The organism is Xenorhabdus sp. PB30.3 (assembly GCF_963895965.1).
GTDB classification, from domain to species: Bacteria; Pseudomonadota; Gammaproteobacteria; order Enterobacterales; family Enterobacteriaceae; genus Xenorhabdus; species Xenorhabdus stockiae.
Window position 1 is genome coordinate 1 of record NZ_CAWQMW010000129.1, and the last position, 40,599, is coordinate 40,599.

At 43.9% G+C, this 40,599-nt stretch carries 36 protein-coding genes, 1 tRNA gene and 2 pseudogenes; 25 read left to right on the plus strand and 14 right to left on the minus strand.

What is annotated here, in order from left to right; translation table 11 throughout:
• The first annotated feature begins 92 nt into the window (after nucleotides 1-92).
• The 5 genes from AACX38_RS20780 to AACX38_RS11015 all read left to right on the plus strand — a co-directional run bounded on the left by AACX38_RS20780 (nucleotide 93) and on the right by AACX38_RS11015 (nucleotide 2,014).
• Nucleotides 93-428, plus strand: coding sequence for a hypothetical protein (locus AACX38_RS20780; protein WP_445327112.1), 336 nt, complete (start codon nucleotides 93-95; stop codon nucleotides 426-428).
• Between the two features lie 14 nt (nucleotides 429-442).
• Nucleotides 443-670 (plus strand): hypothetical protein, encoded by a 228-nt coding sequence (locus AACX38_RS11000; protein ID WP_228864292.1) that lies wholly within the window; start codon nucleotides 443-445, stop codon nucleotides 668-670.
• 15 nt (nucleotides 671-685) lie between these two features.
• Complete coding sequence (locus AACX38_RS11005; protein WP_228864293.1) at nucleotides 686-1,270, plus strand: polymorphic toxin type 25 domain-containing protein; 585 nt, start codon at nucleotides 686-688, stop codon at nucleotides 1,268-1,270.
• A gap of 2 nt (nucleotides 1,271-1,272) precedes the next feature.
• Nucleotides 1,273-1,719 carry a hypothetical protein gene (locus tag AACX38_RS11010; RefSeq protein ID WP_339385676.1) on the plus strand — a complete coding sequence of 149 codons (447 nt, stop codon included), beginning with the start codon at nucleotides 1,273-1,275 and terminating at the stop codon, nucleotides 1,717-1,719.
• Between the two features lie 115 nt (nucleotides 1,720-1,834).
• Complete coding sequence (locus tag AACX38_RS11015) at nucleotides 1,835-2,014, plus strand: hypothetical protein (protein ID WP_339385677.1); 180 nt, start codon at nucleotides 1,835-1,837, stop codon at nucleotides 2,012-2,014.
• A gap of 382 nt (nucleotides 2,015-2,396) precedes the next feature.
• Here the strand turns inward: AACX38_RS11015 and AACX38_RS11020 are convergent, their stop codons facing one another.
• On the minus strand, nucleotides 2,397-2,570 hold the full coding sequence (locus AACX38_RS11020; RefSeq protein WP_228864295.1) for a hypothetical protein: 174 nt from the start codon (nucleotides 2,568-2,570) through the stop codon (nucleotides 2,397-2,399).
• Nucleotides 2,571-2,962: 392 nt separating this feature from the next.
• On the opposite strand from AACX38_RS11020, the gene AACX38_RS11025 reads away from it, so the two are divergent.
• From AACX38_RS11025 to AACX38_RS11035, 3 genes are all read left to right on the plus strand, one after another.
• Nucleotides 2,963-3,880 carry an integrase domain-containing protein gene (locus AACX38_RS11025; RefSeq protein WP_228864296.1) on the plus strand — a complete coding sequence of 306 codons (918 nt, stop codon included), beginning with the start codon at nucleotides 2,963-2,965 and terminating at the stop codon, nucleotides 3,878-3,880.
• A 572-nt stretch (nucleotides 3,881-4,452) separates the two neighbouring features.
• Nucleotides 4,453-7,044 carry an AAA family ATPase gene (locus AACX38_RS11030; RefSeq protein ID WP_228864297.1) on the plus strand — a complete coding sequence of 864 codons (2,592 nt, stop codon included), beginning with the start codon at nucleotides 4,453-4,455 and terminating at the stop codon, nucleotides 7,042-7,044.
• 12 nt (nucleotides 7,045-7,056) lie between these two features.
• Nucleotides 7,057-8,979 (plus strand): hypothetical protein, encoded by a 1,923-nt coding sequence (locus AACX38_RS11035; RefSeq protein ID WP_228864298.1) that lies wholly within the window; start codon nucleotides 7,057-7,059, stop codon nucleotides 8,977-8,979.
• A gap of 240 nt (nucleotides 8,980-9,219) precedes the next feature.
• Here the strand turns inward: AACX38_RS11035 and AACX38_RS11040 are convergent.
• The 3 genes and pseudogenes from AACX38_RS11040 to AACX38_RS11050 all read right to left on the minus strand — a co-directional run.
• A pseudogene (locus AACX38_RS11040) lies at nucleotides 9,220-9,324 on the minus strand (single-stranded DNA-binding protein); the annotation flags it as partial.
• A gap of 536 nt (nucleotides 9,325-9,860) precedes the next feature.
• The gene (locus tag AACX38_RS11045; protein WP_228864299.1) at nucleotides 9,861-10,430 is read right to left on the minus strand and encodes a hypothetical protein; all 570 of its coding nucleotides are present in this window, start codon (nucleotides 10,428-10,430) and stop codon (nucleotides 9,861-9,863) included.
• A gap of 318 nt (nucleotides 10,431-10,748) precedes the next feature.
• Nucleotides 10,749-10,943 (minus strand): hypothetical protein, encoded by a 195-nt coding sequence (locus tag AACX38_RS11050; RefSeq protein WP_339385678.1) that lies wholly within the window; start codon nucleotides 10,941-10,943, stop codon nucleotides 10,749-10,751.
• A gap of 235 nt (nucleotides 10,944-11,178) precedes the next feature.
• Between AACX38_RS11050 and AACX38_RS11055 the strand changes: the two genes are divergently transcribed.
• The 6 genes and pseudogenes from AACX38_RS11055 to AACX38_RS11080 all read left to right on the plus strand — a co-directional run.
• Nucleotides 11,179-11,616, plus strand: a complete 438-nt coding sequence (locus AACX38_RS11055) for an antirestriction protein (protein WP_445327113.1) — start codon at nucleotides 11,179-11,181, stop codon at nucleotides 11,614-11,616.
• The gene (locus tag AACX38_RS11060) at nucleotides 11,606-12,067 is read left to right on the plus strand and encodes an antirestriction protein (RefSeq protein ID WP_228864301.1); all 462 of its coding nucleotides are present in this window, start codon (nucleotides 11,606-11,608) and stop codon (nucleotides 12,065-12,067) included. The genes AACX38_RS11055 and AACX38_RS11060 overlap by 11 nt, the downstream gene beginning before the upstream one ends.
• Nucleotides 12,068-12,161: 94 nt before the next feature.
• Nucleotides 12,162-12,329, plus strand: a complete 168-nt coding sequence (locus AACX38_RS11065; protein WP_228864302.1) for a hypothetical protein — start codon at nucleotides 12,162-12,164, stop codon at nucleotides 12,327-12,329.
• Entirely contained in the window at nucleotides 12,322-12,732 is a 411-nt protein-coding gene (locus tag AACX38_RS11070) for a hypothetical protein (protein ID WP_228864303.1), read from the plus strand. The genes AACX38_RS11065 and AACX38_RS11070 overlap by 8 nt, the downstream gene beginning before the upstream one ends.
• 153 nt (nucleotides 12,733-12,885) lie before the next feature.
• Nucleotides 12,886-13,020, plus strand: a complete 135-nt coding sequence (locus AACX38_RS11075) for a hypothetical protein (RefSeq protein ID WP_255712046.1) — start codon at nucleotides 12,886-12,888, stop codon at nucleotides 13,018-13,020.
• Nucleotides 13,021-13,208: 188 nt separating this feature from the next.
• A pseudogene (locus AACX38_RS11080) lies at nucleotides 13,209-13,844 on the plus strand (site-specific integrase); the annotation flags it as partial.
• A 351-nt stretch (nucleotides 13,845-14,195) separates the two neighbouring features.
• Here AACX38_RS11080 and AACX38_RS11085 read toward each other — a convergent pair.
• From AACX38_RS11085 to aspA, 5 genes are all read right to left on the minus strand, one after another.
• Nucleotides 14,196-14,271 (minus strand) — tRNA-Phe (locus tag AACX38_RS11085).
• A gap of 129 nt (nucleotides 14,272-14,400) precedes the next feature.
• On the minus strand, nucleotides 14,401-14,973 hold the full coding sequence (gene dicD, locus AACX38_RS11090; protein ID WP_228864304.1) for a division control transcriptional repressor DicD: 573 nt from the start codon (nucleotides 14,971-14,973) through the stop codon (nucleotides 14,401-14,403).
• Between the two features lie 24 nt (nucleotides 14,974-14,997).
• Complete coding sequence (locus tag AACX38_RS11095; protein WP_228864305.1) at nucleotides 14,998-16,806, minus strand: protein-disulfide reductase DsbD; 1,809 nt, start codon at nucleotides 16,804-16,806, stop codon at nucleotides 14,998-15,000.
• A 218-nt stretch (nucleotides 16,807-17,024) separates the two neighbouring features.
• Nucleotides 17,025-18,326, minus strand: coding sequence for an anaerobic C4-dicarboxylate transporter (locus AACX38_RS11100; protein ID WP_228864306.1), 1,302 nt, complete (start codon nucleotides 18,324-18,326; stop codon nucleotides 17,025-17,027).
• Nucleotides 18,327-18,466: 140 nt separating this feature from the next.
• A complete protein-coding gene (gene aspA, locus AACX38_RS11105) occupies nucleotides 18,467-19,891 on the minus strand; it encodes an aspartate ammonia-lyase (RefSeq protein WP_099120628.1) in 1,425 nt (474 codons plus the stop codon).
• A 511-nt stretch (nucleotides 19,892-20,402) separates the two neighbouring features.
• On the opposite strand from aspA, the gene AACX38_RS11110 reads away from it, so the two are divergent.
• From AACX38_RS11110 to AACX38_RS11125, 4 genes are all read left to right on the plus strand, one after another.
• On the plus strand, nucleotides 20,403-20,915 hold the full coding sequence (locus AACX38_RS11110) for an FxsA family protein (RefSeq protein WP_099120630.1): 513 nt from the start codon (nucleotides 20,403-20,405) through the stop codon (nucleotides 20,913-20,915).
• A gap of 177 nt (nucleotides 20,916-21,092) precedes the next feature.
• Complete coding sequence (locus AACX38_RS11115; protein ID WP_099108863.1) at nucleotides 21,093-21,386, plus strand: co-chaperone GroES; 294 nt, start codon at nucleotides 21,093-21,095, stop codon at nucleotides 21,384-21,386.
• A gap of 55 nt (nucleotides 21,387-21,441) precedes the next feature.
• Nucleotides 21,442-23,088: a chaperonin GroEL gene (gene groL, locus AACX38_RS11120; protein ID WP_228864307.1), complete on the plus strand. Its 1,647-nt coding sequence runs from the start codon at nucleotides 21,442-21,444 to the stop codon at nucleotides 23,086-23,088.
• A gap of 220 nt (nucleotides 23,089-23,308) precedes the next feature.
• Nucleotides 23,309-23,650, plus strand: a complete 342-nt coding sequence (locus tag AACX38_RS11125) for a DUF4156 domain-containing protein (protein WP_228864308.1) — start codon at nucleotides 23,309-23,311, stop codon at nucleotides 23,648-23,650.
• A 128-nt stretch (nucleotides 23,651-23,778) separates the two neighbouring features.
• Here AACX38_RS11125 and epmB read toward each other — a convergent pair whose 3' ends face one another.
• Nucleotides 23,779-24,807, minus strand: a complete 1,029-nt coding sequence (epmB, locus tag AACX38_RS11130; RefSeq protein WP_099120633.1) for an EF-P beta-lysylation protein EpmB — start codon at nucleotides 24,805-24,807, stop codon at nucleotides 23,779-23,781.
• Between the two features lie 40 nt (nucleotides 24,808-24,847).
• Here epmB and efp point away from each other — a divergent pair, with 40 nt between their 5' ends.
• Nucleotides 24,848-25,414 (plus strand): elongation factor P, encoded by a 567-nt coding sequence (gene efp, locus AACX38_RS11135; RefSeq protein ID WP_099108859.1) that lies wholly within the window; start codon nucleotides 24,848-24,850, stop codon nucleotides 25,412-25,414.
• A 199-nt stretch (nucleotides 25,415-25,613) separates the two neighbouring features.
• Nucleotides 25,614-25,928, plus strand: coding sequence for a quaternary ammonium compound efflux SMR transporter SugE (gene sugE / locus AACX38_RS11140; protein WP_099120634.1), 315 nt, complete (start codon nucleotides 25,614-25,616; stop codon nucleotides 25,926-25,928).
• A 253-nt stretch (nucleotides 25,929-26,181) separates the two neighbouring features.
• On the opposite strand, the gene AACX38_RS11145 is transcribed toward sugE, so the two are convergent.
• On the minus strand, nucleotides 26,182-27,414 hold the full coding sequence (locus tag AACX38_RS11145; protein ID WP_228864309.1) for an MFS transporter: 1,233 nt from the start codon (nucleotides 27,412-27,414) through the stop codon (nucleotides 26,182-26,184).
• 297 nt (nucleotides 27,415-27,711) lie between these two features.
• Nucleotides 27,712-27,924, minus strand: a complete 213-nt coding sequence (locus tag AACX38_RS11150; protein ID WP_099108857.1) for a helix-turn-helix domain-containing protein — start codon at nucleotides 27,922-27,924, stop codon at nucleotides 27,712-27,714.
• 147 nt (nucleotides 27,925-28,071) lie between these two features.
• On the opposite strand from AACX38_RS11150, the gene AACX38_RS11155 reads away from it, so the two are divergent.
• Complete coding sequence (locus tag AACX38_RS11155; RefSeq protein WP_099108856.1) at nucleotides 28,072-28,311, plus strand: helix-turn-helix domain-containing protein; 240 nt, start codon at nucleotides 28,072-28,074, stop codon at nucleotides 28,309-28,311.
• A gap of 108 nt (nucleotides 28,312-28,419) precedes the next feature.
• On the opposite strand, the gene uriH is transcribed toward AACX38_RS11155, so the two are convergent.
• Nucleotides 28,420-29,373 carry a uridine-preferring nucleoside hydrolase UriH gene (gene uriH / locus AACX38_RS11160; RefSeq protein WP_228864310.1) on the minus strand — a complete coding sequence of 318 codons (954 nt, stop codon included), beginning with the start codon at nucleotides 29,371-29,373 and terminating at the stop codon, nucleotides 28,420-28,422.
• Nucleotides 29,374-29,747: 374 nt separating this feature from the next.
• On the opposite strand from uriH, the gene AACX38_RS11165 reads away from it, so the two are divergent.
• From AACX38_RS11165 to phoA, 4 genes are all read left to right on the plus strand, one after another.
• Complete coding sequence (locus AACX38_RS11165) at nucleotides 29,748-31,049, plus strand: NAD(P)/FAD-dependent oxidoreductase (protein ID WP_228864311.1); 1,302 nt, start codon at nucleotides 29,748-29,750, stop codon at nucleotides 31,047-31,049.
• Nucleotides 31,050-31,109: 60 nt separating this feature from the next.
• Complete coding sequence (locus tag AACX38_RS11170; protein WP_228864312.1) at nucleotides 31,110-31,490, plus strand: cupin domain-containing protein; 381 nt, start codon at nucleotides 31,110-31,112, stop codon at nucleotides 31,488-31,490.
• Nucleotides 31,491-31,504: 14 nt separating this feature from the next.
• Nucleotides 31,505-32,998: an aldehyde dehydrogenase family protein gene (locus tag AACX38_RS11175; RefSeq protein ID WP_228864313.1), complete on the plus strand. Its 1,494-nt coding sequence runs from the start codon at nucleotides 31,505-31,507 to the stop codon at nucleotides 32,996-32,998.
• A gap of 259 nt (nucleotides 32,999-33,257) precedes the next feature.
• On the plus strand, nucleotides 33,258-34,727 hold the full coding sequence (gene phoA / locus AACX38_RS11180) for an alkaline phosphatase (protein ID WP_255712048.1): 1,470 nt from the start codon (nucleotides 33,258-33,260) through the stop codon (nucleotides 34,725-34,727).
• A 324-nt stretch (nucleotides 34,728-35,051) separates the two neighbouring features.
• Here phoA and AACX38_RS11185 read toward each other — a convergent pair whose 3' ends face one another.
• Nucleotides 35,052-40,151 carry an RHS repeat domain-containing protein gene (locus AACX38_RS11185; protein ID WP_228864314.1) on the minus strand — a complete coding sequence of 1,700 codons (5,100 nt, stop codon included), beginning with the start codon at nucleotides 40,149-40,151 and terminating at the stop codon, nucleotides 35,052-35,054.
• Nucleotides 40,152-40,599: the final 448 nt, after the last annotated feature.

Here is a 40,599-nt window from a genome sequence, read left to right on the forward strand (position 1 = left end):
AATCACTAGAATGCAAATGTCAGATTGCGATGCGCCTGTTAGGGCGCGGCAGGTAAGAGAGCCTTATAGGCGCATATGAAAAACCCCCGGCTATGCCGGGGGATACTTATTATCTGTCAGCTCTTTTCAACCAGCCGGATAATCAATTGCCCCCGTTCAACGGTGATATTCACCGCCTGCCCGGTGGCAAATCCGGCTTCTTCCAGCCTTCATACTCTAGTCAGAAGGCGTCAATCTTAAATCAGGAAGCTCAGACTTTGATTAAAGAAATATTGAGTAATCCAAATACCAAAATAGAATCAAGGGTGGTTTTTGAAAACAAACAGAGGATTATTGTAGTTGAAGCAACAGCACCTGATGGGAGGGCATTAAGGTTTAATGCTGATGGTACAAGATTAATCGGTTTCCGTGAGCCACCTAATAAATGACAGAGAGAATGAGCATGTTGGAATATAGTGTTGGTAGTTTTGCTGATAGAGATGATCTTTATGCTGAACTATCTTTTAATAAGGTACAGTGGGGAGAAATCTCGTTATCTGAGGACAAAAAATCAGTGAATATTATTATTTATCCTGATAGTAATATTTTAGAATTCAGTTATGATGAATTTTTGAATATAGTGGAAAAAGCAAAGGCTCATTTACTTAGTTTGGAGCCATTGTGTAGATAACAAAAAATCCCAGCTATGACGCTGGGATTTTTTGTTATTGAGAATAATGCCTTGGGAGATGGATTTGGCCCGAATTCATTCTGGGTTCAAATGGCTAATTCCGTAAACTCAGATGCAACATTGGCATTCGACTTACTGAGTAAAGGAGCCTCTGTAGATGAAATTGATAAAGCAATAAAATATAGTCATCAACGACCATCATGGGGAGTTGAATATAAAGTTAAGCCTTATTTGAAAGGTGAAGCTGAATTTGGAGCAGGTTGGGCTGGATTTGCTGAAGTATCGTTGGATCCATACAAATTTGCAATTAATGGTGGGGAAACAACCGCTATCGGTGTTCATACTGGCGCAACTGTTGGAGTAGAATTTGGTCCTTACTTCCCAGGTTCGTTAGGCTCCTTGAATAAAGACTATTCTTTTGACCTAGGCTTTGGTTTTGGTTCAGTAGGGCTGTCAGTAGGAAAAGATGGAATAGGTACATCATTAGGTGCCGGGCCATCATATGGTTTGAAAGGAACACAAAAAATCTCATTGGGTGAAGTAGACATAAATGGCAAAGAGGGTGCTGAAATATATAAATATGAGTTTAAGGAAAAATAAATATGATTGTATATATTCCGTTTGTTTTTATGGTGTCAAGTTTGTTATCTCTTTCAGGCTGTCTGATTTATTTTGGTCTTAGCCGAAGAGTTTCACTAAAAAACCCAATGATTGCATTCAGGTTTTTTGATTTTTGTTTTTTTAATAAAAGCAAGCTGGCTAATTTTTCCATATTTATGTTTTTTACAATGTATGTGTTTGGTATTTGGGATTATTTTCTAAGGCATGAATACACCATTCATGTTTTAGAGTATTTCATTGGTACGATTGCAATATTTTTATTTATTGTTCATTGCAGGTTTTTATCTAGAAGAAAATTTTCATGTGGAAATAAAATTGAATGTATAAGAGAGTTTTTTTTTGAAATGGATATAAGTTTTAAAAGTATATTACTGTGGTTATCTAGATTTTTTTATGCTGTTTATTTTTATATGGTTTTTTCTAATTGATTTTTGCCACAAAAATATAATTGAGAATAACTTCCTGGGCGTCAATGAGCTGGACAGTTTTGAGCACAGAGCACGCAATTGTGAAGGAGACAGCTGTCAGCAGGTTATCCGGGATATGATTAATACCAATATCCGTAACCAGCAGGAAATGATGGACTTCTGTAACAACAACCCGGAGCAGTGTACGCAGAAGTACGGCTACCTGGTTGAACAATGCGGCGTATTTGAGCGCACTAGACTTTTCAATTTCACCCGTTCAGGATCTGGCCGTTTTTCCCGCTTATGCCAGGATTGATAACTACTGCGATTGATCTGGCTGGGTGCACTGGTCCGAGGTTTGAATGAGCCAAAGTATAGGGTATCTCACAAAGCTGCTTCAAGGGGGGGATGAACAAACGAGTCATTATGTTTATCAAGAAAAAGAATGGTACGGTCTTTCCCACCTTAATATCGGACAAAAATTTGACCTCACTCAGCCTAACCTATAAGGTATTTAACGGTTACTCATGATCTATCGCCTGCAAGGATCAGCGTGAAGCGGCGAAGTCAAAACTCCCGTAGCCTGCAAGGGAGAGCATTACAATGCGGTACATCTGCGCACTTTTGGAAGCAGATATCCCCGGACACCTAACCCTCGGTCTGAGGATGAAAGTTTTCCGGTGTTATTCACCGGCTATTCACACAGCAGGGTAAAACGAACCCTGTCTTACGCTGAATGAGACTATTCTCATCAGTACAACCTTTATCTGCATTTTCAGTTCATCACGATAAACGTCCCGAATATTGTGCGGCGTCACTTGTGTTGAAGCGCAGCGATTACCAAGTGACGCCGCAAAGCGGCAAACGTCCATAGCCCATCCGGTCTGGTTTTACGACCGATTTGAACCCCGCATTACTCAGTGAAACCACGCAAAACAGACTATTAACCACCCTGTTAAACGATTGTCCTATCGGATTTTCAACCCACTGCCTGATTGCAGGCTGATGCAGTAAAAATTAAGGAGAAATGAATCACGTCAAGATAATGAGGCGTTCATCCTGAGCTGATCAGGCACTGAACGGGGAGCATGTCATCGCTGTGCTGAGCACGTCGCGAGCTCCTGCAATAACTCAACACAATCCCGCCCTGCTACACATTATCTGACGCACCACGGAACGGTGAACCTGAACCGACACGCAGGGAATTGTTTTAAAAACGACTAAAAATGAATAAAACAAACGCAAAGTAGCAGAAGAGGCGAGAATGGCGCAGGGATCGACACGTTCAAAGGTTGAGCAGTTCAGAAAAGTCTTTATCACGCATGCCCGACAGGCGGGCGGAAGTTTTGTTACGGTGGCGGATCGGGAGCGTATGGCCCGGCAGTTCCTTGATTATTTGAAAACCAATGGCATCAAACTCCGGCAAATGGACAGTCTGAAGGTGAAATATATTGAGCGTTACATTGCTGAACGCAAAGCCAACAATATCAGTCATCGGACACTGCAAAATGAAATGTCGGTGCTGCGAGCCATTTTAGCGCAGGCGGGAAAGCATAAGCTGGCTGATCCCGATAATGCCCGCCTGAGTAACCGGGCATTGGGTATCGCGGATACCAGCCGCAAGGGAACGAAAATGGCGCTGGCACCGGCTGCATTCCGGGACATTTTTCAGCAGGTGGAACAAAAAGACCGGCGTGTCGCGGCTGTTATGCAACTGGCGTATGTGCTGGGACTGCGTACCAAAGAAGCGGTGGAAGCCTACAAATCGTTAGCGACCTGGAAGAAAGCACTGGAAAACGGGCATACGTCTGTGCGGGTGGTGTTCGGTACTAAAGGGGGACGCCCCAGACAGACGGTCATACTGGATCGGGAAGCCCTGCAACACGCGATTGCTTATGCTGAACGCGAGCAGACCGGGCGTGGCGGTAAACTGATTGATAAGCCGACGATCACGCAGGCCATCGACCGTTACCGCTATATTGTCAGAAGCTCAGGATTGACGGGTAAGAACGCCCCGCACAGTATGCGTTACCATTTTGCTCAGCAATCCGGGGAGCATTATATAGCGCAAGGATTTAACGAGCGGGAAGCGCTGGCACTGGTCTCAATGGATTTAGGGCATGGCGATGGGCGAGGGCGTTATATTAAGCAGGTGTATTACCAGAATATTGAGGGCGAATAAGTTGTATTGGAGCACACACGCTCTGTTGCTCTGGTCATTGGAATATGAGCAAAGCAATCTTGAATCTTAGGCGATTATTCCTATGTTACGCTAACTCACTTTTGGACAGATACGTGTTACGAATTTAATAACTTCACATTCATACAGACTGGGAGTTTTAGTGATAGGCTTACATTATAATCCATCAATCTTGTCGTAATTGACCTTAAGTTGTCTAAAAGACATCCTAGAAGCAAATTCAATTACTTTATGAACAAAAAAACAAAAAGTTATGGTTATTATTCTGGATTGCTTATTAACAGATTTATCCGCACCAAGTGACGTTTTTAATGTGGCTAACGATAACCCCCATTGAAGCCGATACAGGAAGCATATTGCACTTATTGTGTTAATCCAGCCATTCTGCTAAAAATCACAAACTGAATAGAGTTCATGTTCATATTGATTTCTTTAAGGTATTGTGTATGTGCACATAACTTTGAACATTTCATCCTTGAAACTATGTGCATGCAGTAACTTAGAATTACCTTAATTAGACTAGAGTTAGAAATAAAGATAGAGACAAGAATAAAATGAGCAAAGAATATACAGAACAATATCGATATGTTATTGGTACATTAGGTGAAAGCTGGATCGATCCTACAGAAAAAAAATCTCGTGGAAAATTAGACATAATAATAGAAGAATTCAGAGATGAGAATGGTAATAAACGATATGCACCGATAAACACAGAGGAACACTTCTGCGACACAGAGAAAGTCTTCATTACAGGCCCATTCGATGAGTTAGAAAGAAAATACGAGCCACATCAACTATTACTCGCAGAGGTTACACGCGCGAATAAATCTGAAGCTAATCAACAAAGTCATATAGCTTATTATAAAGCAGTGCAACTAATTAAGAATACAGATCTACTTGAAGTATTATCTGCCCATAATGATTTCAATCCAGATGAACCAATTTTGCATTTAGCTCACACTCCTTCTACAAATCTCATTATGCTTTCAACCAATATAGATGGTGAAAATTTTATTCAAGGACCATTTGCTTACGATATAACCGAGCAAGGCGAAGATGGATATAAAGTTAACTTACGTTATCCAACTACCCCGTTACCTGGCAAGATCTTGAGTGATCATATGATCGGAAAGTTAAAGCGAGAGCTATGCGAAGAGCAACTCATTGACGTTACTTTAAGGCAAAGATTGACGGTATTTCTAACTAATGTAACTCAATTTATCAATAAGCTTACACCTAAAGATCAGGTTGATATCATGGATGCTGAAACTTTGATTCGCAACTATGTGGAGCCATTATTAAAAGATTCTATATTTCGAGCAGATGGTGGAAGACTAACAAAAAAAGGTATTGAAGTACTGCGCAAGAATGTAAAAAGTGGACGTCAATTTAAAACAGAACAACCTAGATATTTACGTACTGTAGGGTTACTTGCCGAAGCTGCTGAATTTGATTCAAATATGACAAAATTCAAAGATGAGTTATTGAGAATGCCAGAAGGGCAGCGTTTCTTAGATGAATTTTTGACAAAAAATGAGGCTGCTTTCTATGAAAAGTACAGAGCAAATCATCTCCAAAATATTGTACAAGAAGCCAATATAAGGCGTGTTGAAGTTGAAAGATTAGAAAATAAAAAACAATCTCTTTTAGACGAACTAAAATCCATAGCACAGCAAAAAAGTGAAAAAGAAAATGAGCTTCGTCAAATGGAGGAAAAGAGAAAAACAGAATTAGAAGAACAAGTTATGCGAGAACTCAAACTCCGTCATGCCGAACTCCAGGAAGAAATTGCTAATAGAGAACGACTTTTGTCAGATTTGGAAGCACAACATTCAGATTATGAAACTTATCAAGAGTTACTAGATGCAATAGAAGAAAAAAGGAACGAATACCGTACTATTGATAGGATGGTACAAGAAAGCGAAAATTCGCTTGAAAATGTAAAAACCCAAATCAAAGAATCTTCTGCGAAATTGACAGAGCAGTTTGTCAATATCAAAGCTGGGTTCGAAGCTATGACACAACCAAATAAAACATCCAAAACTAAATGGGATTTTCACTCTCCTCAAGCTAATCGTTTGGACACAACGAATAAAGTAAAAGCTCAACAAGAATACCTTGATGAATTGGACAAGGCATTATGTAGTTATAGTAGGAATCTTGATACTGAGCAACTAGTTAATCTTGTAACTACGCTAGCACAAAACCAGTTTACTATTTGTTCCGGTTTACCTGGAACGGGGAAAACTAGCTTGATTAAGCGGCTAGGCCAAGCTATGAATCTTGGATATAGACAGCACACAATCTCAGTGTCAAGAGGGTGGATGTCTTCAAACGATATATTGGGATACTACAATAGCCTCGCAGGCTCCTATCAACCAGCAGCAACGGGTCTTTGGGAATTATTATTAACAATGCAGGAAGAAAACCCCGAAGAAGTAACGCCTTCTATACTACTCTTGGATGAAATGAATCTAAGCTCCCCAGAACATTATTTTAGCAATTTCTTGGATTTAGCTGATGGTGAAAGTAGGAGAGAAATTTTTACAGGTTATCCTGAGAAAGAGCGAATTATTGTACCAGACTATATCCGCTTTGTAGGCACAGTAAATAGTGATGAAACAGTACAGCCACTATCACCAAGAATGCTTGATCGTGCGGCAGTAATACCTTTTGATGACCTAATAAGTGAAATGTATTTAGAAAATACCAGCTCTAAAATGGGCATGCCTATTGAACCAGTTTCTGCGATAGATTGGTTATCTTTATTTGAAGGAAAAGGAACTCAACTTTCAGGTGAAGCTCATTCAATTATGAGTGAAATTACCAATATTCTTGAGGATGACCATGAAGAGCTAGGAAAACGAATTCTCATATCTTACCGCAAACGTCGTTTAATTTCTAATTTTGTAGAAGTGGCTGGATCTCTATTAGTTGAATACGAAGGCCAAATCACTGCACTAGATCGTGCTATTCTTCAACATGTTTTACCTAGTTTAAACGGCTATGGAGATAGTTTTGCTGAACGGCTGAAGCGCCTGCATTCCGCATTAAAGAAACATGGTCTTAATATGTCAGCTAAGCACCTTCGAAAAATTATTTTAGAAGGTGAAGAAGCCCTCAATAGCTATCGCTATGTAGTTTAAAAAGGAAAAACAATGTTGGATTTAACCCTTGAGGTCAATCCTGGGCGTACTTTTAAAGGTTTCGTTTGCGAATTAATTAGTGAAGGAAATGCAATTCATGGTGATTGGTCAATTCCTGAAGATGCCCAAATAGGAATTCAACTGATAGTACGTGATAAAGCCCTAGAGTTTGGAACTCCAATATTGTATATCGGTGATGTCGTTCATGAGATGTCATTAACTACATCAATAGATGATAAACAACATTGGTGTGTATTGTTTGATGAAGATCAAACCGTTGGGAAGCCATTTTATAATTTTGTAGGTAGAAGCGAAATAATTTTGGCATTTCAAAAAATAGATATTCGGGTTAGGAGCTTAGTTAATATCCAAGCTAACTTAGTAAACGCTGAGCTAGCTGAAAGTATGCTTAAGTATTTATACACCCATTATGCAAGTATAGTATCCCTATGTTTCTCTCGCTCAAGGGTTGATGGTAGCACTGGTAAAGGCAATGAAGATTCAATAACTCGTCTAATGGCAGAGGCTCAAAGTGGAATAGAGCTTTGTGAATCAGTATGGCCTGAGTTGTTATCCAGAGTCCGGGAACGATGGGAGACTGAATTGCAAATAAAGCAAAAAACTTTACCAAATTCACCGCAGGGTGTTACTTGGCTTACTCAACATCCAGAATTCATTCATTTTTGTCATCAGGAAGAACAAACATTGAGATTGAGAGGCTATCCAGCCAAGATCACACAAGGAGCCTGGGAAGAAACTATTCATAATAGAGATTTACTAGAAAATAGGATTATCCATGCTTATTTAGCACATCTTGAACAAAAACTAAGTAAAGCAAAAAAGGTATTGCTAACTGATTTCCTTGGAAGCAATACGAAAGATAATATTTCAGATTTTTGTGAATATATAAATTTAGATCATATTTTAAATAAATACCGACTTCCTATTTTAGAAGGGTTATCAAAAAGATTAGATAATCTACTATCTCGCGTGAGATTTTTGCGTAAGAATCTGAACGCATTCGTAAAAATACCTAAAGATTTAAAGCCTATTCCTCCAACTGTAACCCCTTTTGTTGCTCGAACACCTAGCTATCTAAAGGTATATGAAAAAATTGCTAGGTGGTATGAATTCGGCAATATAGAAATAGGTATAGGGGATTTGCTATTTGGATTACGTCATTTGAGTACACTATATGAGTTTACTGTGTTAACACAGCTAATTTCAGCACTACGAAATACCGGTGCAAATTTACTCAAACAAGGTTGGCGTGATTACAATGGGGCTAAATTCGGGGGGGAGGAAAAAATACGTCCTATAAATGCAATTAATAATTACTTCTATTTTTCACATGAATCACGAAGAATGGAAATAGAACTATTTTATGAGCCCAAGATCTGGACAAAACATAAAGCTCAGCCTGGTGACCCAGTGGATGTCTGTATCGAACATCAAGGCAAAGATTGGCAGTACCGAAGTCCTGACTATGTACTACGCATATGGATTGGGGGTAGTACCGAGCCAATACTATTAATTCTTGACGCTAAATTCTCATCGGACTACTGGATTAAGCGTGAAAAACTACCTGATTTAGTTAACAAATACCTACTTGGATTACATCAAAAAAGAAGCGATGGTAGTTATGGGCGTTTACCAATACAAGCTGTTTGGGCTCTCTACCCTAAAGGGCAAGCGGAAAAGGTAGATTTTTATGCGTCGTATCACTCAATTGGAGAGCGTGAAAGTATATTACCTTCGCTTGAAGGGATCCGAGTAAAACCCAATGAAGAGGCTCGCTTATCTATAATGCTTGATAAATTATTTCAACAGATTGAACAAGAATCACTCATAAAAAAAACAGAGCACCTGTATAAGAAACAATTACCATTCTTTATGCAGGAACCTTTTGAAATTTCAGGTAATCAATTGCACTAATCAAATATGCAGGGAGAATTTGCTCTACTTTAATTACAAATAAGCCCTGTAACAACAGGGCAATTTGTTAAACCATTTAAAATTGAATCTCATCCCAATCCATTTCCTCGGTTTCTTCCGGCAAAGCAGAAAGCGTTGTCATCTGAGTAGGTTCTCTCTCCTTATTAACAGTTTTAGAAGGTTGTGTTTTTTGTACTGACTTAGAAGCAACCTGCTGAGCAGACGCGGGCTTGAATCACTACGACTGCCTAACATCTGCATTGTGTCGTTCGCTTTCACCACAACTTCGGTCGAATAGCGATCCTGCCCCTTCTGGTCTTGCCACTTGCGTGTTTGCAAGTGACCTTAAATAGCCAATTAGAATATTATACCTGTCACTTATACGGTCGATTATGTGACATATGAATTACAAGATACTGAATGTTAGAAATTGTCACTTAATACATCATTTATTCTAAGGCATGCAAAGGATTCATCAGGATCAAAATGTGATATAAATTCCAGAAGAATACCTACCTCAACAAATAGGGTTATTGGGTGGGGTAGCTTTTCAGGGACTCAGGATCACGCCGACCATAGAAAGCTATGGTGAACATATCTATACTCCGTGCAGTCGGTTATACAAATTACACACTTCAGTGCACACGAGTATCGAGCAGTGTGGCTGACTTCTGAAATTATTTTATCAGAAGTCATATGAATACCAGATTCTAAGCCCTATCAATTGGTGCAGTCGTTTTCTAGGATTACCAACCGACGCCGAAATAACTATGTAATTAACCCGATATATGGACACCGACTTAATTCAAGTGGGTGTCCATATATCGGGTTAATTACAGAAAAATTATGATTGTGGTTCTTACGCTAAGTAATATCTTACGTTAAGAAATAGTATTTTTTTTCAAATAAATACAATCACTTGGTAGGATAAGACGCTTGAATCCCCACACCGCTAGCATAGCTGGCGCTATATTTGCGTAATATGCAGCACTAAAAGCATATTTACCTAGTAATAGAAATATTACAGCAAGTATTAATGAGACTATAAATATAATGATAGAGCCACTTATGCGAGGAGCTTTTCCTTGTTCTTTATAAAATCCGTATTTTTCTAATATTGAAGAATAGATTGTGATGAATTTATTTTTTTCTTCAAATGACTTGAATTCAAGAATTGATACACCTGGGTAGCAAGGGAGCTCAATTGATACACTTTTAATTGGTGCTTCAGAAGAAACTTCCCCCACCTCTGAAGGGTATATAATTGAAAAGCTATCCATGGACTCAAGGTAGCCTTCAGTTATCGTTCCGTTATTAATCTTATCAACATATTCATCGATATCGCACTCTGTTATCTTATTGATAATAATATCTTTATATATTACTAAACATAAAGCGCGTTCATCTTCTGTAGTTTCATTCAAATAGAATGTGGCGATATTATTTTGCATAAATACTTAGTAATCAGTTAATTGATTTAACTAGTTAATCATAGTTTTTATAGTTGTAGCAAGGAGGTAATCAGAAAGAATGTTTGTATAATTAACTGAAAATGAGCATGCATTTTTTTATTGCAAGTGGTTACGTTATACCTAAGTCCGCTTCACACCCTGAGACATTCGACAAGCTTTTTATGTTTTAAGTAAAGGCGAATTTCGATCTTTGAGTGCCAGTAAGTATTTTGCTTCGTCGTAACAGGTTCTGGTCTTCCAACAGCAGTAAATTATCCTTATCCAGAATTCAGGTTAAAAATAGATTATCGATATAATTCAGCCATCGGTATAAACACACAATGGGCATAAACGTGTTAGACCAAACGGCCTGAACGGGTCACCGCGTATTGACAGTTTCTCCCTGACGCCCCAAAAATTCCGTAGCACTCCTGACATTATTTTTTTCCCCGGAAAATGAATTACCCATTGACCTGATGATTTCTGTTGATTAGCGTAGTCAGACTTATCCATGATCCGGTCGCTTGTGAGGATCACCTTCGGGCAGCGACCACAACACTCCCGTAGCCTGCAAGGGAGTACACCACGGTGTGGTACATCTGCGCCCCTTTGGAAGCAGATATCGTCAGTCTGATGGCGATGAAGGTTTCTTAATCTTATTCATGATGGCCAACCGGCCAGTCACCTAACGGGGAACCCCTTTCCCGTTGGGTCAGGTGTTCTCCGTTGTTTTTATCAGGAGAATACCATGCAACAACCTACCCCCCCGGCCACAGTGCCCGCGGCGGAATCATCCCCTTTTGCTGACATTTTTCCGCACACCGGTTCATTGGAACTGATGCTGCTGGAGCACACGTTCATTAAAGCCGCTGCCGGGCTGTGTGACGATGAGCGGTGTGACCGATGGCAGTACCGGAAGGTGTCAGACCGTATCGCCTATATCGTGCCGGTACTGTCGGATACGTCGGTGGTCAATGTGAGTACGACGGATTTTAAAGGTGAAGTCTCCGCCGATGCCTTTGGACTGATGGTGACCCTGAGCGTATTGGGTTACCTGACTGACCTGATGAAGCTGGACGGATATGCTGAGCGGCTTTGCGCCCTGCGTGAATATGCGCGGCAGCATCCTCAGGCTCAGTGTATCCGGGCGGCTCTGGGCATAAAGGGAGAACGTGATGCCGGATAATGAACTGATACTGCTGGACAGCCTGGCCCTGTCGGTCGTGTTTCCCGACAAAACGCCACTGGAACGGTTGTTTCTGGGTTTCCTGCTGGCGAATACCGCCTCACAGTTGTGTGGTGAATATCGTCCTGAGCAGTGGCGCAGCCGGAACGTGTCTGATTCCCTGACGTATATGATCCCCACCGCGGCAAAAACCTATTCGGTTTATCTGCCGGAGACGACATTGACGGCCACGTTATCTGCGGATGCGTTTGGTCTGGCCGTCACCGCGATTGTGTTTGCCCGTATCGCTGAGTTGGATGAACCGAATGCGGATGCGTTCCGGTTCTGCAAACTACGCGAATACGCGCTGCACCACCCGGAAACCGGGCTGCTGCGTGCGGTACTGGCGATGCAGCCCAAAGAGGACATCATCAGCTCGTCACTTATCCATAATAACCATCATCACCACTGACGTTATCAGTCGATGAGGCTCTTAACCCTTTTCTTTAGCGCCTGACCGGGGAGCCGACAACACCTTCCTGTTACCGGGCGGGTGTTGTCTTTTATTGACGTCCAATCAAGGAGAGCCACACCATGAACCCGATTTTTTTACCTGCGCCGGAGAGCACGACACCGGTCTCGCAGGAAGCTATTTTTACCGTCCAGGTCACCGGCCTGATGCAGCATCCCCAACGACCCCAATCGCTGCGGGAGGAAACGCTGACCGTGTGTGAGACCGACTCGGTCACCGAAGCGGTACAACGGCTGAAAGTGATCCATCTTTTGGGTGACTGGCCGGTACCGGAAATGCCCTCAGCTCAGTGCCGGCGGGCTTTTTTTCCACTGACGGTGATGATTTATGACTCCCAAGATAACAAGGTGCTCGGTGGCCGCTTTTATGACGAGATTGTCTGGGCACAGCCGGTCACCGTGACATCAGAGCGTTTATCACTGGCGCAGAAACAACAGCGCTTGTGTCAGTCGGCCACCGTTGAGCTGAGCTGGAATAATGCACAGGCGGCGCGTGTCTTGTGGCATGAGGCGAATTTACTCTCCCTGCATGTGGTATCGCCGCGTTATCAGCATCATCATGAAGTGCAGGATATTCTCCGGCACAGCACAACCCTCAGCGTGTAAAGGTGGGGTATCACCCCGGAACCTTTACGTTTAACGGTCTGGCAGATGATTGCCGCCGCGCGGCTGAAACGCCATTCTGGCCTGAGCCTGAACGATACGGTGACCGAACTTATCGCTCACGGTGTCAGACCATCCGAAGCCATTAATGACTGAGTGGATAAATACGATTTAACCCGATTGGACGCGTCGGCAATGACGCCCGGTACACCGTATCCGGGGGGGCATGATGAACTGATGGTCATTGTCGACAGTCAGGTTGCCGGTATCTTCAGACGGGATTTCAACTGACACTTTTCTTCAATCATCCATCGGGGGAACTGACTCCCGTGGGGGGAACAGTTTCTCCGGTTTTTAAACTTTACAATCAAAGGAACTTAACCATGGCAGAATGGGTCACTAATCAACTGGACGTCACCGGTAAATCCGTGTGTCTCGATGTGATGCAGCAATGGGTTTGTGGGGAAGAAGTCCCCCGTTATCTGCTGATGGGACAGTATGAGGAAGAGGAGCGCAGGCAGGTAATTCCCCGGGGCGGCCGCTGTGCGTTGTACCCGACCGGATATTGGCTGACGGTACTGGATACGTTCCGGTTAACGGGGATGCGCCAGAATCAGCTATTGCACCTGCGGTTGCGGGATATCAATCTGGACAGCAATTATATTGTTCTGCGGGTCGAGGGCAGTAAAAACCACAGTGAATGGCGGATACCGATGATCCGGCAGCTTAAACCCGGCTTGGCGAAACTGGTTGAACAGGCAAAAGCCTGCGGGGCGAAAGACGATGATCCGCTGTTTGATTTAAGTCGTCTGGATTTGCACGCTCATGGACGGATGAGCCGTTACCGGTATGATCACGATAAAGAAAGGCAGCATATCCGTTCGTTCTTCAACCGGTTGTCGAAAGAGTGTGGTTTTGCCGTTTCCCCTCACCGTTTTCGTCATACACTGGCCACTGAGCTGATGAAAGCACCGGATCGTAATTTGCAGCTGGTCAGGTGTTTGCTGGGTCATCGTAGTCTGGCAACCACCCTGGAATATATTGATATCGATATGGAGATCGCAGGGAAAACGCTGGAGAATGAACTGGCAATCTATCTGGATATTGCGGTGTAAGGAGAACTGGCAGTAAAAAAGACAGGGCAGGTCTCAGACAGGATTGAGGAGGTGGAGGCGTGAGTCACTGCCCTGCATCAATAGGGATGATATGAAAAAAGGGCTATTTGCGATCCCCTGTCCCGTAAAGTCTTTCCCTTACTTGACATCAGAATCAATTACTGAAATCATTACCTTGAACGAAAAAAGAGTGCTTGCAAATGCAGGCACTCTGTATGCTTTAATTTATGGCTTTTTTAAACATGAACGTACAAACTAAGCGATCAATTGTTTAACATCTTCTTAACAGCCCTAAATTTTAACTTATTTGTTAATTACCTGATAGTATTCAACAAATTAGCTTTAAAATCGTGGTGCCCGGAGGCGGAATCGAACCACCGACACGGGGATTTTCAATCCCCTGCTCTACCGACTGAGCTATCCGGGCTAACGGGGACGCATTAAACAGTATTCACTCCAATCCGTCAACGACTTTTTGCGAAAAAAACATGAAAAATGGTCGTTGGCGGATTTTTTATACTAATCAAGCGCAATTATTCAGCGCTGCCAGCTTTTTTTAACTTAAGGCACCCTCTTTTCGGCAATTAGCTATGGTCAGAATATCCTGAGCCAGCAGTTTTGCAGTGACCACATCTTCAATATCTTTTTTCACTAATAGTTTGCTGAGGCATCCTTCAAGGATAAGTTCCATCTGTTTGGCAACTTGCTCACTATTCTCAATGCCAATTTGCTGTAATAGCCCATTTGTATATTGAAATGAGCTTTGTTTTTGTAATGCAGCTAATTGATGGATAGGGTGATCGGTATCAGGAAAAGCACTACAGGCTGCAATAAACAGGCAACCGGGGCAGCGATTTTCCTCTACTTTTTCTTTGAGAGTGTCGTAACGAGCTAATAGCTTTTGTTCCGGGGATAATGTTTCATCCAGCAGGATATGACGCTGCCAGGCTTCTATTTGCTGGCTGTGGAAACGCAGGCAGTCATAAAGTAAGGCTTCGCGGTCTGGCCAGAAATGTTTTATTTGGTCGATATCAATGTTCAGGGGAGTCAATAGTGCCTCCAGTGTTACTGACAGACCCTGTTGCTCAAGTAAATTGAGTACATGATTAAGTACGTATTCACGCTGCACTGTTGCTCTCCTTTTAAATGATTTTTATTGATCTTTTATCTGTTCTGAAGCTATTGGGTATAAATGCTGTAAATGGCGATTAAAACGTTCTGCATCCATAAATCCGTTGACTCGCGAGTCGGGTATTTCCTTGCCTTGGGTGTCAAAAAACAAGATAGTGGGAAGCCCCAACACTTCCAGTTTTTTCAGCAACTCTTTCTGGTCAGGGCCATTCTTTGTAACATTGGCCTGCAATATGAGAAAGTGACTTAGTTGTTTTTGGACTTGTGGATCGCGGAAAGTATATTTTTCAAATTCCTTACAAGCGACACACCATTCTGCATAGAGATCCAGCATGATCGGTTTATGGCGATTTTCAGCCAGAATCTGACTCAATTCCTGCCAGTCACTGATTTGCTGGAATTCTAAAGATGTTTTTTGTTGTTCTATAACAGGATTGCCCCATACCCAGTCCTGTAAAGGGCGTGAGGCGATTAAAGCCAGTGCCAGTAAGATGAGCTGTAGGGTGCGTAGCCAGCCGTTTTTGTGGTTTAGCGTCAATGAAAAAGCCCAGCCACAGAAGGCAACTGCTAATATGCTCCATAACCTTATTCCCCATACATCTCCCAGAACTCTTTCCAGCAAAAATATTGGCAGCGCAAGGATAATAAAGCCGAATGCTTCTTTCACATATTGCATCCACGGGCCACTGCGGGGTAAGAATTTGTGGCCGAATAAAGTCACGGCTATAAGTGGTAAACCCATTCCCAGTGCATACAGATAAAGTGTCAGGCCACCGAGCACAGCGTTACCACTTTGGGCAATGTACAGTAAAATGGCGCTGAGCGGGGCGGTTGTGCAGGGGGATGCAATCAGGCCCGCCAGCATCCCCATGACGAATACACCAAAATAGGAACCACTTTTTTGCTGATTACTCCAGTTCACTAAACGGGTCTGAACGGAAGAAGGGAGCTGGAGTGAATACATACCGAACATGGATAGTGCTAATAGAATAAACAGGACGGAAAGCCCTATCAGAATATAAGGGCTTTGTAATGCGGCCTGAAACTGTAAACCTGCTGCGGCGACAATTAACCCTAAGGCCGTATAAGTGATGGCCATTCCCTGCACATAGCTCATTGCCAGCCAGAAGATACGTTTCAGGCTTTCAGGGCGTTTCTGTCCCAGAATAATAGCGGAGATTAACGGATACATTGGCAGGATACATGGAGTAAATGCGATACCTATACCAATCAATAATGCCCATAAGGGCGAAAATGGCATTTGATCCGTTTTCAGTAACGTTTTCTCCTGCGGCTGTGGTTCACTTTGAGGTGTTTTTATTTCAGCAGGTTTAGATTCTGGCTGTTTTGGTGTTTCATTAGCTGATGGTTTTATGGGTGTGGTTACAGCGTATAGTGGCACGCTGATTGTTTCTGGAGGATAACAGTAGCCTGCTTCCGCGCAGCCCTGATATGTCACCTGAAGTGTTGAATCATTTGTTGCAGCAATAATCGGGATATTGATGTGTGCTGACTGAAAATAAACCTCCGTTTTGCCAAAAAATTCATCTTCATGTGCTGTTGCTTTGGAAAAATCAATATGGCCTAAAGAAGTTTGCTGATCGGGGGTGATAACGAACTGTTTTCTATAGAGGTAATAACCGGGCTTAATATCCCAACTTAGCGTCAATTGTTCCCCTTTTTGCTGAAAATCAAACATAAATGCCTGTTCAGCGGGAAGATACCGATTCTGCCCCAATTGTCCGGGTTGCTCAAATAGCGCACTGGATTTAAGGGGGAACGCACTGATTGCACCGAACAGTAGAAACAATATGAGAATACGTTTCATCATAGGATATTTTTTTACCTGCCAGTTATAGGGAGTCAATGGGTTAAATTTACCAGAATCGGCACTACGACTAAAATGAGCACTATAACCGATGGAATCTGTGACAAAAAGCTGATTGATTAATATTAATGCAAAGAGGTGTTTTTTTCAGGGAAGAAGATAAAAGAAAGAAAATATTTCAGGGGTTTTACCCCCTGAAAATCAAACATAAAGCCTGAAGGCTACAGAATCATACCACCGAACAGAAAGCCGAATGTGACTGCCAGCCCAACAGCAATCGTACCCGGAATAAAGAACGGATGGTTAAAAACAAAACGTCCGATACGGGTTGTGCCGGTATCATCCATCTGTACTGCAGCAACTAAAGTTGGGTAAGTTGGCAGAATGAACAGCCCGGAAACAGCAGAGAAAGAGGCAATTGCAGTCAATGGCGTGACATGCAGCGCTAATGCCATTGGCATTAATGCCTTCGCTGTTGCTGCCTGTGAATACAATAAGGCTGAACAGAAGAAGAAAATAACCGCGAGTAACCAAGGTCGAGAATGAATCAGGTTACCGGCAGTTTCCTTAATCCAGTCGAGATTGGCCTGAACAAAAGTATCACCTAACCAGGCCACTCCCAGAATACAAATACAGGCACTCATGCCAGCCTTAAAAGTACTCGAATTCAGAATAGCATCTGTATTGACTGAACAAATAACCGTGGTGAGCGTTGCAACACTCAGCATAATAATCAGAATCGCGTTGGTGGTATTCATCAGAGGTTTTTCTACTAACCCGACACTCGGGCTATTGATAACCGCATAGATAACAACGCCGATAACACCCAGCAAAAATAGCAGAACAGAGAGTTTTGCCTTCGGTTTGATTTCAATCTGAGATGCACCGCGCATTTCTATCAGGCCGTCAGCCAGACGTTTCTGATAGATAGGATCATTTGCCAACTTGGAATCGAAAAGCCATGAAATGATGAATGACATTAACACGATGGCACAAAATGTGGATGGCAGCAGTATCATCAGCAAATGAATATAGCTGATACCTTGCCCTTCCATAACTGAAGCCATATAAACAACTGCCGCAGAGATAGGGGAGGCGGTGATCCCGATTTGAGCGGAGACGACAGCAGTCGAAAGTGGACGACATGGTTTGATGCCTTGCTCTTTAGCAACTTCGGCAATAACAGGCAGTGTTGCCAGTGAGATGTTCCCTGTACCTGCGAATAGAGTCAGAAAGTAAGTGACTATAGGTGCGAGGATTGTGATGTATTTTGGGTTCTTACGCAGTAATTTTTCAGTTTGCTGGACAAGGTAGTCTAACCCGCCCGCTATTTGCATTGCTGATATTGCAGCAATCACAGCCATAATAATTGAGATAACATCAAATGGAATACTGCCTGGTTTTACACCTAGAATGGCGAGGATTAAAACGCCAATTCCACCCGCAAAGCCAATTCCGATTCCCCCTAATCTTGCCCCCAGAAAAATGGCCAGCAGAACAATAACCAATTCTACGGCTAACATGTTACATACTCCTTCATTTATTTAGTTTTATGAAAATCTATGGTTAATAATTTGTGTTTGCTGCCAATTAAAAAGGCACGCTTCCGGTTGGAATAGCGTGCCTTAAAAATTAAGACGAACTCGTTATTATAATCATTTAATTAGTCATCAAAACGTTTTGCTTTGTAAGTCGGATTTTTTAGGTTCTCAACAGAGAAAATATCATCTAATTCCGCTTCTGTCAGCAGACCACGCTCCAAAACAACTTCTCGGACGCTTTTACCTGTTTCTGCACAGATTTTACCTACGATATCGCCATTATGGTGACCGATGAATGGGTTCAGGTAGGTCACGATACCAATAGAGTTAAAGACAAAGCTTTCACAGACTTCTTTGTTGGCAGTAATACCGTTAACGCACTTCTCAACCAGATTACGGCAAGCGTTGCTCAGGATAGTCATAGATTCAAACATAGCCTGACCAATAGCTGGTTCCATGACGTTCAGCTGCAATTGGCCAGCTTCTGCTGCCATAGTGATACAGGTATCGTTACCGATAACTTTAAAGCAGACCTGATTAACAACTTCTGGAACAACTGGGTTTACTTTGGCTGGCATGATGGAAGAGCCTGCCTGCAATTCTGGCAGGTTGATTTCGTTCAGACCAGCACGTGGGCCGGAAGACAGCAGACGCAGGTCGTTACAGATTTTAGACATCTTAACAGCCAGACGTTTCAGGGCACTATGAACCATAACATAAGCACCACAGTCAGAAGTCGCTTCAATCAAATCTTCTGCAGGTACACAAGGCAAGCCGGTCACTTCTGCCAGCTTTTCTACAGCCAGTTTCTGATAGCCAGGTGCTGTGTTCAGACCAGTACCGATAGCGGTTGCCCCAAGGTTCACTTCCAGCAGCAGCTCGGCGGTACGAGTAATATTTTTAATTTCTTCTTTTAATAACATGGAAAAAGCGCGGAATTCCTGACCCAGAGTCATTGGTACCGCATCCTGCAATTGAGTACGACCCATTTTCAGGATATCGTCGAACTCAATCCCTTTTTTGTCGAAGCCCGCTTTTAATAATTCGATTGAATCAACCAACTGCATGATTGCGTTGTAAACAGCAATACGGAAACCGGTAGGATAGGCATCGTTAGTTGACTGGCTTCTGTTCAGATGATCATTGGGGTTCAGGTACTCATATTCACCTTTCTGATGCCCCATCAATTCAAGACCGATATTTGCCAGCACCTCATTCGTATTCATGTTCAGCGAGGTACCTGCGCCACCCTGAAAAACATCAACAGGGAACTGATCCATACATTTGCCTGTGTTGAGCAGTTCATCACACGCTTTGACAATGATATCTGCAACTTTGCCGGGAATGGTATGGAGTTCTTTGTTTGCCAGTGCTGCCGCTTTTTTCACCATGACCATGCCGCGAATGAATTCAGGGACATCGTTGATGGAGCGGTCACTAATATAGAAGTTTTCAATCGCACGTAGAGTGTGAATACCGTAATAGGCTTCAGCAGGGACTTCACGTTTACCTAACAGGTCTTCTTCGATACGAATGTTGTTTGACATGAGAACCTTCTTAAATTGGATACGTTTTACTGTTTGTTATATGTTTGTTGAGATAATGTTGCCGACAGCAATCGCTGTGATATTAGGTGATTACCACAAAATTGCAGGCGCGATCATATGTGGATTTGTCAGAAATGCCTTGAACCTGGATCACTTTATAGTACGATTTTACTAATGAAATGACATATGTGTGATTGAGGTCACGGTTACTCAGGTAAAAAGTCAAATGTCCTAAGTATTGAAAACCGTTATTGTTATCCCCACATATGTTATCCATACAAACTAGTCATCTATAGATGTTGCTATCAATGAGCTGGGTTATAAACGAGATTCGTGGTAATAAAAACGCTTTGGTAGTATACACAGCGCCTAAAGCGGATGAGAATACCGGCTTATATCCTTCATCTTTCAGGTGCCTCATTTTAGGCTGCCTCATTTTAAGTTGCTTCAACTTAATTTGCTTTAACTTAAATTGCTCCAATTTCATTTTCTTCAACTACAGGAGAACAACGTGCGCTGGTTTCCTCTTATCCTGATATGTCTGCTGATTTATATCGAATCAGTACTGTTTGTCCGCATCGCTTCTGAGGTCGGCGTCCTGTTAACGCTGTTACTGGTTGTTCTGACTTCCTGTGTTGGGGTTTCTCTGGTTCGTAATCAGGGCATAAAGAACTTTATGTCGATGCAGCAGAAAATGGCTGCTGGAGAAAGCCCTGCGGAAGAAGCAATCAAAAGTGTTTCTTTGGTCATTGCGGGTTTCCTGTTAATTATTCCCGGCTTTTTTACCGATTTTCTCGGGCTATTATTATTGTTGTCGCCTGTGCAAAAATTGCTGACAGCTAAGTTACTGCCACATCTGACTTTTTACCGTCCGAATGTTCGTGGTGGATATGGTCAGGATAGTAATCATGGTCAGACATTTGAAGGAGAGTATGAGCGCAGGCAGGATGACGCATCGAATAAGATTACTCGCGATGACCAAAAAAATCATAATGAGTATGATAATGACCACAATAAGAAATAACTTCAGCTCATACTGTCTGAGATTGTCACGGGTAATAAAAAAGTGAAATATTTTTTGCTATCCCCCCTTGAAGTACTGCCTATAAGCCCCAACTTGTAGCTTCATGGTACTGGTTCTGTTGGGTTCTAGTATCAATCCTCTTACCTGATATGGACTTTATTTATAGGAGATCTATCAATGAAAATTCGTCCATTACACGACCGTGTTATCGTCAAACGTCAAGAAGTTGAATCTAAATCTGCTGGTGGAATCGTTCTGACCGGTTCAGCTGCGGGCAAATCTACCCGTGGTGAAGTTCTTGCTGTTGGCCATGGTCGCATCCTGGAAAGCGGTGATGTTAAAGCTCTGGATGTTAAAGTGGGTGATATCGTCATTTTTAATGAAGGTTACGGTGTTAAAGCAGAGAAGATCGATAACGAAGAAGTGTTGATCATGTCTGAAAGCGATATTCTGGCAATTGTTGAAGCGTAATTGAAAATCTTACGCTCAGATCTTCTTAATTGAACGAATTTAAAGGAAAGATACAATGGCAGCTAAAGACGTAAAATTTGGTAATGATGCTCGCAGCAAAATGTTGCGTGGTGTGAATGTACTGGCTGATGCAGTTAAAGTGACTCTGGGTCCTAAAGGCCGTAACGTTGTTTTGGATAAATCTTTTGGTGCACCTGTAATTACTAAAGATGGTGTTTCTGTAGCACGTGAAATCGAATTAGAAGACAAATTCGAAAACATGGGTGCACAGATGGTTAAAGAAGTTGCTTCTAAAGCTAACGATGCGGCTGGCGATGGTACAACTACTGCAACCGTTCTGGCTCAAGCAATCGTCACCGAAGGTCTGAAAGCCGTTGCTGCTGGCATGAACCCAATGGATCTGAAACGTGGTATTGATAAAGCAGTTATTTCCGCTGTTGAAGAACTGAAAAAACTGTCCGTACCTTGCTCTGATTCCACTGCAATTGCACAGGTTGGTACAATCTCTGCAAACTCCGACGAAACTGTAGGTAAACTGATCGCAGAAGCGATGGATAAAGTCGGTAAAGAAGGTGTAATCACCGTTGAAGAAGGTACTGGTCTGGAAGACGAACTGGATGTTGTTGAAGGTATGCAGTTCGACCGTGGTTACCTGTCTCCTTATTTCATCAACAAACCAGAATCAGGTTCTGTTGAACTGGAAAACCCATACATTCTGTTGGTAGACAAAAAAGTTTCCAACATCCGTGAACTGTTGCCAGTTCTGGAAGGTGTAGCTAAAGCAAGCAAACCTCTGCTCATCATCGCTGAAGATGTTGAAGGCGAAGCACTGGCTACTCTGGTTGTGAACAACATGCGTGGTATCGTGAAAGTTGCTGCGGTTAAAGCACCAGGTTTCGGTGATCGCCGTAAAGCAATGCTGCAGGATATTGCTATCCTGACTAACGGTACTGTTATTTCTGAAGAGATTGGTCTGGAGCTGGAAAAAGCAACTCTGGAAGATCTGGGTCAGGCAAAACGTGTTGTTATCAACAAAGACACCACTACTATCATTGATGGCGTAGGCGAAGCAAGCGCGATTGAAGCGCGTGTTGGTCAAATCCGTCAGCAAATCGAAGAATCAACTTCTGACTATGACCGTGAAAAACTGCAGGAGCGCGTAGCGAAACTGGCAGGCGGTGTTGCTGTAATCAAAGTTGGTGCAGCGACTGAAGTTGAAATGAAAGAAAAACGTGCACGTGTTGACGATGCACTGCATGCAACCCGTGCAGCAGTAGAAGAAGGTGTTGTTGCTGGTGGTGGTGTGGCGCTGGTTCGCGTTGCAAAAGCTATTGCTGACCTGACTGGTGACAATGAAGATCAGAACGTGGGTATCCGCGTTGCAATGCGCGCAATGGAAGCACCAATGCGTCAGATCGTTGAGAACGCAGGCGAAGAGCCATCTGTTGTTGTGAACAACATTAAAGCAGGTCAGGGCAACCACGGTTATAACGCTGCAACTGAACAGTACGGCGACATGATCGAAATGGGTATCCTGGATCCAACCAAAGTAACTCGTTCTGCACTGCAATTCGCAGCATCTATCGCTGGTCTGATGATCACAACTGAAGCGATGATCACTGAACTGCCAAAAGATGACAAAGCTGACTTAGGCGCAGCTGGCGGCATGGGCGGTATGGGTGGAATGGGCGGCATGATGTAATGCGCTCATCCTGATGATGGGATCTCCCATCCATTAGGGTAAAACTTTGAAGGCGAGCAGATTTTTCTGCTCGCCTTTTTACTTTCTTCTATTAATAGCATACAAAAGATTAAATTTATCATCGTAATATACACAATGGATTTCAAGATGCGTCGCGGCCAACAAAGAGGCAATTTGAAAGACGAAGTGTATGAAGTTAGCGTAATCAACGAGGGAAGACATGCGAATAAAATTTTTGCTCGGCGCATCGGTGTTGCTGTTAGCGGGATGCGCGACAAATAATCAATTAACTTCAGCAGGTTCCGGTGTGCGTTTTGTGGATACTCAGCCGGGTAGTGAATGCCAGCGGTTAGGTGAAGTGGCGGGAACTCAAAGTAACTGGCTTAATGGCGTCGGCAGTGAAAGCAGTTCTATGCGTGGTGCGGCTAATGATTTGCGTAATAAAGCAGCTGAAATGGGTGGGAATGTAATATATGGCGTAAATAGTCCGTCAGAGGGGCTGTTAAATAGCTTTATTCCCCTCGACAGCAAGATGGTTGGTCAAGTCTATAAATGTCCTTGAGTGTAAGTGATAAGCAGCATATTGAATTCGGGCAATGCCCAGAAAAACAGCCTGCAACATCGTGAGCCAGCTGTCTGAATTTCTGTGCACTGCCTGTTATCGCGAAAATATTAAAAAAACCTCACTGGTTAATTATTTTTTAACCCTAAATCCAATGGAGTTTTGCTCGGTTCACCGCCGATTTCTCTTGTCAGACACGGCACCAGATAGCCAGAGACTTTGGTTAATAGCTCCCGCATAATGGCTTTTGCTTCTTCATCACTGACAAGAAAGTGTGCTGCACCCTGTACTTTATCCAACACATGGATGTAGTAAGGCAAAATACCGGCATCAAATAACGAATTACTTAAATCAGCCAGTATATCAGCGTCATCATTTACACCTCGTAACAGGACACTCTGGTTCAGCAGGGTGACTCCAGCCTGCTTCAGCCGCGCCATACTCTCCCGGAATGCCTCATCAATTTCGTTTGCATGGTTAATATGAGTGACCATAATGACCTGCAAATTGGATTGTGCCAGACGATTACATAATGAAAGCGTCACCCTGTCGGGAATAACGACGGGTAAACGGGTGTGAATACGTAGTCGTTTAATATGAGGAATAGACTCAAGTTGAGTAATCAGCCAATCCAGTTCGTGATCCTTTGCCATCAGAGGATCACCGCCAGAGAAAATGATCTCATTAAGTTCAGTATGCTGCTCAATATACTCTAGTGCTGATTGCCAGTTACTTTTATTGCCCTTGTTATCTTCATAAGGAAAATGGCGTCGGAAGCAGTAACGGCAGTTTACCGCACAACCCCCTTTCACCATTAATAACGCCCGGTTGCGATATTTATGTAACAAGCCGGGAACGACCGGATGCTGTTCATCTAATGGATCAGTAGAAAATCCGGCTGGAGTATCAAACTCTTCTCGTGCTGTTAAAACCTGTAGTAATAAGGGATCCTGCGGATCGCCTTTTTTCATTCGTGATACAAATGCTCTTGGCACACGCAAGGGAAACAGGCGTCGCGCCTCATTACCTTCTTTCAATAAGGCGTGCGTGTTCAGGGATAACAATTGCAACAACTCACTGGGATCAGTGATAACATCAGTAAGTTGTTGTAGCCAGACTTCTCTGGCAGGGTGAATATGGGTTATAATGTGTGCCATTTTTTGGCTAAGCCATTTCGTTAAAAATTAGAGGATCTCCATGGCTACTTATAGTACCAATGAATTCCGTTCAGGTCTTAAAATCATGTTAGATGGCGAGCCGTGCGCTATTCTTGACAGTGAATTTGTTAAACCGGGTAAAGGGCAGGCATTTGCCCGTGTTCGTATTCGTAAGCTGATTTCTGGCAAACTGCTAGAAAAAACTTTTAAATCAACCGATTCTGTTGAAAGTGCAGATGTTATGGATGTCAATTTGACTTACCTGTACAACGACGGTGAATTCTGGCATTTCATGAACAACGAAACTTTCGAGCAGTTAGCTGCAGATGTAAAAGCCGTTGGTGACAATGCTAAATGGCTGATCGATCAGGCAGAATGTGTTCTGACTCTGTGGGATGGCCGTCCTATCGCTGTGACTCCACCAAACTTCGTTGAGCTGGAAATTGTTGATACTGATCCAGGCCTGAAAGGTGATACCGCAGGTACTGGTGGTAAACCAGCTACTCTCAGCACTGGCGCGGTAGTAAAAGTACCTTTGTTTGTCCAGATCGGAGAAGTCATCAAAGTTGATACCCGTTCTAACGAATACGTTTCTCGCGTGAAATAATCTCGCTTTGTTATTTTAGAAAAACCGCAGCCTCTTCGTCCAGAGGTTGCGGTTTTTTTATGGTCATTTTTACGACCATTGCAGCGGCTTGGGTTGATCGTTATAATCCCTTTTCATTTCCTATCGTTATCTGGGACGACCCGGATAAACGTCATCTCATTGGGGACGGCCCCGCTTCCATTAGATATAAGGTTAAAACATGTCTTGGTTGATACTTCTTATTGCGGGTTTATTTGAAGTTGTATGGGCTGTGGGTCTGAAGTATACACAGGGTTTTTCCCGTTTAGTGCCGAGTTTGATCACTGCCAGTGCGATGACTATCAGCGTAGGGTTACTGGCTTATGCTATGAAAAGTCTTCCGGCAGGAACAGCCTATGCGATTTGGACAGGTGTTGGGGCGGTAGGTACAGCGATTTTTGGGATTATGGTATTGGGTGAGTCTGCAAATATTGCCAGAATATTAAGTCTTGGCCTGATTGTGGTTGGCATTATTGGCTTGAAACTTGCCAGCTGATTTCCTGTAATTACTTGATTAACATTAAAATAAAACCCAGCATTATGCTGGGTTTAGATTGCTGATAAACAGTGAAAATGCACGTAACGATGCTCATGATACTATTTCGCATAAAAAAGATGGTGCAATCTAGAAATTTAAAATGCCATCAGGGATATCACTTGCTACTTGGTTCGGTATTACAACGAGATTCATCCCTACAATTCTAATAGGGGAATATCCTCTGCTGAATTTGGTCGTTTACAGATATTATTCATGATTGCCCTGTATCCCGAGTCAATATAAGACCTGAGCATCCCAGAACGATATAGCATAGAGCGGATAACAGCATAACCCAGTAAAGACTGATAATATGAATTAAAGCAGGTGCAGCCAACAGTGCCAGCAGTAAGAAAAACCATTCATAAAACATCCGACAACGAAACACCCTGACAACATCTTCTTTAGCAAACTGTGTCTGCATCAAAGTAGCCAGAGGAATCTGCGTTACTGGAGCCCCCAGTGCAGCGATACCGGAAAAAATCATAATTGACAAAATACTGTCACTCATTGCCATCATCAGTAATGCAAGGCCAGAAAGCAGACGGCCCGCAGACATAGCCAGAACCGGACGTGTAATGGTGAATTCAGAAAAGATGAGATTCGACAGCACATTGAAAACACCATATACCCCAAGTAAATAGCCAAAATATTCTGATTTCTCAGGAAACTGTTGATGCAGTTTTAATGCGAGGCCCACAACGAGGCTAACGTACCATCCTGCATTACAAAGCGCATAAGCAATGAGATGAAAATTTACTGAAAATTGACGATTAAGGGCAAGGAAACCGCCAAATATTGCTTCAGTGTTTCTTCTGATAATCCCGCCAGTGCGTGAGTGAGCAGTTGACGTTCCTTCCATTCTCTTCAAATCCGATGAAATACTAAAAATAAACACGGCTGAGATTAAATAGGTTACTGCATTGAAGGAAAAGAAATTGTAAACCGACATAACGGAAAACATCATAGCCGCAAGCGCGGGACCAGCAATTCGTGCAATCCGCCTGACAATATCAAACAACCCGTTGACTGTCTGTAACTGCGAACGCTCCGTCGAAATCGCAGGTAAGATAGCCTGTAGTGCAGGATCAAAAACCGGACGAAACCAAGATACCACTGCAATAACAAAGACCAGTAACCATGTTGGTACTCCTCCTGTCATCTGCCAACTGATGAATGGAAGTAATGTGGCAATAAATCGAGCCAAGTCAGATAGGATCATTATATCACGGTGATAAAAACCCTCAGTGAGAGCTCCTGACGTTAAAGTAGCAAAGAGTATGATCCCTGCCTGTAGGGCTATCAGATAGCCGGAATCATTGCCAAACCTATCTGTCGCGATCCAGACTACCGCAAAAGAGTATACTTCCGCACCTATACAGGAAAGGGTTAATGCAGCCCATAAACGAAAGATAATGCGATTCTTCAGAGCATAGTAGAGTTTCATACATTGAGCTTTTTCGTTTCTTTGAGTGCATTAAACAGATGCTGGATAGCTTACCCAGCTACGGATAAATTCGAAATCAATGGTTACATCTATTTTTCGGATTAAGAGATTTGGGACGATAAATCATTGAGTGAGAGTACTTCAGGAAGGAAAGATAGGGAGGCATTCTTAACATGATGGTAAGCCCCGTCCGATGAACGGAATTTGATTCAATTAAAGTACCGGATAAGGATAAAAAAAACAGCACCTTGTCAGTAATCTGAATAAAACCCAGCATTACGCTGGGTTTTATTTTGTTTACTTTTTTTCATAACGAGAAGGCCATATCTCTTCTGGCGTAAGTCCCAGCGCGGTTGCGATTAAACGCTCCCCTTTCGGCCAGTGGCGTTGTAGAGCATTCGCAAGTGTTGATGATGCCAGCCCCGCTGTACGTGAGACTTCTGACAATGTTGTGCCACGTTTTTTCAATTCAGCAATGATATCGGCGGAGTGCCAATCTTTATTTTCCATTTTTAATTTCTCCGGTTACCTGTCATTTTTCAATTAAAAAGAAATAATTTATCAGTAGACTATGAGTCACACATAATAACATAACTTAGATTTAAATGTGACTTATAGTCCGTGGTCGGATAAGTAACACGAATCGATACTTATCGGATGAAAACACCTAACAACATCAAATCCCTTTTCGGGCAAAGGATCAGATATCTCAGGAAAGAAGCCGGGATGTCGCAGGAGGCTTTTGCCGATAAGTGTGGTTTGGATCGAACCTACGTCAGCGGTATTGAGCGCGGTGTCAGAAATCCTACCTTAGAAATTATTTATGTGATTGCGAATGGGTTGCAGATTGAGCTGAATGAATTGTTCGATTTTAAAGCTTCTATCTCTTCCGGTTAAATAATTCGTTGTTCTGTTTCTTATATCATTCTGAAAGTGAAATTTATCACCTTTGAGCTTATACAACTAACTCAAAGGTGATTTTGGTCTGTTTGTCAGGTAGCTTTCTCAGTGATCGGTTTCACCAATGTTTTTTAGGGCATCAATGACCAGTCGCCAAAATTTGGCCTGATCCAGTTTTACCGCAACCTGGGTATGGCAGTCCTCTGAAGGCGGAAAGCGAAAATCAGCAACAGTCATACCTGTGGTTAAGGTTCCAGATATTTCGATATTAACAGGAACTTTTTGTGTGCTCATGACACTGGGGTCAATAACATAAGCGACAGCACAAGGGTCATGAACAGGAGGGTAGTCGAAACCCCGTTGTGTCATCCGATAACTTTTTCCATAAAATTGGAGTAAATCCAACACAAACTGAGCAGGGCGTGTATTTATTTTGGCTATCTCTTCAGTAACGTCCGGTGTTGCCAGTGCCTGATGGGTGAGATCTAATCCGACCATTGTCAGCGGCCATTTTTCATTGAAAACAATATGTGCCGCTTCCGGGTCGATTAATATATTGAATTCGGCAACAGCACTTCTGTTACCTTCATGGTAACCCCCTCCCATTAATACAATTTCTTTTACTCTCTCCACAATTTGTGGTGCCTTACGCACAGCCAGAGCAATATTCGTCAAGCCTGCGGTTGGGACTAATGTGACGCTTTTGGGCGGATGTTCCATGATGATATCAATGATTAAATCCACGGCATGGCGAGCGTCTAGTTTTATTTCCGGCTCAGGCAAAATAGGGCCATCCAGTCCCGTTTCTCCATGAATGTCAGGAGCCGTTTTGATCTCCCTGACCAGCGGCCGATAGCAGCCGGCAGCAAAAGGAATATCACGGATATTAGCGATACGGGCAATGGAAAGCGCATTATGGGTAACTTTATCTAAAGTTTGGTTGCCCACAACAGTTGTCACAGCTAAGAGTTCGATATCAGGGTTGCCATGAGCAAGTAACATAGCAATGGCATCATCATGACCAGGGTCGCAATCGAGAATAATTTTCTTGGGGGACATATTCATTCCTTTTATGGTGCCTAAAGTAAATATACTCACCAAGAATAATTCACCATCAATAAAAATTCCTCCGCTGACCATCACAAAACGACATGATAAAAAATGTAATCTTGTTAATAATTATTCTGATTAATGTGATTTAATTAACATATAAACAACAAAGGGTTTGAGCATTTTAATTGCGTATGATTCATATATAAATGATAAGAAATCGCAGATGGCAAATTCGTGTGTTTATTAATTTATTAATGTTTTTTGATCTCGATTTATCATATCGCTTGAATAAAAAACGTTAATTGAATAAATAACATTCAGTCAATGCACAGGTATCCCTGAACATATCAGGGTATAGACTGATGCTCACGGGGTGTAATATGAATAATCAGATCGATTCATTAACATACTATGCAGCAACTAAAAAATATGATCTTCGCTTTCCAACATTGACAGAAGATCTGGATGTTGATGTCGTTATCATTGGTGGTGGGTTTTCTGGTGTAAATACAGCATTGGAGTTGGCAGAAAAAGGCATTACCAATATAGCGATTCTGGAAGGAAGAACGCTTGGATATGGAGGAACAGGGCGTAATGGCGGGCAGGTTATGGCTGGCATTGGTCATGATTTGGATCGGATTAAACGCCATGTCGGTGAGAAAGGTCTGGAGACCATATTTAAAATCAGCAATATGGGCGCAGGAATAATCCGGGAGCGGATTGCCAAATATAATATCAATGCGGATTTTTGCCCGGGTTATGGCTATTTAGGTTATAACTCCAGGCAGGATAAGACGTTGCAAGGTTGGCTGAAAGAGTTTCAGGCAGCCTGTCCTGATGATGAAATTGAGCTTTATACCGGTTCAGATGTTAAAAAAGTCATCGGTTCAGATCTGTACACCTCTGCATTGAAACATATGGGAGGTGGGCATGTTCACTCACTGAATCTGTTGTTAGGGGAAGCTAAGGCCGTTACAGATTACGGCGTCAAAATTTTCGAAAACAGTCAGGTTTTGAATGTTGAATATGGTCCGAGAGTTACCGTCCGTACTGCAATGGGTTCGGTACGGGCAAATAAAATGTTGTGGGCATGTAATGCCTTTCTGAATGGTCTTGAACCAACAATTTATAAAAAAACAATCAATACTTACGCATTTCAGTTAATGACAGAAGAGCTGTCAGACGAAATGATTGAAAGAGTCAGCCCTATCCACGGAGCCTATAGCGATATCAGTCCCATCATCAATTACTGGCGGGTGACTAAAGAGAACCGGCTATTGTTTGGTAGCGCAACGCAGTATCTCGAATATATCCCTTCTGATTTAAAAGAATGGAACCGGAATCGCATGCTGGATGTTTATCCCTACCTGAAAGATGTGAAGATTGAACTGGCATGGGGAGGCCCGATGTGCTGTAGCGTTAGCCTGTTCCCGCAAATAGGTTCTTTGCCACAGCATAACAATGTCTTTTACGTTCAGGGGTATTCAGGGTTTGGAGTAACACCAAGTCATATTATCTGTAAAGTGCTGGCAGAAGGCATGAGTGAGGGTTCCGATCGTTATTCTTTGCTGAGCTCTATCCCGCATATGAATGTTATTGGTAAAGAGCAACTGAGGCATGTCTATCTTTCTCTCGGAAAGAGCTGGCATCAGCTTTCAGGCTACTGGAAAGGGCGTCGTTAGTTTTACTGATTTTTGGGTTTTCACGGTTTTTTGCACAATAAATTCTGAAAGGTAAAAGTCATGATAAAGCCGTTATTGTTAGAGAAATCACTTCCTGAATTAATGCCGATTGGCAGTGTAACTAATCTTGGTTCTGTTGTCGTAGACGGTGATCCACAGGCAAGTGTTGCCATGGTTCACGGGGAACCAAATGATAATCTGACCTGCGGTATTTTTGCCTGTACCAGAGGGAAATTTAAGATGGTTTATCCCTTTGATGAGATGGCAACGGTGCATGAAGGTTCTGTGAAACTGACGGATGTTAAAACCGGTGTTGTGGTCGAATATCACAAAGGTGATTCATGGTTTGCAGCCAAAGGTACGGAAGTTTTGTGGGAAATTACCAGTGAACGCTTCGTGAAACATTATATGGCGTGTATCAATTCTCAGATTTCAGGCTGACGGAGGATAACATCATGAGTGACATCACTTTGCTGGCGTCCGTTACGGCTTTTTTGCAGCGTTTTCATGGCCATTACATCAATGGACAATCCGTTCGTGGTCAGGGAGATAAAACCTTTTCAGTCGTCAACCCCGCGTCTGATGAGATGATCGCTACCGTTAATCAGGGAAGTGAGGTCGAAGCCAATGCTGCTATGCAGGCTGCATCTGATGCTTTTCATGGTTCATGGGCCCGGACTTCACCGATGGAACGTGGAAATTGCCTGATACGGCTGGCGGATTTGCTGCAAAAACATAGCGAAGAACTTGCCCAGTTGGAAACTCTATGTTCAGGAAAAACCATTCAGTTATCACGTATGCTGGAGGTTGAAGCCTCCGCCCAATACTTGCGCTATTTTGCTGGCTGGTCGAGTAAAATAAGTGGTGAAACACTGAATGTTTCTTTGCCATCTTTTAAGGGTGAAGAATATACCGCCTTTACCCGCCGTGAACCTGTCGGCGTGGTTGTCGGGATTATTCCCTGGAATTTCTCGATTATGATTGCCATCTGGAAACTGGGGGCTGCTTTGGCCTGCGGTTGTACGATTGTGCTGAAACCAAGCGAATATACCCCGTTAACAATGCTGCGCGTGGCGGAACTGGCAAAAGAAGCCGGAATTCCTGATGGCGTGATTAATATCGTTAATGGCTCCGGAGCCGGTGTAGGAACTACGCTGTTGACTCATCCGTTGTGTTCCAAAGTGTCTTTTACCGGATCAGTACCTACAGGTAAACTTATAGGTAAATCTGTTATGGAACAGGGGCAGTTCCGTGCAACGCTGGAGCTGGGTGGCAAAAACGCAGCGGCTTTCCTGTCAGATGTACCCGTCGAGAAGATAGTTGATGGAATATTGGAAGCCGGATATCTGAATCAGGGGCAAATCTGTGCGGCAGCAGAATGTTTCTATATTCCTTCTGTTCATATGGATGCGGTTTTGAAGTTACTCTCTGAACGTCTGTCAGCGATGAAAATTGGTTCTCCCCTTGATGAAACGACGGAAATGGGGCCTTTGGCAAATAAAGAGCACTATGAAAAAATTCTGTCCCTGTTTGAAAAAGCGCGTCGGGAAGGGAATGAAATTGTCTATGGCGGCCGTGCACTGGAAGGGAAAGGCTTTTTTGTAATGCCCACCGTGATCAGAGCCAAAAGTGCAGATGATACGTTGATGAAAGAAGAGACATTCGGGCCGATAGGGACTTTCCTCAGTTATGATGACGAGGAGGAGCTGATTGCTATGATGAATGCAACGCCATTCGGTTTATCCGCCAGCTTATGGACGAATGATCTCAGTAAGGCGATGCGAATGATCCCGCGTATTCAGGCCGGTGTTTTGTGGGTTAACATGCATACGCATCTTGATCCTGCTCTTCCATTCGGAGGGATAAAATCATCAGGATTCGGTCGGGAGTTTGGCAAGGCATTCATCGAGTATTACACAGAACTGAAATCAGTCATGATACGGTATTGATAGTTGCAGTGTATTGATGCTTAAGGAATTTAAAGTTGCTTCGTGTCAGTCAAAACGAGGCAACTTAATCATTTATCAATGTTGAAAAATGGTTTTAGGCTGATGTTTTCAAAGTCATTGATCCAAAAAAAATATTTCCATAATACTGTATAAGCATTGTCATAAATGTGTCATTTCTGTTTCACAATAATGCCATATTGGGTGTTTACTATTTGGGTAGAAGGTGTTTTTTAATTCTCCCGATCATAAGGAATCACCTATGTCCTGTAATGACCTGTCCCATCGCTCTATATTTCATAATCGTACAAAAAATATTCTTGCTATGACTGTCGCTATATTAGCGTCAGGTGTATGTTTATCTGCGCAAGCTAACAATAGTGCGGATAATATCATGGCAGAAAAACGTTCCGCTCATGGTGATCTTACTCAGTTTAGTGGTGCCCGTCGCCTGACTCAGGATCAAACTGATGCACTTAAAGCAGCCTTAAATAATACAAAAGCGAAGAATGTCATTTTGTTTATTGGTGATGGCATGGGGGATTCTGAAATTACGCTGGCCCGCAACTACGCACAAGGTGCTGGTGGTTTTTTCGAGGGAATCGATGCTCTTCCTTTCACGGGGCAATATACGCACTATTCGCTGGATAAAGAAACTAAGAAACCAGATTATGTTACGGATTCCGCTGCTTCAGCTACCGCATGGGCATCAGGAGTGAAAACCTATAATGGTGCGCTGGGCATTGATGTTTTCGGCAAGCCACATCAGTCATTACTGGAATTGGCAAAGCAGAATGGAAAAGCCACAGGAAATGTGACGACAGCTGAAATTCAGGACGCAACCCCTGCCGCGTTATATGCGCATATCACCAATCGTAAATGCCGGGATCCACAGGAAACTTTAGAAAAATGCCCGACGGAAGTGTTGGATAAAGGTGGCAAAGGTTCTATCACGGAACAACTTTTGACAGCGCGTGCTGATGTCACTCTGGGAGGAGGGGCTAAATATTTTGATCAACAATCAACAGCCGGAGCTAATAAAGGAAATACCCTGAAGCAACAGGCATTAGACCAAGGCTATCAATGGGTAACGGATATAAAATCACTGGGCAATATTAAAGAAGCCAGTCAGAAAAAGCCGTTATTAGGCATATTTAGCAATGGAAATATGGATGTGATTTGGGAGGGGCCAAAAGCGGTTTATCACGGTAATCTTAATGAAGCACCGGTGAAGTGCCAGGTTAATGCAAAGCGTAGTTCAGATGAACTGACATTGGTACAGCTAACAGAGAAAGCGATTGATTTGCTCAAGACTAACAAAAATGGGTTTTTCTTGCAGGTAGAAAGTGCTTCGATTGATAAGCAAGACCATGAAGCTAACCCATGTGCCCAGATAGGGGAAACGGTGGCACTGGATGAAGCTGTTCAGGCTGCGCTGAAATATGCCAGACAGCATGAAGATACGTTAGTTATCGTTACCGCTGATCATGCCCATTCCAGCCAGATTGTTGCTAATGATGTTAAATCACCCGGCCTGACTCGTTCATTGATTACCAAAGATGGTGCGGTTATTACGGTAAATTATGGTAACTCAGAGAAAGGTAAGCAACATCATACGGGAACGCAGTTACGTGTCGCTGCTTATGGCCCACATGCGGCTAATGTCGTTGGCTTGACTGATCAGACAGATTTGTTCTTTACCATACGTGATGCGATGGGGTTGAAACAATAAGACAAGATGTACCCGATCAATATCATCGTTCAATTCTGAATGGTTTAATAACGTATAATCAGTACGAATGATCGGATTAGGATAAATTCGATAATATAAGCTGCAATGAAGTAAAATTAGTACCTCATAAAATTGAAATAAGATCATAGATAAAGTTATCTTTTATTTTTCATGGTAAACCATTATCTCCCCCTTATGGGGAGATAATGGTTTTGCCGGATTTATCTTCAGGTTAATTTCGTGTCATGGATAATATGCAGATAAAAAACTAATTATTAAATAATATAAAAACATTTAATAACAAGTGTATAAATAAACTGTTAACTAAAAGTAAAAATTATAAAAACTAGCAAAAATCTCTGCATTATCCATATAAATAACATTTGACGTCGCTCTTATATTTTGTTCATTATTAGGGAATCTTAATACCATTTCAGCGACAAGCCAATCTTTAAATGTCCCACTATAATGACTTGCAGACCAATATATCCTTATTGAATTCATGATGTTTGCATCAAACGGAATTCTATTTAATATATGGTGATCAATTATAGCTCGTATATTATTAATTTTTGAAGCATGAGTAACTGATGTTGCATCATTAATAAATGGCAAATATAATGTTTCGTAAATGTTTCTTGTGATATTTACATGATGACTACCACCTATCATACGATCTAACCCCGGCGCATCCGTTTTTAATTTCCATACATTACTTCCAGATGGAGATTCATCAAGCCCTAGTTTTAAAAGTGTATTGTAACTTGCCATATGCTCACTTTTTGGAATTAGAGGTCGAGTGGTATTCCAATCAATCTGAATAGTATTCATTTGATTATCAATAAGTTCAGAACCACCTAAGTTCATCAATTTCCTAAAATTACGAGTATACTCGGTTTCAGCTGTTGTCACTGCGTAGTGGCTACTGCTTCCTGCCTGAGCCGCGCCTCTGCCACTCAGCCCATGGGCAAAACTGTCGGACAGCTGCTCACCCACCTGCCGCATCCCGCGAGTCAGCCCGCCCAGCAATCCACTGCCCAGACTCAATGCCCCCAGCCCGAGCGAAGCCCAACCCAGTATGGCGGAGGCCTGCGGGTTACTCTCTTCGGTGGCCGCACTGGCAATGCCGGTCGCATCTCCCAAAAATCCGATACCCGCTATAATCGCACCGTCTATACTCAACGAGGCACCGCCGGTCGGAATGGCCATGGCCAGCCCCGCTAACAGGCCAACCGTACCAAGCACGATGCCGAAAATACTGCTCCAGCTCATATGTCCACTCGGATCGCTGTGGTTGATCGGATCACCCAAACAGTAAGCATACGGATTGAGGCCTCCAGCCCCGAATGGACTTAAGCTGTCCGGTGCGGTAAACCGCATCAGCACCGGGCTATAGGTGCGGTAGCCATTGCCCAGATGATAACCCCCTCCTGTCGGGTCGGCACGTTCTCCGGTATAACCGGGCAGTGCCGTGTTCTGCTCATCGGCTGCCTGCTGGCCATAGGGGGTGTAACGATAACGGGTCGGTGTGCCGCTGCCCGGTTGGTCTATCAGCAGACTGCCCTGCCCATCGGTGCCCAGTAAATGGGTCTTATCACCGGCGATTACTGCCGCCGGTGTGCCGTTCGCATGCACCAGACGGGTTGCCGTGCCGCTTTCACGCTGCACTTCTGCGACGCGAGCATTACCCTGATAGTACAGCTCCTGTGTCCCGGTATTGTCCAGCCGGTGCAGAACCAGTCGGTTTGCGGCATCATACCCGTACGTGCTGATTTTCTCTTTCAGCGTCACTGAGATCAGCCGCCCCAGCGCATCGTAGGTCAGCTGGTTCCCGCTCTCATCCTGAATCAACCGGCCGCCTGCATCGTAGGTTAGCGTAATCTTCGCCGGATAGGCCGGGTGCGTATGGGTAATGCGGTATAACTGGCAGGGATCGGACGGGCTGTAGGTAAAGGTGGCGGTGTCGCGGCTATTGTCCGCCAATGTAGTCACACAGGTCAGCATATTGCCCAACCGGTCATAGGTAAACTGCTGGCGGCGCAGGCTCATGCCATACGCATCCTGAGGGCATTCCGTGCCCGAACACTGGTAATCTGTCAGCCAGCGGCGGGCGACATCATAGGTATAACTTTCCTGACGCAACAACCCGGCCTGCTGTGAACGGGTTTCCCGGCTGGCGAGCAGACCGATCACCGTATAGGTCTGCGTCAGGGTCAGTACGTCCGTTCCACTGTCAATCCGGCGTTCCGTTTCCCGGCCGAGGTCATCCCAGGTCAGTGTGGTGGTCAGTGATTGCGACTGGGCATTATCGTGCACCGTCCAGCAGTTTAACCGGCTGGCAGCATCATAGGACATCGTCACGTTTATCGCGCTGTCTGTTATCATTACAGGACGCCCCTGTGTATCAAAATACCGCTGGCGGCGGGTGCCAGTCACATCCTGACAGGCCGTCAGCTGGCCGCCCGGGGAATACGTGTATTGAGTATGCCTGGCCACACCGGTATCGTTAAACGTGGTCGTTTCCTGCCGCAATAAGCCGGCGGGGGTATACTCGCACTGCTGTGATACCTGTTTTTCTGTCACCGCGTTTATCATCGCGCCGGTTTTGGCGTCATAGCTAAAGGTTTGGGTGATCCCCGCGGTGGTTCGCTGAAGCAAGGCATTTCCCAGACGGGGTTCATACTGTTGGTGAACCGTCTGTTTGAGCGGGTCAGTGACTGTCTCAGGCGCCGGATTACTACAGGTATAGGTTGCCTGATGTGTCCGACCGCCTACCGTGACCGAGGTGACCCGATGCAGGCTGTCGAACACCCGCTGACCCAGCACTTTCCCGTCCGCCACAATTTGCGTCACTAAATTATCCGTACTGAACGACGCATACCTTTTCTGCACCACGGTACCATCGCTGTACGTTATCGTCGCAACGCGATGAAAAGCGTCATAGGTGTATTGCGTTTTCTGTGCCAGTGCATCCACCGTGGCCCGCAACCGCCCCAGCCCGTCATACTCGTTCTGTTGCTGGCTGACGAATTGGCCCTGGCTGTCATACAGCGTTACCGTCAGAGGCTGATGTCGCAGATTGTAGGCCGTTTCCGTATAACCGAATGTCAGGCCATCCACCTCAGTAGTGCAGCGGGTGATCTGGGTCACCGGATTAAACACCTGCCGGCTACGCTGGCCTGTATCCGAGGTAATCAGGCTGGGTTGTCCCCAGTCATCGTAGGTGATTTGCTGGTTAAGGGAGATCGAGCACGTCTTCACGGTATCGGGCTGCGCAGGATCGGGGCCGGTCGGTAGTGTGTCATGGTGAGACTGCGTCACCACCCGCCCCCAGCTATCCCGCCCGTTCTTTGAGAGGAGGTACCAGTCTGTAGTCGCTTGTTCTTTCCCCAGAATGTCCAGTTTTTTCGCCAGAATGTCCAGTTGATAAACCTGCCCGCGCCCATCAGCCTGGCAACGGGCCTGATTTCCCCAGACATCGGTCTGCGTTGTGGTGACGACACCCGGCGCTTCAAGGGCATATGTGTACCCCTTCTCACGGGCATAATCGGTGTTGGCATTATCCTTCTGCGTCAACAAACGGCCCAGCGCATCATAGAGGTAGTGTGTCGTGCAGCCCTGCGGATTTTGTTGATAGCCGATTTTACCGCTGAGACAGGATTTTTCCTGTATGCTACTGAGCGTTAATCCGTCATGCCCGCACCATTGTGTGGTACACCGGAGCTGACCCGCGTTCAGGGCATAGACGAAGGTTTTTTGACTGTTCCACAGGGAGCGGGGTTGCGCGGAAGCGGGATCCTGCAGGCTATACACGGTTTCTACCACCGAGTCCACTCGCCCATGATGCGGATCCTCCGGCTGATCCCGGTACTCGGTCTGGCGGGTATGCAGCAAGGTCTCATCGCTGTATACTTCCTGACGGGTACACACCACCGCATGATCTGTCAGGCTATCGGGGCGTGTGGGCAGGGAAGCATAGCGGTAGATCTCCTGATGGACGGGCACATCGTCATAGCCGGTGACCGGCGGGGGAATGATTTTTTTCGATTTTAAGTAACGCACAAACCCGTGCGGATCTGCCGGGCAGTATACCGTGTTATCCTTGGTGGATGTTTCGCCTTCAGCCGGGTAGTACACCCATTCGGTTCGGGTACCGTCCGGAGCAATCTGTACGGTGGGGTTGCCTGCTGTATCAAATTCTGTCTGCGTGGTTTCCTCTCTCGTCAGCGGGGCATCGTCCGGTTGATCCGTCTGAGTGATAAACCGGACGGTAGCGGATTTTGGCAACTGAAACTGCGGGGGCTGCTGAGCAAATTCCTGCCCGATTTGAGCATAATAGTGCGTTTCATGCTGGCGCTGGCAACTGTTTTGCTGCACGTTTTCAGTAACCAGCAGGTGGTAGCTATTGTAACGCCGGATAATGTGGCGCTGTTCGCTGCCGTTGTTCCAGTACTCGGTGGAGCCGTAGAGGTAATAGGTCATCTTGCCGTAGAGGAGGTAATCTTCGTCCTCTTTCCAGCTCTCGTGATTTTCGTAACCCAGAAAATTAGATTCGGTATATTTATAGTACCTGATGACATCAGGGGAATTTTTTGTCTGTTGTGTGTATTGGGTAACATAGGGTAAAGGTGGCAGGCCGGCCTCGTCGGGAAACTGGTGACCATCCGAGTTGTAAGCGACAAATTCAACGAATCCTGTCGGCGAAGCAATCCGGGTCAGAAAACCGCTGTTTGATTTATATTCCAATTCCCAGCTTAATGTCTGCTGATCGACATTATTACGAATTTGAGTGACCCGATCATTCTCAAAGATGAGGCGGATGGTATACGATTCCGTTGATCCGGGCCAGACTGTCATGTCGGTATAAATACCGGTTTGATAATCGATGTTGAGTAGCGTCTGATTATCATCTGATATCGTGGCAAGGCGGGGAAGGCCTACTATCTCGTAATTCCACGCTAGTTTCAGGGAGTGTCCCAACGGGTTGATAATGCGCATTGGTATTTTAAGATTATAGACATTCAAGGGACCACTGAGGATTTCCATCAGCCCCGATTTATGGATAACCCGGTAAACATTCTTCGTGACATCCTTTTCAAACCGCACTACATCCTGCTTATACTGCTTTAAAGAAACCGAATCATCCGTTTCATAGACTTTATACCGTTCGCCGGTAGAGAGCATCAACAGCTGGTTTTCTCTATCATAGTGTGTCAGCCCGAGCGAAAAACCCACACCAAACCCGATATTCATCGGGTTCAGCGGACTGTAGGACAGCGCCAGCGTCAGCTCCGGCCCCAGTAGGGTATTTCCAATCAGATGTGCCAGCGGCATCGTACAATTAAATAACCCGGTGCGCGGATCTACACTGCCTGTGGCGGAACTCTGGAAATTTGTCGCCTGAGAGAAAAAATTATCGCTCATAGTTATCACCTATTTTTGAGGAAAGGATATGATGGAAGCCGGAAATTTCTGCATCCATTTAGCCAGACTGATTCATTGCCATAAATATCGTGAAATTTGAATTGTGGAATTTGATCAAATTTATGATCCCAAAAATTAATCGCTGGACTTTCGAAAAAAAGTAGGCTCACGCTAATAGCATCGGTGCGTGGTGTCGTAAATATATTTTCTTGTGGAGTAGCTTCCCTTTGAATACTGGAGTGGCTCTTCTCATCATATATTTTTTTATTGTATAATTAGCACCAGAGATTCTCTTCGCGCTATATTTACCCCAAAGAAACCAAAGGTAAAGATCTCCTTTATTTTTCCATATGACAGGTTAAAACCACCGTCTTTAGACGGTGACTTTGACTTTAATGTTTTGACCTATGCGCGTTTACGAGGTGCGTGGTTCGACGACTTTCAGTCG

Excerpts from the sequence above, each read along its gene's own strand:
- AACX38_RS20780 (WP_445327112.1), top strand. The coding sequence starts at position 93 with ATGCCGGGGGATACTTATTATCTGTCAGCTCTTTTCAACCAGCCGGAT.
- AACX38_RS11000 (WP_228864292.1), top strand. The coding sequence starts at position 443 with ATGTTGGAATATAGTGTTGGTAGTTTTGCTGATAGAGATGATCTTTAT.
- AACX38_RS11005 (WP_228864293.1), top strand. The coding sequence starts at position 686 with ATGACGCTGGGATTTTTTGTTATTGAGAATAATGCCTTGGGAGATGGA.
- AACX38_RS11010 (WP_339385676.1), top strand. The coding sequence starts at position 1,273 with ATGATTGTATATATTCCGTTTGTTTTTATGGTGTCAAGTTTGTTATCT.
- AACX38_RS11015 (WP_339385677.1), top strand. The coding sequence starts at position 1,835 with ATGATTAATACCAATATCCGTAACCAGCAGGAAATGATGGACTTCTGT.
- AACX38_RS11020 (WP_228864295.1), bottom strand. The coding sequence starts at position 2,570 with ATGGACGTTTGCCGCTTTGCGGCGTCACTTGGTAATCGCTGCGCTTCA.
- AACX38_RS11025 (WP_228864296.1), top strand. The coding sequence starts at position 2,963 with ATGGCGCAGGGATCGACACGTTCAAAGGTTGAGCAGTTCAGAAAAGTC.
- AACX38_RS11030 (WP_228864297.1), top strand. The coding sequence starts at position 4,453 with ATGAGCAAAGAATATACAGAACAATATCGATATGTTATTGGTACATTA.
- AACX38_RS11035 (WP_228864298.1), top strand. The coding sequence starts at position 7,057 with ATGTTGGATTTAACCCTTGAGGTCAATCCTGGGCGTACTTTTAAAGGT.
- AACX38_RS11045 (WP_228864299.1), bottom strand. The coding sequence starts at position 10,430 with ATGCAAAATAATATCGCCACATTCTATTTGAATGAAACTACAGAAGAT.
- AACX38_RS11050 (WP_339385678.1), bottom strand. The coding sequence starts at position 10,943 with ATGGATAAGTCTGACTACGCTAATCAACAGAAATCATCAGGTCAATGG.
- AACX38_RS11055 (WP_445327113.1), top strand. The coding sequence starts at position 11,179 with ATGCAACAACCTACCCCCCCGGCCACAGTGCCCGCGGCGGAATCATCC.
- AACX38_RS11060 (WP_228864301.1), top strand. The coding sequence starts at position 11,606 with ATGCCGGATAATGAACTGATACTGCTGGACAGCCTGGCCCTGTCGGTC.
- AACX38_RS11095 (WP_228864305.1), bottom strand. The coding sequence starts at position 16,806 with ATGATGAAACGTATTCTCATATTGTTTCTACTGTTCGGTGCAATCAGT.
- AACX38_RS11100 (WP_228864306.1), bottom strand. The coding sequence starts at position 18,326 with ATGTTAGCCGTAGAATTGGTTATTGTTCTGCTGGCCATTTTTCTGGGG.
- aspA (WP_099120628.1), bottom strand. The coding sequence starts at position 19,891 with ATGTCAAACAACATTCGTATCGAAGAAGACCTGTTAGGTAAACGTGAA.
- AACX38_RS11115 (WP_099108863.1), top strand. The coding sequence starts at position 21,093 with ATGAAAATTCGTCCATTACACGACCGTGTTATCGTCAAACGTCAAGAA.
- groL (WP_228864307.1), top strand. The coding sequence starts at position 21,442 with ATGGCAGCTAAAGACGTAAAATTTGGTAATGATGCTCGCAGCAAAATG.
- AACX38_RS11125 (WP_228864308.1), top strand. The coding sequence starts at position 23,309 with ATGCGAATAAAATTTTTGCTCGGCGCATCGGTGTTGCTGTTAGCGGGA.
- epmB (WP_099120633.1), bottom strand. The coding sequence starts at position 24,807 with ATGGCACACATTATAACCCATATTCACCCTGCCAGAGAAGTCTGGCTA.
- efp (WP_099108859.1), top strand. The coding sequence starts at position 24,848 with ATGGCTACTTATAGTACCAATGAATTCCGTTCAGGTCTTAAAATCATG.
- sugE (WP_099120634.1), top strand. The coding sequence starts at position 25,614 with ATGTCTTGGTTGATACTTCTTATTGCGGGTTTATTTGAAGTTGTATGG.
- AACX38_RS11145 (WP_228864309.1), bottom strand. The coding sequence starts at position 27,414 with ATGAAACTCTACTATGCTCTGAAGAATCGCATTATCTTTCGTTTATGG.
- AACX38_RS11150 (WP_099108857.1), bottom strand. The coding sequence starts at position 27,924 with ATGGAAAATAAAGATTGGCACTCCGCCGATATCATTGCTGAATTGAAA.
- AACX38_RS11155 (WP_099108856.1), top strand. The coding sequence starts at position 28,072 with ATGAAAACACCTAACAACATCAAATCCCTTTTCGGGCAAAGGATCAGA.
- uriH (WP_228864310.1), bottom strand. The coding sequence starts at position 29,373 with ATGTCCCCCAAGAAAATTATTCTCGATTGCGACCCTGGTCATGATGAT.
- AACX38_RS11165 (WP_228864311.1), top strand. The coding sequence starts at position 29,748 with ATGAATAATCAGATCGATTCATTAACATACTATGCAGCAACTAAAAAA.
- AACX38_RS11170 (WP_228864312.1), top strand. The coding sequence starts at position 31,110 with ATGATAAAGCCGTTATTGTTAGAGAAATCACTTCCTGAATTAATGCCG.
- AACX38_RS11175 (WP_228864313.1), top strand. The coding sequence starts at position 31,505 with ATGAGTGACATCACTTTGCTGGCGTCCGTTACGGCTTTTTTGCAGCGT.
- phoA (WP_255712048.1), top strand. The coding sequence starts at position 33,258 with ATGTCCTGTAATGACCTGTCCCATCGCTCTATATTTCATAATCGTACA.
- AACX38_RS11185 (WP_228864314.1), bottom strand. The coding sequence starts at position 40,151 with ATGAGCGATAATTTTTTCTCTCAGGCGACAAATTTCCAGAGTTCCGCC.